We start from the raw sequence: 55,028 nt of genomic DNA, 5'->3' as shown, positions 1-55,028 counted from the left end.
ACCTACAAGTACGAAGGCGGCGGCGCGGCCGTGCTCGGCAGCATCCAGCCGCAACCGATCGAGAACGCGCCGGACGGCACGCTGCCGCTCGCGAAGATCGCCGCGGCGATCAAGCCGCTCGACAATCACTTTGCCCGCACGCGCTTGCTCGCGCTCGAAAACACGATCGGCGGCCAGGTCTTGCCGGAAGGCTATGTGCAGGAAGCCGTCGCGTTCGCGCGCAGCCGCGGGCTGTCGACGCACCTCGACGGCGCGCGCGCGTGCAACGCGGCGGTCGCGTCGGGCCGCCCGATCGCCGAGCTGTGCGCGCCGTTCGACACCGTGTCGATCTGCTTCTCGAAAGGGCTCGGTGCGCCGGTCGGGTCGGTGCTCGTCGGCAGCCGTGCGCTGATCGAGCGCGCGCAGCGCTGGCGCAAGGTGCTGGGCGGCGGGATGCGGCAGTCGGGCATTCTCGCGGCGGCGTGCCTGTATGCGCTCGATCACAACGTCGAGCGGCTCGCGGACGATCACGCGAATGCCGCGCATCTCGCCGCCGGCCTCGCACGCATCGATTCGGTGAAGGTGCTGTCGCATGCGACGAACATGGTGTTCGCGCAATTCCCCGAAGCCGATTGCGCGCCGCTCGAGGCGTGGCTGAAGGAGCGCGGGATCCTCACGCAGATGCTGTATGCGTCGCGCTTCGTCACGCATTGCGACGTGTCGCGTGCGGATATCGACACGTTTCTCGGCGCGGTCGGCGCGTATTTCGCGCAGCGTCGCGCGTAACGCTGAATGCGCCGGCCGGCGACGGGCCGGCGCGGCGTGGCATGACGCCACACACGAAAGGGTGACGCGGTGCGCGGTGGGTCGATTCTTGCCATGCCGGCGGATTACGCTTGCCGCGGCATGTCGGCGGGTGGCGTGCCGTCGTGGAACAGCGATTTCAGCTGCGTGCGCAGTTCGGCGCTGTCGGTGTGCTGGTGGACCGAGACCGCATGCTGAACGGCGGCCTCCAGCAGTTCGTTGTCGGAGTCGGCGGAAATCGCGACCGAGCAATGCGTCGCGCTGGGAAACTCGCGGCAATCGATATAGCGGCGGGACATGATGTTCTCCTCACATGAAAGGGAACGGCCGGACCTGGATGATCGGCCGCGCGGCGCGTTCGCGAGGCCGATGGGAAAAGTATAGGCGGCGCGGCCGACTTTCTCGTCGCCGTGCGGACCGCGCCGGCAGCCTCGAATCGCCCGCGCTTCCGCCAGCGCGTTACGGCAGCGGCGCGAGCAGCCGGCGCGCCGCTTCGACCACCCGCTCCGACAGCGACGCCATCGTCGGCGACTGCACGGTCCATGCGTGCCAGTACAGCGTAACGTCGGTCGGATGCGCGGGCGCGAGATCGACGAGCCCCTGCGCATCGAGCGGCGCGGCGCCGATCAGCGGCTCCGGCACCATCGCGTAGCCGAGCCCGTGCCGCACCGCCGCGAAGTGCGAATGGGTGCCCGGCACGTAGTGGCACGGGTACGCGCCTTCGGGCAACCCGAACTTCTCCTTCAGAAATGACGATTGCAGCGTGTCGCGCCGCGAATACGCGACGACGGGCGCATGGCGTGCGCTCGTGCGGTTCAGCCCGCGCGGAAACCAGCGCACCGCGAACGCGGCGGCCGCGAGCAGCCGGTAGCGCATCGTGCCGAGCGGCGTCGCGATGCAGCCGCGCATCGGCTTCGGCTCGGTCGTCACGCAGCCGACCGCCATCCCGCTTTCGAGCAGCGCGAACGTGTGATCCTGATCCTCGACGATCAGCTCGAACAGGATCCGCTCGCCCGCGAGCACGGACGTCAGCGCGGGGAGGAACCACGTGCCGAGGCTGTCGGCGTTCAGCGCGATCGTGACCGAGATCGGCGATTCGCGCTCGGCCGCGAGCGTGCTCTGCAGGTCGGCCTGCAGCAGCGCGACGCGGCGCAGGTGCTGCAGCACGCGCTGTCCGGCCACCGTCGGGCGGCACGGCCGCGTGCGCAGCACGAGCGGCGTGCCGAGGCTCGCCTCCAGCGCGCGGACCCGCTGCGTGACGGCGGACGCGGTCACGTGCAGGCGCACGGCCGCCTGCTCAAAGCTGCCGGTGTCGGCGACGGCCAGCAGCGCGGCGGCCTGCTTCGGATCGATCGTCATCGACATGTCGGGGGGATTCCTGTGATCGGGGACGAGAACAGGCGGTAGTGTAAGGCAGCGTGCGCTGGCGTCCCGGCGCGGCGAATCGTCCCGCGATGCGCGATTCGTCGACGGAATCGGTTGCCGCGTAGGGGACGCGCGGCGGCGTGGGCATTTTGATCTACGCTATATGAACGGGCGAGACGCGGTGGGCGCGATGCCGCTCGCGCGGCGGCGCTGTCGTCATGCCGGCGCCGGCGCCCCACGCCACCACGCAGTGTGCCGATCCGACTACACCTCACCGAAGAACACGCGACGGAGCAACCGAGCCATGATCTTCCGGCAACTTTTCGACCCGCAATCGTCGACGTACACGTACCTGCTCGCCGACAGCGCCTCGCGCGAGGCCCTGCTGATCGATCCCGTGTTCGAGCAGGTGTGCCGCGACGCGGCGCTGCTCGACGAACTCGGGCTGCGGCTCGTCGCGACCGTCGACACGCACGTGCATGCCGATCACGTGACGGGTGCGTGGCTGTTGAAGCAGCGCACGGGCATCACGATCGCGATCTCGGCCGCAAGTGGCGCGCAAGGCGCCGACCGCTACCTGAACGACGGCGACCGCTGCGCGTTCGGCGCGCGCTACCTGACGGTGCGCGCGACGCCCGGCCACACGAGCGGCTGCATCAGCCTCGTGCTCGACGACGAATCGATGGCGTTCACCGGCGATTGCCTGCTGATCCGCGGCACCGGCCGCACCGACTTCCAGCAGGGCGACCCGCGCGCGCTGTATCGCGCGGTGCACGGCCGGCTCTTCACGCTGCCGGCCACGTGCCTGTTGTATCCGGCGCACGACTATCGCGGGCTCACGGTGACGAGCGTCGGCGAGGAACGACGTTTCAACCCGCGCCTCGGCGGCGATCTCAGCGAAGACGATTTCGCCGGCTACATGCGCAACCTCGGGCTCGCGCATCCGCGCCAGATCGACGTCGCGGTGCCGGCGAACCTGCAGTGCGGCGTCGCCGCGAACGCGCCCGATGCGCAGGCGGCCGCCGACTGGGCGCCGCTCGTCTATACGTTCGCCGGCTTCTGGGAAATCGATCCGCAATGGCTCGAGGATCATCTGCCGGCCGTGCAGGTCGTCGACGTGCGCGAACCGGACGAATTCGCGGGCCCGCTCGGCCATCTGCCCGGCGCGACGCCGATCCCGCTCGGCGAACTGGCCGCACGCACCGGCGAAATCGCGCGCGACCGGCCGGTCGTGACCGTGTGCCGGGCCGGCGGCCGTTCCGCGCAGGCCACCGTGATCCTGAAGCAGGCCGGCTTCGACGCGGTCGCGAATCTCGGCGGCGGGATGCTGCGCTGGCGCGCCGAAGGGCGCGTCGTGATGGACGGCCGCTCGTAGCGGCCCAGGCCTGTCCTTCGAAAAAATATCGGGCCGATGTCGAAACGGCCGGGCGCCGTGCGTCGTCAAGGTATCCGATCATGTGGCGCCGCGTGACGCGGCGCGCAACCCCGGGAGCCTCCACGATGATGCCGACGCTTTACGCCCATCCTTTTTCGTCCTATTGCCAGAAGGTGTTGACCGCGCTGTACGAGAACGACACGCCGTTCGAGTATCGCGTGCTCGCGCACGACGATCCGAAGCCGATGCAGGAATTGGCCGCGCTGTGGCCGCTGAAGCGCTTCCCGGTGCTCGTCGATGCGGGCCGCACGGTGATCGAAGCGTCGATCATCGTCGAGTATCTCGGCCTTGCCTATCCGGGCCCCGTGCGCCTGCTGCCCGACGATCCGCGCGCCGCGCTGGAGGTGCGGACGATGGACCGCTTCTTCGACAACTACGTGGCGACGCCGCAGCAGAAGGTCGTGTACGACGCGCTGCGGCCGCAAGCCGAGCGCGATGCGCGCGGGGTGGCCGATGCGCGCGCGATGCTCGACACGTCGTATGCGTGGCTCGACAAGACGATGGCCGATCGCGAATGGGCGGCCGGCGACCGTTTCAGCCTCGCCGATTGCGGCGCGGCGCCGTTCCTGTTCTATGCGGACTGGACGCACCGGATCGATCCGGCGTTCGCGAACGTGATCGCGTACCGCAAGCGTCTGCTCGCGCGGCCGTCGTTCGCGCGCGCGGTCGACGAGGCGCGGCCGTATCGTGCGTTCTTTCCGCTCGGCGCACCCGATCGCGACTGACGGACGCGGTCGTCGCCGGCCGTGCCGCGGCCGCGCATGGCCGGCAGCGCGCGCCGGGGCGACGGAACGACAGCAGCAGCGGCAGCATCGCGCGTCTGCTCGTCACATCGTGCGCGTGGCCGAGTGCGCGAGCGTCAGCAGTTCGTCGAACTGCGTGATCAACTCGAAGCACAGCAGGAAAGCGAGCGTATAGGCGGGCGCGGGGAAGCGCCGGATCATCTCCAGCACCTGCGGTGCGAAGCGCGAGCGGATCGCATCGCGCGTCAGCAGCCACGCGATCGCGATGCCGATCGCCGCGCCCGCGATCAGGTCGGTCGGATAGTGAAAGCCGAGATACGCGCGCGGCAGGCAGATGAACACGACCGAATACAGCAGCGCGACGATGCCGACGCGGCGCGCGATGATGAAGATGCCGGTCGCGATCGCCATCCATAGCATCGCGTGATCGCTCGGAAACGAACTCCAGGTCTGCAACGTCGCCGCGCGCAGTCCGCTCGACGGAAAGTGCAGGTGCAAGTCGGGGTTGTAGATCGGCCGTACGCGGAACGGCAGCACCTGTGCGAGCACGCGGCCGACGGCGAGCGCGACGAGCCCGCTCGCGACGGTGGCGACGACGAACTCGCGTTGCCGCTCGCGGTTCGGGCCGGGCTGGAACCACAGCCAGCACAGCACCGGGACGAGCACGAAGCCCTTGAACGTGTAGAGGCCCGCGATCACGCGGATCGCGTGATTCGTCAACGGGCCCAACGTCAGGTGGGTGAGAAAGATCTGGATCGTCGTGTCGAAATTGTTCATGTCCTGTGCGACCCGGGCGGCCGCGCAGCGCATGACGGGCGGCCGGCTGGATCGAAAAGCGCGCTCGCACGGAGCGCAACGGGGGGCAAGTATGTCACCCGTTATTTCGAAGAAAATGCGAAAAAATACCGGGATTCCCCTGATAAAACGGGGCTGGGCGGTGGGGCCGGATGGGGAGGCGCCGAGCGGTGCGGCAGGGATGAATCGTCCGACGTTTGCGCGCGCGCGTGCACGAGCGCCGAAAAAACATTTGGGTGAACTGGACATTCTGCCGGCCCGTGCGGACCTTGCGCCGGATGAATGATTGTCGCGCCGGAACGGTATGAATCTGCCGGGCGGCGCTGCGTCATGCGCGTCGATCAAAAAATAAAAAAAGCGGGCAAGCCGATGAGGCTTGCCCGCCGGTGTGACGCGATGCCCGACGTCAGTTGCGCCACACCCGTACGGCGAGCGCGGCCAGCGACGTCGCGACGGCCAGCCCGGTCACCGCGTTCCAGCCCAGTTGCGCGAGCAACAGACTGCCGATCGCTGCGCCGGCCGCCATCCCGATGAACATGCCGACGAACAGCACCGCATTGAGGCGGCTGCGCGACGCGGGATCGATCCGGTAGACGATCGACTGGTGCGCGATCAGCGTGGCCTGCACGCCGAGATCGAAGCCGATCGTCGCGACCGCGAGCAGCACGAGTTGCGCATGCGGCGACATCAGCGGCGCGGCGGCCATCGACGCGAACGACACCGTTGCGATGCCGATTCCGATCCGCGTGACGCGCTCGGGGCCGTGATGGTCGGCGAGGCGCCCGGCGATCGGCGCGGCCAGCGCGCCGGCGGCGCCCGCGAGGCCAAAGGCGCCGGCGGCCGCGCTGCCGAGGTGGAACGGCGCGCCGTGCAGCATCACCGCGAGGGTCGACCAGAACGCGCTGAACCCCACGGCCAGCAGCCCCTGCGCGAGGGCGGCGCGGCGCAGTGCCGCATGCTCGCGCCACAGCGCGCCGAGCGAGCCGATCAGCGCGCGATACGGCAGCCGCGTGGTCGGCTCGAAGCGCGGCAACCCGCGCGCGGCCACGACGCCGATCACGGCGACGCTGGCGGCCGCGAGCGCGAACATCGCGCGCCAGCCGGCCGTCTCGGCGACGAACCCGGCGACGACGCGCGACAGCAGGATGCCGAGCAGCAACCCCGTCATCACCGTGCCGACGATGCGGCCGCGATGCATGTCGTGCGCGAGCGTCGCGGCGGCCGGCACGACGTCCTGCGCCATCGTCGCGGCGAGGCCGATCGCGAAGCTCGCCGCGAGCAGCAGCCCGAGCGACGGCGCGACGGCGGCCAGCAGCAGCGCGACGACCAGCGCGGCGGCCTTGGTCACGATCACGCGGCGCCGGTCGAAGCGGTCGCCGAGCGGCGCGAGCAGCAGGATGCCGAGCGCATAGCCGAGCTGCGTGAGCGTCGGCACGAAGCCGATTGCCTGCGCCGACGCGCCGAGATCGGGCGCGAGCGCGCCGAGCATCGGCTGCGCGTAGTAGAGCGGGGCGACGCCGAGGCCGGCGGCGGCCGCGAGCAGCAGCACGAGCCGGCGATCGGGCATCGAATGGGCGGCCGGACGGGCCGGAGCGTGCGCCGCGCGGGGCGCGGCATCGAGACGGGTCGGGGTGGACATCGCGTACATCCTGGGTTGAAGAAGGGGATGGACGCGAGTGTGGCCGTACGCGGCCGGCGACGGTAGTGCCGCCTCGCGCAGATTTGTTATACGCTCCACGAATGACCGAAAAATCCTCTTCTTCTCCCGCCGCTGGCGGGTCTCGACGCATTCAGGCGGTGCCGGTGGACGGTGCCGGCTATCGTTTCGAGCTGATGGAAACGTTCGTGCGCATAGTCGAGGCCGGCAGCCTGTCGGCGGCCGCCGTGCAGCTGCATACGACGCAGCCGACCATCAGCCGGCGGCTGCAGGCGCTGGAAAATTCGTTCGGCATGCGGCTGCTGCAACGCACGACCCATACGATGCGGCTGACCGTCGACGGCGAGCGGTGCTTCAAGCAGGCGAAGGAGCTGCTGGCGAGCTGGGCGGCGTTCGAGGCCGATTTGCGCGGCGCGCAGGAGGAGCCGGACGGGCTACTGCGCGTCGCGGTGCCGCACGCGTTCGGCCAGCAGCGTTTCGTTGCGCCGCTCGCGCAGTTCCTGCGCGACTATCCGCGCGTGTCGGTCGAGTGGCTGCTGCAGGACGAGGTGCGTGATTTCGTCGGCAGCGGCATCGATTGCGCGATCCAGGTCGGCGAGCCGACCGACCCGGGCGTGGTCGCGATCCGGATCGCGAAGGTGCCGCGTTTCGTGGTCGCCGCGCCGTCGGTGCTGAACGGTGCCGACGTCCCGGCCGACCCCGACGGGCTGGCCGCGCTGCCGTGGCTCGCGTTGCGCACCTACTACCGCAACGAGCTCACGCTGACGCATGCGGTCACGGGCGAGACGCGGCGCATCGCGATCCGGCCGCGCATCACGACCGCGAACCTGTATGCGCTGCGCAGCGCGGCGCTGCTGGGCGTCGGTGCGTGCGTCGGATCGTCATGGATGCTCGCCGGCCATCTCGCGCGCGGCGAGCTCGTCCATCTGGCACCCGAGTGGCAGGCCGCGCCGCTGCCCGTCTACCTGACCTATCCGCATGCGCAGTTCTATCCGTCGCGGCTCGTACGGTTCGTCGCGATGATGCGCGAGGCCGTGCCGATGCTTGTCGAAGGGCGCGAGGGCGAGCCGGCCGGCGCGTGACGGCCGCCGTGCCGTCAGCCCGTCAGCCGCGCCGGATTCCTTCCGGCAGCGCGCTGATCCGGCGTACCTCGGGCGAATCGAGCCACGCGCGCGACGTCGCGCAGTCGACGAACATGTCGGTCGCGTCCTCGCCCCAGAACAGGTCGTCGTCGAGTACGAACGTCGGCACACCGAATACGTTCTCGGCGATCGCGCGATCCGTGTTCGCGCGCAGCGCATCCTTGACCGGCTGGGCCTCGACCGCCGTGACGCCGTCCGGAAAGCCGACGGCGTCGCACAGCGCGGCGAAGCCTGCCGGCGTCGAGACGTCCTGGCCGTCGCGCCAGATATGCCGGAAGATCCGCCGGATCGCGTCGCGCGAGCCGCCCATCGCGATCGCGAGGCGCAGCGGCTTGATCGGATTGAACGGGTGCGCGGGCGGCATCCGGAATGCAATGCCGAGCTTGTCCGCGCGGTATTGCGCATGCCGATAGGTGAACACGCGTTTGGCCGCGATTTCCGCCGGCGCTTTCTGGCCCCAGTGTGCGAGCAGCGCGCCGAGCACGATCGGCCGCGGCTCGAACGCGGCGGCGGGCGGCAACCGGTCGAACTGTTCCTGTTGCAGATAGGCGAACGGCGAAACGAAATCGAAATACCAGCTGGCGGTGCGCGCGGCGTTCATCGCGGGTGTCTCCTCGGGCGGATCCGGTTGACGGTTGCACGTTCGGTGCGTCGCCGGCGAACGGCGCGCTGCGTGCATCGCCGCCCAGTGTCGCATGCGGCCGCCTTTCGCGCTGCCGTATCGCGTGCCGCGCGCAACCGGCGTCCTACGACCGGGCGGCGTCGTCCGCCGACGACGCGAGCCGCGCGAGACTGTCGCGCACGGCCGCCGCGTCGTAGCGGGCGCCCGCGCCGCCGAGTGCGACGGTCGCCTTCTGCGCGAGCGGCAGCAACATCGTGAGCGCCGCCGTCATCGCCGGCACGGCGGCGAGCCGCGATTTCGGGCCCGACACCGTCAGCGCACCGACGCATTCGCCGGCCGCGCCGAACACGGGCACGGACGCCGATGCCGTTTCCGGGTCGCGCTCGCCGTACGACGCGGCCCACAGCTGTTCGCGCACGTCGTTCCAGCGGGCGTCGTGCGTGTCGGTGAAGGCCAGCAGTACCTTGCCCGATGCGCCCTGGCCGACTGGAAACTCCTCGCCGACGCGGATCGACACGCGCACCGCCCGCGCGGGTTCGACGCGATACAGCACGGAGCGCACGTCGCCCTGGCGCACATAGAACGACGCCGTTTCCCCGAGCTCGCGGCTCAGCGTCTCGAGGAGCGGCTCGACCACCGGGCCGACGCGGAACGAACGCTGGTACAGCGCGGCAAGCCGCAACGGCTCGTGCCCGACCGCGTACTGGCCATCATCGAGCTTGCGCATGAATCCGCCATGCTCGAGCGCGGCGAGCAGGCGCAGGATCGTGCTCTTGTACAGCCCGGTGCGGCGCGACAACTCGGCGAGCGACAGCCGGTCGTCGGTCTGGCCGAACGCACGGAGGATCGCGAACGCGCGGTCGAGCACCGCGACGCCGCTGGACGCTTCTTCCATCGCCGGATCGGCTGCGCCGCCGGCGTGATCTGCTGGATTCCTGGGCACGGCCTGCTTCCTTCGAATGATGGTCGGCGGACTATATCGTTCTATCTGGCAGAACGCAAGTTCCAGAAAGACGCGATTTCACGGGTATACCCCGCTTATCGCCCATTCAACACCCGCTTAAAGTTCTGTCAAACAGAACTATGTTCTTTCGGATGGAACGATGAGGTGTCGAATGGAGGAAAATCCGAAGATGCTGGTCAGCGAAGTCGGCCCGCGCGACGGGCTGCAGAGCATCAAGACCGTGATGCCGACGGCCGCCAAGCTGAGCTGGATCACCGCGCTGGCCGCGGCCGGCCTGCGCGAGATCGAGGTCGGGTCGTTCGTGCCGGCCACGCTGTTGCCGCAGATGGCCGACGTGCGCGAAGTCGTCGCGCACGCGCTCGCGATTCCCGGTTTGCACGTCGCCGCGCTCGCGCCGAACCTGCGCGGCGCCGAGGGTGCGTTCGACGCGGGCGTGCACAAGCTGACGCTGCCGGTCTCGGTCACGGAAGCGCATTCGCTGGCCAACATCCGCAAGACGCCCGCGCAGATGATCGATGAGGTGCGCGCGATCGTCGCGCTGCGCGACGCGCGGTTTCCGTCGGTGCAGATCGAGGCCGGCGTGTCGGTTGCGTTCGGTTGCACGATTGCCGGCGCGGTCTCCGACGACGAGACGATTGCGATGGCCGTCGCAATGGCCGAATGCGGGGTCGATGAAATCGGCTTGTCCGACACCAGCGGTTATGCGAATCCCGCACAGGTGCGCCGGCTGTTCATGCGGCTGCAGCGCGAAGTCGGCGACAAGGCCGGCGGCGCGCATTTCCACAACACGCGCGGGCAGGGGCTCGCGAACGTCGTCGCGGCGCTCGACGCCGGCGTGACGACGATCGACGCGAGTCAGGGCGGCCTCGGCGGCTGCCCGTATGCGCCCGGCGCCACCGGCAACATCGTCACCGAGGATCTCGTGTTCCTGCTCGAAGCGATGGGATACGACACGGGCGTCGACGTCGACGCGCTGCTCGTCGCGCGCGCGATCCTGCAGGCGGCGCTGCCGTCCGAGGCGCTGTACGGCCACGTGCCGGACGCGGGCTTGCCGAAGGGATTCCGCTATGCGGATGGCCGCGCGCCGTCGGCCGCGCAACCGGAAGGATGCATGACGGGAGTCGCACGATGAACGATCGACAACCGGCTGCCGCGCTGCCGTATGCAGGCGTGCGCGTGATCGAGATGACGCACATGGTGATGGGCCCGACGTGCGGGATGCTGCTCGCGGATCTCGGCGCGGAAGTGATCAAGATCGAACCGATCGCGGGCGACAGCACGCGGGCACTGCGCGGTTCCGGCGCGGGCTTCTTCGGGATGTTCAACCGCAACAAGAAGAGCGTCGCGGTCGACGTGAAAGACCCGCGCGGGCTGGAGATCGTGCGGCGGCTCGTCGCGACGGCGGACGTGTTCAGCGAGAACTTCAAGAGCGGCACGATGGACCGGCTCGGGCTCGGTTACCCGCAGCTGGACGCGCTGAATCCGCGTCTCGTGTACGTGTCGCACAAGGGCTTCCTGCCGGGGCCGTATGAGCATCGCACCGCGCTCGACGAGGTCGTGCAGATGATGGGTGGCCTGGCCTACATGACGGGCCCCGAAGGGCGGCCGCTGCGCGCGGGCGCGAGCGTGAACGACATCATGGGCGGCATGTTCGGCGCGATCGGCGCGATGGCCGCGCTCGCGCAGCGTGAACGCACGGGCCGCGGCCAGCAGGTGCAGAGTTCGCTGTTCGAGAACAACGTGTTCCTCGTCGCGCAGCACATGATGCAGTTCGCGGTGACGGGGCAGGCCGCGTCGCCGATGCCGAGCCGGATTTCCGCGTGGGCTGTCTACGACGTGTTCTCCGTCAAGGATGACGAACAGATTTTTCTCGCGGTCGTGTCGGACACGCAGTGGGCGCTGTTCTGCGACGCGTTCGGCCTGGCCGCGCTGAAGGACGACCCGCGCCTCGCGACCAACAACCTGCGCGTACAGGCGCGCGAATGGCTGCTGCCCGAGCTGCGCTCGCGGCTGGCGCCGTACTCGGCAGCGGAGATCGGCGCGATCTTCGAATCGACCGGCCTGCCGTATGCGCCGATCACGAAGCCGCAGGACCTGTTCGACGATCCGCATCTGCTCGCCACGGGCGGCCTCGAAACCGTGACGCTGCCGGCCGACGCGAGCAGCGCCGGGCGGCCGGTCGACACGCGCACCGCGCTGCTGCCGCTGACGCTCGCGGGTGAACGCCTGCGGTTGCGCTCGGCGCCGCCCGCGCTCGGCCAGGACACGTGCGCGCTGCTCGGCGAACTCGGCTACACGCCGGACGACGCGCGTGCGCTGATCGAGTCGGGCGTCGTCGCGGGGCGGTACGGCGCGAACGTTTCCGCGCACGGCGACGCGCCGGGCGGCGCGCCGTCGGCGAACGAAGTGGCGAGCGCGTAGCGCAGCCGCGATTCATCGAACGAACAAAGGCGTCCGGGCCGCGCACCGCGCGGCAGAGGAGCGCCGCATCCACGGAGACAACCATGACATCCGCTTCCTCGGCGCTGCCCGTCGATCGCGACACCGACACGTCGGTCGAGCAACGGGCCGTGCGCAAGGCCGCGTGGCGCTTCATCCCGCTGCTCGCGCTCGCGTATTTCTTCAACTACCTGGATCGCACGAGCGTCGGCTTCGCGGCGCTCACGATGAACCGCGATCTCGGGCTGACCGCAACGCAGTTCGGCTGGGGCGCGGGGATCATGTTCGCCGGCTACTGCGTGTTCGAAGTGCCGAGCAATCTCGCGCTGTATCGCTTCGGTGCGCGCCGCTGGCTCGCCCGCATCATGATCACGTGGGGGCTGATGGCGGCCGCGACCGCGCTCGCGACCGGGCCGACCAGTTTCTACGCGATCCGCCTGCTGCTCGGCATCGGCGAAGCCGGGTTCTTTCCGGGCGTGATCTTCTTTCTCGCCGTGTGGTTTCCGGCGAGCTACCGCACGCGTGTGCTGGCGTGGTTCACCGTGTCGACGCCGCTGTCGTCGCTGGTCGGCGGCCCGCTGTCGACATGGCTGCTGCAGCTCGACGGCACGCTCGGGCTCGCCGGCTGGAAGTGGATGTTCATCGTCGAAGGGCTGCCCGCGTGCGCGCTCGGCTTCCTCGTGCTGAAGCTGCTGTCGGATTCGCCGGCGAATGCCGCGTGGCTGTCGGACGACGAGCGCGCCGCGCTGCAGCGCGCGTTCGAACGCGACGGCGCGGCGGCCGCCGGCCGCAAGAAGCGCTTCGGCGTCGCGCTGCGCGACGTGCGCGTGTACGTGCTTGCGCTGATCTCGTTCGGCTTCACGATGGGCTCGTACGGCATCGGCATCTGGTTGCCGCAAATGCTGAAGGCGCACGGGATGTCGACGATGCAGACTGGCTGGCTCTCCGCGGTGCCGTACTTCTTCGCCACGATCGCGCTGCTGTGGTGGGCGAAACGGGTGGACCGTCGCGGCGGCCCGGTCGCGAACCTGGCGATCGGCTTGTGCATCGGCGCGGTGGCGCTCGGCGTGTCGACCCATTTCCTGACGCTCGGGCCCGCGCTCGTCGGCATCACGCTCGCGCTGATCGGCACGATTGCCGGCCGCACGATCTTCTATACGCTGCCGTCGCGCTTCCTGTCCGGCCAGGCCGCGGCCGGCGGGTTGGCGCTGATCAATTCGATCGGCGCGCTCGGCGGCTTCGCGGGCCCCTATCTCGTCGGCTACCTGAAGGACAGCTTCGGCACCTTCACGGCCGGGATGCTTGGCCTCGCGATCGTGCTGGCGATCACGACGCTGCTCACGCTGTCGCTGTACGCGTTCGACCGGAGCGAATGACATGACCTTTTCGATCAAACGGCGCCGGTTGATCGGTGCGTCCGCCGCCTCGCTCGCGCTGCCCGCGTTCGCCGAGACGGCAGCCAACGATGGAGTTCCCCGCATGACGCAAAGCAACTACCTCACGGTTCGTCCCGACTGGCTCGCGTCGGCGCTCGAACCCGCGCTCGAGCCCGACCTGCCGATCGTCGACGCGCATCATCACTTCTACGAACGGCCGGGCTGGATCTACATGCTCGACGACTATCTGCGGGACGCGCGCTCGGGCCACAACATCCAGGCGTCCGTCTACATGCAGGCGCAGACGCGTTACCGCGATTCGGGCCCGGCCGAACTGAAGCCGGTGGGCGAGACGGCTTACGTCGCCGGCGTGACCGAGCCGCTGCAGCACGGCCCCGTGGCTGTCGCGAAAGGCATCGTCGGCCATGCGGACCTGCGGCTCGGCGAACGCGTGCGCGACGTGCTGGAAGCGCATGTCGAAGCCGGGCGTGGACGGTTTCGCGGCGTGCGCCACCTGAGTACGTGGGATGTCGACCCGACGCTCGCCAATCCGCTGTCGGCGGTACCGCGCGGGCTGCTGCTCGATCCCGCGTACCGGGCCGGTGTCGCGCAGCTCGCGCCGCTTGGGCTGTCGTACGACGCGTGGCTGTTCTTCCCGCAGTTGCCCGAATTGTTCGATCTCGCCAAAGCGAACCCGGAGACGCGGATCATCGTCAACCATTGCGGCGGCGTCGTGCGAATCGGCAGCTATGCGGACAAGCGGCCGGAGGTGTTCGAGCGCTGGTCGGCGTCGATGCGCACGCTCGCGCAATTGCCGAACGTGTACGTGAAGGTCGGCGGCCTCGGGATGCGCATCAACGGGTTCGATTTCGAGAAGGGCGCGAAGCCGCCGTCTTCGGCACAGCTCGCCGACACGTGGAAGCCGTGGATGATGACCTGCATCGACGCGTTCGGCCCCGGGCGCTGCATGTTCGAGAGCAATTTCCCGGTCGACAAGGGCTCGTATTCGTTCGTGAACGGCTGGAACGCGTTCAAGCGCCTGACCGCGCAGGCCAGCGCGGACGAGCGCGACGCGCTGTTCCGCGGCACGGTCACGCGCGCGTACCGGCTCGGCTGACGCGCGTGCGCGGCGTCAACCGGCTTCCACCAGCGCCGCGAGCCGCGCCAGCGCCATCCGCCAGCCGGTCTCGTTGTCGGCGGCCGGCACGCCGGGCGGTAGGCCGTCGTGCACCGCGTCCACGCGCGTGCCGCCCGCCTCGTCCGACAGCGTGATCGTGATCGTCATCGCGCCGCGCAGCATCGGATCGTCGGTTTCGAATACATCGATTTCGACGATCTGCTCGTCGGGCACGAGCGTGACGAAGCGGCCGTGATAGGTGTCGGTGCGCGCGGTGGTCTTGCCGGTGCCGGCCGACGGTGCGTCGTAGCTCAGCGACACGCGCAGCGCGCCGCCTTCGCGCGTGTCGTACGCGTGCACGCGGCAGGTCATGCCGTCGGGCACTTTCCATTGCTCGACCGCGTGCGGATCGAGCAGCGCGCGGTAGACGCGCCCGCGCGGCGCGTTCAGGTGCCGGCTGACCCGGGTCGAATGCGTGTGCGTATGCAACATGTCGCCTCCCGCGAAGCGTGCGAGACGGTGCACGCCGGCGCCCGGCGTGTCGTCATGCTTCCTTCGGGAATCCTAGGCGCGGGCGCGGCGGCATGCAATGACCGCACGCGCGGCGGCGTTCAGCGCAGCGTGGCGGCGAACGCGTCGAGCTGCGTGATGCAGGTGTTCCAGCCCTCGAAAAAGCCGAGCGCTTCGTGGCGCTCGCGCGTCGCGGCGTCGGGATGCATCACGCGCGCCTCGTAGCGGCTGCCCGCGTCGTCGTCGGCCATCGTGACGATCGCCGTGAAGCCCAGCCACGGCGTCTGCGGCCGCCAGCCGCCCGCGAGCATCGACGTGAACGCGATGCGCGATTCCGGCACGATGTCGAGAAAACAGCCGGGGTTGTCGCTCGTGCCGCCGTCGGGGCCGCTCATGAACGTATGGAAAGCGCCGCCCGGCCGCAGGTCGAACGCGCGTACCTCGGTGGTCCACGGCTTCGGGCACCACCATTCCTTCAACAGTTCCGGGTCGGTCCATGCGCGCCACAGCGCGTGGCGCGGCGCGCGCAACGTGCGCGTGATCACGAGATCGTGGGCTTCAGCGGGTTCGACGTGGCTGGCTGACATCTTGCTCCTCCTGGTGACGGCCTTCGACGAATTCGACGAGACTATCGGATCGCGCTTCCCACTGCGCGCGCTGCGCGGCGAGCCATGCCTCGGCCTCGGTCAGCCGGCTGCCGACCAGCGCGCAGGTGCGCGAGCGGCCGGTTTTCCGGGTCTTGACGAGGCCGCTGCGCTCGAGCACGGCGACATGCTTCATGAACGACGGCAGCGCCATGTCGAACGGCGCGGCCAGCGCGGAGACGGTCCGCTCGCCGTGGCCGAGCGCGCTGACGATCGCGCAGCGCGTCGGATCAGCGAGCGCCTGGAACACGTCGTTGATGCGGGGATGAAGGTTATCCATTCGGCTAAGTGTAGGTGATGTTGCCAGCGCTGCAACGACAATTTTCGTCGCGTACGATGATGGGGCGGTAACACGCGCCGACCGGCCACGGGGTTACCGGACGCCCGTCGCGGGACGTCGTGGCGCACGGCTCGACACCCAGCCGGCGTTGGTTACGATCCCGCCGGTGCCGAACCGACGCGTGCGGCCCATCGGACTCCTTGACTACCTGACTACCGGAGATGGCATGACCGAACCTGTTACCGTCCGTCGCGTCGGCGCGAGCGAAGCGATGGCCTGTGTCGATGCGCTGGCCGACGTGCTGATCGATTGCGTCGAAGGCGGCGCGTCCGTCAGCTTCATGTTGCCGATCGAGCGGCCGACCGCGGTCGCGTTCTGGACGCACGTGGCCGAGGGCGTCGAGAACGACGAGCGCATCCTGCTCGTCGCCGAGGATGCGTCCGGCCGGATCGTCGGCACCGTGCAGGTCGTGACCGCGCAGCCCGAGAACCAGCCGCACCGCGCGGACATCGCGAAGATGCTCGTGTCGCGGCACGCGCGCCGGCAGGGCGTCGCCGCGCGCCTGATGGCGGCGGCCGACGCGGCCGCACGCGACGCCGGCAAGACCGTGCTGGTGCTCGACACGGTGACGGGCGGCGACGCCGAGCGGCTGTACGAACGGGCTGGCTGGCAGCGCGTCGGCGTCGTGCCGAACTTTGCGCTGATGCCCGACGGCGCGCTGTGCGCGACGACGTTTTTCCACAAGCAGCTCGCGTAATGGCATTCGTCACACCGCCGCCTCGATGAAACGCTCCCACGTCGCTTTCGCCGTCACGGGCCTCCTCGTCGCGCTGCCGCTTGCCGCGTATGCGCTCGTCAAGCCGCTGCGCGTCGTCGCGCCCGCGCTGATTCCCGGCGTGTCGTGCCCGAGCGCCGACATCTGCACGGACGATGTCGCGAAGCTCGGCGATGCACGGTGGCTCTATCGCGACGGCTACGCGCGCGCGGCGGCGGCCGTCGGCGCGTTCCGGGCTTCACCGCGCGTCGTGTTCTGCTCGACGCGCGCGTGCGCCGATGCGTTCGGCCTCGGTTCGCGCGCGGCGCTGACGCTCGGGGATTTCGGCGTGATCGTGGCCCCGCGCGGCTGGCAGACCTACTTTCTCGCGCACGAGCTGATTCATCACCGGCAGGCGGAAGTGCTCGGCAACGTCGCGGTCGTGACCAAGCCGCGCTGGCTGATCGAAGGGATGGCGTATTCGCTCAGCGACGATCCGCGCCATCCGCTCGCGCAACCGTTCGAGTCGTGGCGCACGCAGTTTGCCGCGTGGAATGCGGCGCGCGGCGCGCAGCCGCTGTGGGATGCCGCGAGGGCAGTCCAATAGCGCGGCGACGGCGATGCGGTCGCGCGGGAATGGCGACGTGCCGCTACGCCGGCACGGCCGGATCGTCCGGCTGCCCCACGAGCGTGCGGCGCGCCGCATCGAGAATCTCGTCGGCGAATGCGGGATCGGTGCCGGCAACCGCCCGTGACAGCACCAGCGCGCCGACCATCTGGCTGAGGACGGCGATCGCGTCGCCGCGCGCGTCCGCCGCGGCCGAGCCTTCCATGGCGAGCATGCGTTCCAGCCGGTCGAGATACGCGGCGACGCCGCGCGTGTAGCAGGCACGCGCCGCGTCGGTCAGCCGCGGCGCATCGCCGGCGAAGCCCGACAGCGGGCAGCCGGCTTCGACGTTGTCGCGATGCGCGCCCGATAGGTACGCGGTCACCTGTTTCGCGACGCTGCCCGCGTTCGGCGAATCGGCGCGATCCTGCATGGCCTTGTCCACCACGGCGGCGACCAGCGCGTCCTTCGACTTGAAATGGTTGTAGAAGCCGCCCTGTGTGAAGCCGGCCTCCTTCATCAATTCCGTCAGCCCGACGGCGTCGACGCCGCGCACGCGGAACAGCCGCTCGGCGGCCGCGACGATCGCGTTGCGGTTGTCGGCGGCCTGTTGTCTCGAGACGCCCATCGATCCCTCCCTCTTTCCGGCAATTGCCACGATTGAAAAACACAATGGCGATCGACATTGACGTGCCGACCTCGCGCTGGCACCATGCGTCGCACGACGATGGTGATCGCCATTGAGATTCGAGTGTAGCCGACTTCGCGGACGAAGCGAAGCAATCGGCGCAGCGTGGATCGATGTCGGTCGGCGTCCCGGGTGCGGCGAGGCGAGGGCAGCGGGGCGGCCCGGCCGGCGCACTGGCGGTGCAACGGTTCGGTACGCGATGGCGGCGTGGTTTTTCACCGGATTCCGGGCGTGCGACGAACCGGCGCGCGCGGGATCGAATCTCCGAAAGGAAGGGTCATGAAGATCGAAGGGGCAGTCGTTTTCATCACGGGCGCGAACCGCGGGCTTGGCCTCGAGTTCGCGAAGCAGGCGCTCGAGCGGGGCGCGCGCAAGGTTTATGCGGGCGCACGCGATCCGGCCAGCGTGACGCTGCCGGGCGTGGTGCCCGTGAAGCTCGACGTGACCGATCCGGCGGCGGTCGCCGCGGCGGCCGAGGCGGCGCGCGACGTCACGCTGCTGATCAACAACGCCGGCATCGCGCGGCTCGGCAGCCTGACGGACGACGGCGCGGTCGATGCATTGCGCGCTCACCTGGAGACCAACGTGTTCGGAATGCTGGCGATGTCACGCGCGTTCGCGGGCACGCTCGCGGCTCACGGCGGCGGCGCGATCCTGAACATCCTGTCGGTCGCGAGCTGGGTGAACCGGCCGATCCTGTCGGGCTACGGCGTATCGAAATCGGCCGCATGGGCGCTGACCAACGGGCTGCGCCATTCGCTGCGCGAGCAGCGCACGCAGGTGGTCGGGCTGCATGCCGGCTTCATCGACACCGACCTGACGGCCGGCCTCGACGTGCCGAAAGCGACGCCGTCCGACGTCGTGCGCCAGGCGTACGACGCCATCGAGGCAGGGGCGGAGGAAGTGTCGACCGACGAGTTCACGCGGCAGGTGAAGGCCACGCTGTCGTCGGGCGTCTATCTGGAAGAACCGGCGCCGCGTTGATGCCGCCGGCACGGCGAACCCGCCGCCCGCGCCGTGCGCGGGGCGGCGGCGGATCGACTCGTCAGACCGTCGTGTCGATGATGCCCGGGATCTTCACGTCCGGGTTCACGTCCGCGTCGTAGTCGACGCCGGCGATCTCGAAGCCGAACAGGCGCAGGAACTCGGTCTTGTAGCCCGCGAAGTCGGTCATCTCGTACAGGTTCTCGTTCGTCACCTTGTCCCACATCGCGACGACCTTCGCCTGCACCTGCGGATCGAGCTCCTTGTAGTCCGCGCGCAAGCGGCCTTCTGCGTCGACGTGCGGCGTCGCGCCGTACAGGCTGTCCTTCAGGAGCCCGTACACCTGCTCGATGCAGCCTTCGTGCGTGCCGGTTTCCTTCATCACCTTGAACAGCAGCGACAGGTACAGCGGCATCATCGGGATCGCCGAGCTGGCCTGCGTGACGACGGCCTTCAGCACCGACACGCGGGCATCGCCGCCGTGCGCGGCCAGCTTGTCGCGGATCGACAGCACCTTCTTGTCGAGGTCCTTCTTCGCTTCGCCGATCGAGCCGTTCCAGTAGATGTCGTGCGTGATCTGCTCGCCGAGGTAGGTGAACGCGGTGGTCTTCGCGCCGTCGGCCAGCACGCCGGCTTCGGCCAGCGCGTCGATCCACATCTGCCAGTCCTCGCCGCCCATCACCGCGACGGTGCCGTCGATCTCTTCCTGCGTCGCCGGCTCGAGCGACACTTCGCGGATCACTTCCTTGTCGGTGTCGAGGCCGCGGAACGTGACGGCCTTGCCGACCGGCTTGAGCGTCGAGCTGATGGTTTCGCCCGTCTTCGGGTGCGTGCGGCGCGGTGCCGCGAGGCTGTAGACGACCAGGTCGACCTTGCCGAGATCCTGCTTGATGGTGTCGATCGTGACCTGCTTGACCTTGTCGGAGAATGCGTCGCCGTTGATGCTGCGCGCATACAGCCCCTTTTCGGCGGCGAATTTCTCGAACGCGGCGCTGTTGTACCAGCCGGCGGTGCCGGGCTTCGTTTCGCTGCCGGCGCGTTCGAAGAACACGCCGAGCGTGTCCGCGCCCGAGCCGAACGCGGCCGAGATCCGGGCGGCGAGGCCGTAGCCGGTCGACGCGCCGATCACGAGCACCTTTTTCGGGCCGTTGGCGATCGGGCCGTGCGAAGTCACGTAATCGATCTGTTCCTTGACGTTGGCTTCGCAGCCGACCGGATGAGTCGTCACGCAGATGAAGCCACGCACGCGCGGTTTGATGATCATGGGAGAACCTCTAGTCAGAAAGGCGGGGACGGCCTGAAATCGGAAAAATCCCGCGCATTGTAAAGGAAGCGGCCGATCGCGGGCGGCCGCGGCCGGCAGGCGCCGGATCGCCCGGCTATTTCTCTCTTGACAGAAATAACTGAAAAAACTAAATTCCCCACCATGGAACTCACACCGATTGCCGAACGATTCATTCTCCACTGGGGCGAAATGGGCTCGCGGTGGGGCGTCAACCGTACTGTCTCGCAGATTCACGCGCTGCTCTACCTGGCCGGACGGCCGGTTGCGGCCGACGAGATCGCCGAGACGCTCAACGTCGCACGCTCCAACGTCAGCACGAGCCTGAAGGAGCTGCAGGCGTGGCGGCTCGCGAAGGTCGTGCACGTGCTGGGCGATCGCCGCGACCACTTCGAGACGTCGACCGACATCTGGGAGCTGTTCAAGCTGATCGTCGAAGGGCGGCGGCAACGCGAGATCGAGCCGACGCTCACGGTGCTGCGCGATTGCCTGACGAATCCGGAGATCGCGAACGAGAGCCGCGAGACCGAACAGCGCATTCGCGACACGCTGCAGTTCGTCGAGACGCTCACGACCTGGTCCGACGAAATGCTGCGGCTCAAGCCCGATACGCTGATGAAGGCGCTCGGCATCGGCGCGAAGATCAGCCAGACGGTCAGGCGCAAGCCGTCGAAGTAAGCGGTAACGGCAGAGCGGGCACGCAGCCCGCTTTTTTCGGGACTTTTATTTCTGTCTGTACAGAAATAACTGTAAATAGAGGGCGAGCATGAACGCAGCCTTGCCATTGAATTGCCCGCCCGATCGCACCGGCGCGCGCGGCATGACCGTGCTCGTCTGCGGCGCGAACGGTTTCATCGGGCAGGCGCTATGCGCGCGGCTCGAAGCCGGCGGGCATCGCGTGCTGCGCGGCGTGCGCCGCGCGGCCGGCCCGCACGACGTCGCGATCGACTTCGCGCAGGACGTCGATTCTCGAGGGTGGCTCGCGCGGCTGAAGGGCGTCGACGTGGTGATCAACGCGGTCGGCATGCTGGCCGATCGACGCGGCGTGACGCTCGACGCCGTGCATCGCGCCGCGCCGTGCGCGCTTTTTACCGCGTGCTGCCTTGCCGGCGTGCGTCGTGTGATCCAGATTTCGGCGCTCGGAGTCGAGCGCGGCGATACGCGGTACTTCGCGAGCAAGCAGGCGGCCGACCGTTTCCTGCAGACGCTGCCGATCGACTTCCGCATCGTGCGGCCGGCGCTCGTCTACGGGGCGGCCGGCGCGTCCGCGCGGTTCTTCCGGATGCTCGCGAGCCTGCCCGTGCATGTACTGCCGGCGGGCGGCCGTCAGCGGTTGCGGCCGGTGCACGTCGACGATCTCGCCGAAGTCGTGGCGCGGCTCGTCGCGCAAACGGGCGATTCGCAGGCGGCGGGCAGCCGGGTGATCGACGTGGTCGGCAGCGACGAGGTCGAGTACCGCGAGATGCTGGCCGGCTACCGTGCCGCGCTGGGATTTCCGCCGGCGGCCCGCGTGACGCTGCCGGGCCCGCTGGTCGGCGCGGCGGCCGCACTGCTCGGCACGCTGCCGGGGGCGATGTTGACGCGCGACACATGGACGATGCTGCGCGGCGGCAACACCGGCGATCCGGCGGCCGTCACGGCCGTGCTGGGCCGCCCGCCGCGCGGCCTCGGCGGCTTCGTCGGCGCGGAAGCCGGCGCATTGCGCCGCGACGCGCTCGCGATGTGGCGGCGCCCGTTGCTGCTGGGGGCGCTCGCGATCGTGTGGATCTGGACGGCGATCGCGAGCGCCTTCATCCATCCGCTGCACGCGAGCCTCGCGCTGCTGGCGCCTGCGCACCTGACGGGCCTGCCCGCGCGGATCGCGCTTTACGCGGCCAGCGCGCTGGACTTCGCGTTCGGCATCGCGACCGTCGTCGCGCCGTCGCGGCGCCTGTGGGCCGCGCAGGCGGCGCTGATCATCGCGTACTCGGCGGTCATCGCGGTCACGATGCCGGGCCTGCTGGCCGAACCGTTCGGCCCCGTGCTCAAGAACGTGCCGATTCTCGCCATCCTGTCGATCCTCTATTCAGAAGAAGAACACGCATGAACACCTATCTCGTCATCAAGGCGCTTCACATCCTGTCTTCGGTGCTGCTGGTCGGCACGGGGTTCGGCACCGCGTTCTACCTGTTCTTTGCGAACCGCACGCGGTCGGTGCCCGCGATCGCGGCCGTGTCGCGGCTCGTGGTGCGCGCGGACTGGTGGTTCACGACGCCGGCCGTGATCTTCCAGCCGGCGTCCGGGCTGTGGCTCGCGCATACGGCCGGCTGGCCGTGGCATACGCCGTGGCTGCTCGCATCGATCGTGCTGTATGCGGTCGCCAGCGCGTGCTGGCTGCCGGTCGTGTGGCTGCAGCTCGAACTTGCATCGATGGCGAAGCTCGCGCACGCGAACGGCGACGCCGCGTTGCCGGAGCGCTACTGGCGCTATGCGAAGCGCTGGGAACTGCTCGGCTATCCGGCGTTCTTCGCGATGCTGACCGTGTATTTCCTGATGGTGGTCAAGCCGATGTGAGCCCGCCGCCGTCGCGCGGGAGCGGCGGCATACGCGGGAAAGCAGTCGATCGATCGGTTCACGATGCTTGCGATAACAAGAAGGAGTGCAAAGCATGCATGCCAATGAATTGGTGCTGTACTTCGACGGGCGATGTCCGTTATGCGTCGCCGAAGTCCGGCGTCTCGGCGAGCGCGACGTGCGACATCGGCTGGCGTTCGTCGATATCGCCGAGCCGGGTTTCGATCCGGCGCCGCTGGGCGTCGACCTGCCCGCGCTCAATCGCGAACTGCATGCACGCCTGCCCGACGGACGCATGCTGACCGGCATCGACGGCATCGCGGCCGCCCGTGCGCTGGTTGGGCGTCGCGGGTTCGCCTGGCTGCTTCGCGTGCCAGCGATGCGTGCCGTGTTCGCGCCGCTGTATCGCCGCCTCGCACGCAACCGATATGCCGTATCGCGCTGGCTCGGATATCGCGCGCAAGCCTGCTGCGAAGGCGACGTGTGCAGCATCGGCAGGAACGCCGAAAGCGCGGCGGCGAATCGCCAGCCGCGCGACAAGCTGCGCCGCGTCGCTGTGAACGTAATGTACGCCGCCGCGATCGCGCATCTGCTCGTCGGCGTGGCGATTCCGTGGCTTGCCGGCGCGCCATGGCTCGACGCCTATCACCGCGGCATCGAGCGGCATTTCTGGTCGACAGCGGCGCCCGAAGCCGCGCGCGCCCAGCAGGTCTGGTGGCTGTCGCTGCTCGGCGCGACGGTGCAGTGCGCCGCGGTCTGGATGCTCGCGCTCGTCCATCTCGGCAACCGGTTGCGGAAGCGGGAAGTATGGGGCTGGCTGCTGGCCGGCCTGTTGATCTGGGCGCCGCAGGACATGCTGTTGTCGTGGCAGGCGCAGGTGTGGGGGCACGTGGCGATCGATGTGGCCGCGCTCGTCGCGATGGTGCCGCCGCTTATCTGGTTGTGGAGGAGGGATACCGCATGAACACGTTGCCGGCTTTCGACTGGGCGCTCAACCTGCTGATCGTGCAGGGCGCGATGGGCGCATTCGATACGCTTTACCACCACGAACTCACGCAGGACCTGCCGCACAGCCCGCGCGCGCGGGTCGAACTGGCGATTCACGCGGTGCGGTCCGTGCTGTACGGCCTCGTGTTCGCGTCGATCGCGAACGTCGCGTTTCACGGCGCGTGGGTCGCGGCGCTCGCGACGGTCGTGCTCGTCGAAGTGGGGCTGACGTTGTGGGATTTCGTCGTCGAGGACCAGAGCCGCAAGCTGCCGGCGACCGAGCGCGTGCTGCATACGCTGCTGGCCGTCAACGGCGGCGCGCTGTTCGGGATGATCGCGATGCAGCTCGCCGTGTGGGCGCACGAACCCACCGCGCTGCACGCGATCGACGTCGGCTGGCGCGGCTGGCTGCTCAGCCTGTTCGCCGTCGGCGTGGCGGTGTCGGGCGTGCGCGACGGAATCGCCGCGTGCCGCATCGCGCGACGCGCGCCGGCCGCCAACCCGTTCGCGGGGCAGCGGCCGGGCAACGTGCTCGTCACCGGCGGGACCGGCTTCATCGGCGAAGCGCTCGTGAACCGGTTGCTCGATGCAGGGCATACGGTCACGTTGCTGGCGCGCGATCCGTTGCGCGCGGCCTACCTGTTTCAAGGCCGCGTGCGCAGCGTGACGTCCGTCGATCAGTTGCAGCCGCACGAGCGCTTCGACACGGTGATCAATCTCGCCGGCGCGCCGGTGCTGGGCGCGCGCTGGAGCCCGCGTCGGCAGGCGCTGCTGCTCGCCAGCCGCGTCGGCGTCACGCAGGCGCTGATGCGCTGGGTCGAAACCGCCGAGGTCAAGCCGCGCACGTGGATCCAGGCGTCGGCGATCGGCTACTACGGCGTGCGGCCGGGCGACGAACGGCTCGACGAAGGCAGCCGCGCCGGCACCGGCTTCATGTCCGAGCTGTGCCGGCAGTGGGAGGCGGCCGTGCAACCGCTCGGGCGCCACGGCGTGCGTGCGGTGGTGCTGCGGCTGGGCATCGTGTTCGGCCCGGGCGGCGCGTTGCGCCCGATGCTGCTGCCGCATTACTTCGGGCTGGGCGGACGATTCGGCGACGGCGCGCAGGTGATGAGCTGGATTCACCGCGACGACGTATTGCGGATCGTCGCGCGAGCGATGTCCCACGCGGGCATGCGCGGCGTCTACAACGCGGTCGCACCGGCGCCGCTGACCCAGCGCGCGTTCGTGCAGGTCGTGACGAAGGTGCTGCGCCGCCCGGCGTTCCTGCACGTGCCGGCCGCGCCGCTGCGCGCGGCGATGGGCGAGATGGCCGAGCTGCTGCTGGACGGGCAGCGCGTGGTGCCGGCACGGCTGCATCAGGACGGATTCATGTTCCGCTTCCCGACGGCCGAGCACGCGCTGCGCGATCTGACGAATCGGCCGCACACCGATTTCGCGCCCGCGCTCTGCCGTTTCCCGCGAGGTCGTGTATAAATTCGGCGTGAACGCGTCCGGCGCGTGCCGTGCGCGCCGAACGCTCCGCACCCGATCCCTCAAGGAGACAGCATGTTGCACGTCCTCGGCAAGATTCCGTCCATCAACGTCCGCAAGGTGCTGTGGCTGTGCACCGAGCTGAACCTGCCGTTCGAACAGGAAGACTGGGGCGCGGGTTTCCGCACGACCCACGATCCGGCCTATCTCGCGTTGAATCCGAACGCGCTCGTGCCCGTCATCAAGGATGACGATTTCGTGCTGTGGGAATCGAACACGATCATCCGCTATCTCGCGAACCGCTACGGCGGCGATGCGCTGTATCCGGCCGAGCCGCAGGCGCGTGCGCGTGTCGACCAGTGGATCGACTGGCAGGGCTCGGACCTGAACCGCTCGTGGGTCGGTGCATTCCTCGGCCTCGTGCGCAAGTCTCCCGAGCACCAGGATCCGGACGGCATCGCGCGGTCGATCGCGGGCTGGACGACGCACATGCGCGTGCTGAACGCGCAGCTCGACAAGACCGGCGCGTACGTGGCCGGCAACACGTTCACGCTGGCGGATATCCCGATCGGCCTGTCGGTGAACCGCTGGTTCGGCACGCCGTTCGAGCATCCGGAACTGCCGGCGGTGTCGCGCTACATCGAACGTCTCGCGACGCGCGAAGGGTTCAAGCAGTACGGGGGCAGCGCGAATCCGTAATGCGGCGCGGATAGCGCGTGAAGCGGCGGCGTCGCCACGGCCGCCGCCGTAGCGCGTGCGGCGGCCGGGCGCCCGTCGTCACGCACCGGGCGCCGGCACCGCGTCGAGCACGCGCGCGAGAAACGCCTCGTGATTCCACGCGGCTTCCGGCCGCGACAGCCCGAGCCGCACGACCACCAGCTCGCGGCTCGGCACCACGCTCACGAACTGGCCTTCATGGCCGACCGCATGAAACGCGTCGGCCGGCATCGCGCGCGCATGCGGACCGCGATCGTTGAACGGCTCCGGCACCTTCACCCACAACTGCGCGCCGAATTCCTGCCGCGACGACTGTGGCGTCGCACGCGTCAGGTAACGCACCCAGCCTTCCGGCAGCAGCCGCTGCCCATTCCACACGCCGTCCTGCAGCAGAAACTGACCGAAGCGCGCCCAGTCGTGTGCGCTCGCATACAGGTACGACGCGCTGACGAGCGTGCCGGACGCATCGGGCTCGAACACCGCGCTGCGCATCCCGAGCGGCGCGAACAGCGCGCGGCGCGGAAACGCGAGGTAGTCGGCGTCGCTGCCGCCCAGCGCTTCGCGCATCACGCGCGCGACGATCGCGCTCGTGCCGCTCGAGTACGACCACTGCGCGCCGGGCGCCGCGGCAAGCGGTTTCGCCGACGCGAACCGCGCGGTATCGGGCTGCGTGAACAGCATCACCGCGACGTCGGACAGCGGATCGTCGTAGTCCTCGTTGAATTGCAGGCCGCTCGTCATCCGCAGCAGCGCGTCGAGCGTGATGGCCGCGCGCGGATCGCCGCTGCCGCGCCATTCGGGCAGCAGCGCCGACGCGTCCGGCGACAGCTTGTGTTGCGCGACCAGCGTGCCGACCAGCGCGGCCGTCACGGTCTTCGTCATCGACCAGCCCGGCAGCGGCGTGTCGGCCGTGAAGCCGGGCGCATAGCGTTCGGCGATCACGTGTCCGCGCCACATCACGACGACCGCGCGCGTGCGCCGCGGCCGCGCCGGATCGGGTTCGTCGAACGCGCGGTCGAGCGCGGTCTGCAGCGTGTGGGCGTCGATGCCGGCGGGCGGCGTGGCCGGAGCGGGCGGATCGGGTTGAGCGGGCGGCGGATCGGGGAGGGGCGGCAACGCGGCCGGCAAGGTGGCCGCCGCCGCACCGGTCGCGGACCCGAGCGCGAGCGTGCAGCCGAGGCCGGGCCGGAAGTCGGCTTCACGTTTGGCAAAGCCGGCGAAGGTCGCCACCGCGCGATGATGGTCGGGATCGAGCGACGGCCGTACCAGTTTCAGCAGCGGATGGACGCCGGCCGTGATGTCGACGTCGATCACGGACGCGGCCGGGCGGCCCGACACGAACACGCCCGAACACAGCGCCTTGGCCGCATAGCCGGTCGCGATCGGCGCGAGCCGGGACAGCATGTAGCCCGTGTAGCCGATTGCGGCCACGAGCGCGAGCGCGACACCGCGCAGCATCAGCTTCTTGAGGGGAATCGTCATGCGCGAGCGTCCTCGGTGGCGTGCCGGCCGGCAACGATCCGGCAGTGTCGCAGGTTCGGGCGATGCGGTGCAATCGCGGCTGCGTGACGACGGCCGCATGCTGTCGCGCTGCCGCCCACACGACGGTTCGGCACGCGTCGCACGTCGCGCGAGTTGATATCGGGACGGCCATCGACCGATAATCGTCCGGCATCGCTTCCCCAGTCCTGCTGTCCAATCGAGATCGGAAAACGCCATGTCCTACGACAACAACAACCCGTTCGCCAAAATCCTGCGCGGCGAACTGCCGTGCGTGAAGGTCGCCGAAGACGACGCGACGCTCGCGATCATGGATCTGATGCCGCAGGCCGACGGCCATGTGCTCGTGATTCCAAAGGAGCCGGCCGCGCAGATTTTCGAGCTGTCCGGCGATGCGGCCGCGGCCGGCATCCGCATGACGCAGCGCGTCGCGGCCGCGGTGCGCGCGGCACTCGAGCCGGATGGCGTGTTCATCGGCCAGTTCAATGGCGCGGCCGCCGGCCAGACGGTCCCGCACGTGCATTTCCACGTGATTCCGCGCTGGGAAGGCGCGGCGCTGCGGATGCATGCGCGCGACATCGCCGACGCCGCGACGCTCGAAGCGCTGGCGCAGCGCATTCGCGCCCGCTTCGTGTAACAAACCCGTCCGCACCCGGCGCGGCGGCTGCCCACCGGCCGGCCGCCGCGCCGCCCAAGGTTGTTTCGGCGGTCACGCGAGGTAACACGTGTAACCGCCCGGGAAACTCGGCCGGCCGGGCCCGGCGCTAGACTCCGCGCATTGTTTCATCGAGCGACACGAGGGGCGGATCGCCTCTTCGTGCCGGCCGTCGCGCGGTGCGGCGACACGCGGCGGCGCGGTTTTCGCGAGATGCCATTCGTCTTTCGCGCCGGGAGCCGAGCCATGTTCAGACTTCTCATCACGCTTGCCCTGATCGGCGGCCTGTCCGGCTGCTACGTCGCGCCGCCGTACGGCTACGCGCCCGCACCGGCCTACTACGGCTATGCGCCCGCGTATTACGCGCCGCCCGTCACGGTCGGCATCGGCGGCCACTTCCACATCCGCTGATCCGTCGCAGCGCGCCGGCCGCGGCCATGCCGGCCCGGTCGGCTGCCGTCGGCCGGACGATACACGCGCGTTCGCTCGCCGCATGACGGTGCGGCACGGCACTCGCGGTGCGCAGTTCCTATACTTCACAGGAATGCGTATCCCTGCGAGGCCGTCATGACAGCCACCCCCAAGGTCATCGTTCTGTCGAGCCTGTCCACGCTCGTGTATCTCGGGCTCGCCGTGCTCGGCAGCGGCGGGTTCGCCGCGTTCTTCTCGCATCCACAGCTGATCGTCATCGTCGTCGCGACGCTCGCGATGGCCGTCGCCGCGCTGTTTACCGAAGGCAACCTGAGCAGCGGCGAGCGGGAGAGTCGCGACAACCGCTGGGTGCTCGCGGCCTTCGCGGTGAGCGGCTTCCTGCTCGCATACCTGCCCGCGCTGACCGACCGGCTCGACGTCTGGACCTTCGGCGGCGACACGGCGCGCTGGATTGGCGTCGCGCTGTACCTCGTGGGCGGTGTGCTACGCATGTGGCCCGTGTTCGTGCTCGGCAAGCGCTTCAGCGGGCTCGTCGCGATCCAGCCGGGCCATACGCTCGTGACCGGGGGCATCTACAGCCGCATCCGCAATCCGAGCTATCTCGGCCTGGTCGTCAATTCGCTCGGATGGGCGCTCGCGTTCCGTTCCGGCGTGGGCGTGCTGCTGGTCGTGCTGACGCTGGTGCCGCTCGTCGCCCGCATCCGCTCGGAGGAGGCATTGCTGCGTTCGGAATTCGGCGCCGAATACGACGCGTACTGCGCGCGGACGTGGCGGTTGCTGCCCGGCGTGTACTGACCCTCCTCGTCTTCCCCCCGACCGGCGTTCGGAGGCCTGCTCGCGGCTTGTGCAGATGTGTTGCCACGTGTGTCCCGAATGTGCGGCGGCCTGCATGTCCGGCCTGTCGCGATGCGGGGCCGGAATCGTGCCGAAGCCAATACCGGCAAGGGTTTCAGCCGGATTAGACGGCCGCGTTCATCGCCAGTTATTCGTAAACAACTTGTTACCACAATGTCCACGGCAGGAATGCGGGACCGGTGCTATTCTTCGCCGCAAGCTCGTTGAAATGAATTGGTCCGCGGTTCGGCACAATGCCTGGCCCGACATCGATCGATTCAGATCGTCGTACCGAGCGGACCTCGATAACCAGAATTGCGAACAAGGAAGAATACGGGAATGTGGAAGAAAATCGCCCCCGCTCTCGTCGTCGCCGCGTTGACCGGCGCGACTGCACTGCCGGCCGTAGCCGGTGACTTGAACAACGCGCTTGGCGGCGCGCTCGGCGGGGTTGCCGGCGCGGCGGTCGGCGGCGCGGTCGGCGGCAGCACGGGCTCCGTCATCGGCGGCGCGATCGGCGGCGGCGCCGGCGGCGCGGTGACGTCGAACCGTCGCGAGCGCACCGGCGCGATCATCGGCGGCGCCCTCGGCGGCGGCGCGGGTACCGCGGCAGGCAACGCGATGGGCGGCCGTACGGGCGGCCTGCTGGGCGCGGCCGTCGGCGGCGGCGCCGGCGCGGCGCTTGGCGGCAACATGTCGCGCAGCTCGTACGAGCGCGATCACGGCGACCGCGGCTACCATCGCCGCAAGCATCGCCACCACCGCGACTGGGACTGATCGCCGCTGGCGCGGCCCGGTGCGCGATCCGCGCACCGGCGCGCCGATGGCGTCGGCATCCCGACGCGAGCTTCAGCCCGGCGCGCTGCCGGGCCGCTTCGCCGGCCAGACCGGCGATTCTCCTCCGGCTTCATCAGCCGCTGCCATGTGCCCGATTGACGGGCCGGCCATTCTCCTTCCGCTGTTTTCCCCTTTGTCGACGACATCGCCTGCCGCGCCGGAATGTGCCCGGACAGGGGCAGCGGAATGCCATCCGCTTTGCCTTCGACACGTTGGCTCGTTCTGATCTGACCGTATTCCCGGACCATGCCGCAGCGGTCAGTTGACGCGCACATATCGACTGCCTTCGATCCGCTTGACGTGATGCATCGAGACCGACGCTTGTACGCTGCGTTGTCGTGCACGGACCCATCGCGCGAGCATTCGCATCCGTCAGGATTTCCCCGATAGCCGGCGCGCCCGCCACGCCTCCCCGCCGTGCATCGCGGGGCCGGGGGGTAGTGGGAAATCGAATGCATGTCATCGCAACATTTAATTGGTCGATCGAGATCGACTTCGCTATCGTCGGCGATGCTCGCGTACGGAGTCGAACCGCGCCGCCATTCGCGCCTCGCTGCATGATCGCGAGGGCCGCGGCCCGACCACCGGGCCGCCGCGTCCGCTCGACGGACGGACCCGACGCGAAGCCTGGCCGACCGACCGAAGGCGCATGCGCTTTCAAGCCACCCCGGCAACGATGTCCCGCCATCGCTTGCGCGTGTCACGCGCAGGCGAACCGCCCGATGCCGTTTGCGCCCGGGGCCGGACCAACCCATTGCAGGATGCAATATGTCTAAGACAACGTATTACGCGCCGCATGGCGGCCACCCGCCGCAGACGGATCTGCTGACCGATCGCGCGATGTTCACCGAGGCGTACGCGGTGATCCCGAAGGGGGTGATGCGCGACATCGTCACGAGCTGGCTGCCGTTCTGGAGCCACACGCGCCTGTGGGTGATCGCCCGCCCGCTGTCGGGTTTCGCGGAAACCTTCTCGCAGTACATCGTCGAAGTGAATCCGGGCGGCGGCAGCGACAAGCCCGAGCAGGACAAGCACGCCGAAGCCGTGCTGTTCGTCGTCGAAGGCGAAGCCGAGCTGACGCTGCAGGGCAAGCAGCACACGCTGAAACCGGGTGGTTACGCATTCATTCCGCCGGGCGCCGACTGGACGCTGCACAACGTCAGCGATGCCGCGGTACGTTTCCACTGGATCCGCAAGCATTACCAGGCCGTCGACGGCATTCCGCTGCCGGAAGCGTTCGTGACCAACGAGCAGGACGTCGAGCCGATCCCGATGCCGGGCACCAACGGCGCATGGGTGACGACGCGTTTCGTCGACATGAGCGACATGCGCCACGACATGCACGTGAACATCGTGACGTTCGAGCCGGGCGGTGTGATTCCGTTCGCCGAAACGCACGTGATGGAGCACGGCCTGTACGTGCTGGAAGGCAAGGCCGTTTATCGGCTGAACCAGGACTGGGTCGAGGTGGAAGCCGGCGACTTCATGTGGCTGCGCGCGTTCTGCCCGCAGGCGTGCTATTCGGGCGGGCCTGGGCGGTTCCGTTATCTGCTGTACAAGGACGTGAACCGTCACATGAATCTGACGCTGAACCCGGCGCGCTGAAGCGCGACGTAGCTCGGATATGAAAGCCCGCCGGTGTTTGCCGGCGGGCTTTTTTTCGGGTTCGGCGTCGGTTCGGAAAGTCAGCGGATAGGCTGCCCGACGACCCGAGCCCACACCGCCCGAAGGCGTCGCGCGCGGTTTTCGAAGAGGTATGAGGCCGCAAGGGCCAAGAGACCTGAAATCGCACCGGTCACGATGTGCTCGACATAGGGGATGCGGTAATGGCTCGTGTGCGAGTAGGCATCGCCCAACGTCGTCAGGATGCCAACGATCAGCGCATTGCCGTATCGATGCGCGTAGAGTTTCGAGACAGGCGTGAAAGTCAGCAGTAGCGCCAGGAGCCCGGTCAGCAGACCCGTATGGAAGGCGATAGTCCAGTGGGCAACGCTCATGACGTTTCCCCAGCTCCCGGGCATGCAGGTCATGCACGCGCTGGTCGGCTGCCAGAAGCGCTGGATAAACAGTCGGACGCGGTGCTTCCACTCGGTTGACATGAGGCGGCTCCATCAATGCCGTCGCCACGGCCGGCGCCACCACACGTAGATGGGGCGGCTGTGCGCCGTAGAGGCTGGGCAATCACCTGGATATCGGGGAATACTACTCCACGATCGGGGGGAAGCTGTTTCGATCGAGGCCGGGGTTAACGCTTGCGTTTATCGGTGCGCTTGCGCACGAAGTCGATGGCTGGCATCGACGGCTTGAATCCGCAGCCGATAGCCGACCTCGGAAGCTCGATATCGGCGCCTACTTCAAAATACTTCGAACGAACACCAGTCGGGCACAAACTGCTCGAAGACGAAAAAGTCGTCGATGTATGTCAGCCCAAGCCGTTCCAATGACTTCGTGCACGCATCGGCCGCATCGCCTCCGAAGAACGGGCCAAGCGACAAGAGGCTATCGGATTCGTCAAAATATTCGCGAAAATTGAATTCGACCATGACCGTGGATAGGTCGACATTCTTGGCTGCTAGCGCAGCCCGTCGGACAACGATTCCGAAATCTCTCGAAACTTTCATCGATATTGACCAAAGGCAAGCGGGCACCGAGGATTGTCGGTGATCTAGTCGTACGGTCGAGTGTCTGAAACTGGCCGAATACCGGTGGTCTTCGCAACTTCCCTAGAGCTCCGCGATGAACCTGTGTCTTCACGGCCGACGCATATCGCTACAGCCCGAACGCTCTCGCCGCAAGCATCGCGACCTCCAGCCGCGTATCCGCCGGCAACTCGTCCTCCATCAACCACACCGCCGATAGCCCCGACCACGCGAGTATCCATTGCAGCAACCGTCGCCGGTCGAGCCGCGCCGCATCCGCCACGAGCACGACGCGCCGCTCGAAACGCGCGGGATCGACCGCGATGTCATGCGCAGGATTGCAGAACAGATTCGCGTAATCGAACGTGCGCTCGCCGCGCAGTCCTTTCGGGTCGATCGCGCGCCAGCCGCGATCGCCGAAATGAAGGATATTGCCGTGGTGAATGTCGCCATGCAGTACGACTTCGTCGACCGAAGGCCCGGCCAGCAACTGACGAGCGACCGCCGCCGAACGGCGCAGCGCATCATTGTCCGCATCGTTCGACAGCAGCGCGTAAAACCAGTCATGCAGCGGCACGAGCGGCGGCACCTGCGGCGCGTGATGCGCGTGCAACCGCGCGACGACCTCGCAGGCGATGCGCATCGTGTCGTCGTCGTGGCCCGCTGCCGACAACGCGGCGAGCGATGGCGCCGGCTGCGCGCGTTCGAGCAGGATCGCGTCGCCGTCGTGCTGCCACACCTGCGCGGCGCCTTGCCCGTTCCACCAGCGCATCAACGCATTGCCGCGCCGCTCTTCGTCGCAAGTGGCGATTTTCAGCATCGCGGGGCGAGCGTGCCAGACGACCGGCAGCAGGCCGCCGCTCGCGGTCAGAATTGGGCCGCCGTCGGGGACGAGGCCCCACAGGCCGAGGTATCGATCGAACATCCGACGATGGTACAAGCGAACCGGTTCACGTGCCCGGCCCGCTCGTCCGTGACGACATGCCGCAAACCCGTATACGCGGTGCGAGCGGGCGCCAAAGCACTTTCCTAAATAAAATTTAGCCAACCAAACTTTGGCTAAAGAATGTTCCGGTTTAGCGCGATCCCTTCGACAATGCGCGCCTTTCGTGACCGATCGGCGCCTGTCTCGCGCCGATCGTCGCGGCACTGAAGAAGGAGCCCGACATGACCGACCCCACCGCCAATCCGCCTCCGCAGCCTGCGCCGCCATCCGCACCACCGCGCCGCCGCGTATGGCGCACGCTCGCGGGCGCGCTGCTCGGCCTGGCGCTCGCGTGTGCCGGCATCGGCGCCTGGACGATCGATCGCATCTGGACGCAACTGCCGTCCGTCGAGCACCTGGCCGTCTATCGTCCCGCGCTGCCGCTGCGGATCTTCTCGCGCGACGGCGACCTGCTGGCCGAATACGGTGTCGAGCGGCGCGAGTTCGTGCCGCTCGAACGCATCCCGCCGCTGATGCGGCACGCGCTGCTCGCGGCCGAGGATGCGAAGTTCTACGAACACGGCCCGGTCGATGTCGGCGGCCTCGCGCGCGCGACGTTCGCGAACGTCGTGACGGGGCAGCCGGGGCAGGGCGGCAGCACGATCACGATGCAGGTCGCGCGCAACTTCTACCTGACGCGCGACAAGGTGCTGAGCCGCAAGCTCGCCGAGATCCTGATGGCGGCCAAGCTCGAACGCGCATACAGCAAGAACAAGCTGCTCGAGCTGTACATGAACGAGATCTATCTGGGCGAGCGCGCATACGGCTTCGCGGCCGCCGCGCACGTGTATTTCGGCAAGCCGCTCGACGCGCTGAGCGCGGGCGAGGCGGCCGTGCTCGCCGGGCTGCCGAAGGCGCCGTCCGCGTTCAACCCGGTCGTCAATCCGGCGCGCGCGACCGCACGGCGCAACTACGTGCTCGGCCGGATGCACGCGCTCGGCCAACTCGACGACGCGACGTATCGCGCGGCCGTCGACGCGCCGATCGCACTGGCGACCACGCCGCCGCCCGGCATCATCGCGGCGCCGTACGTCGCCGAGCGGGCGCGCCGGATGATGGTCGAGCGGTTTCATGACGACGCGTACACGCTCGGCCTCGACGTGACGACGACGATCTCGATGCGCGACCAGCGCGCGGCCGAGGCCGCGCTCGATCGCACGCTGAGCCGCCGGTCGCGCGCGACGCGCGATGCGCGCAACGGCCTCGAAGGCGCGCTCGTGTCGCTCGATGCGGCCACGGGCGACATGCTCGCGCTGGTCGGCGGCGCGGATTTCAATCGGAACGTGTTCGACCACGCGCTGCAGGCGTATCGGCAGCCGGGGTCGAGCTTCAAGCCGTTCGTCTATTCGGCGGCGCTGGAGAAGGGCTACTTTCCCGGCGTGCTCGTCGACGATACGCAACGCACGCTCACGCACGCGGAAACCGGCGCGCGGCCGTGGCGTCCGCGCAATTTCGGCAATCGCTACGAAGGCTTCATCCCGGTGCGGCGCGGCCTCGTGCGTTCGAAGAACCTGGTCGCGGTCAGCCTGATGCAGGCCGCCGACGCGCGCTACGTGCAGCAGCACGCGGTGCGTTTTGGCTTCGACGCGCAGCGCAATCCGGCGTCGCTGCCGCTCGCGCTCGGCGCGGGCGCCGTGACGCCGCTCGAACTCGCGAGCGCGTACAGCGTGTTCGCGAATGGCGGCACGCGCATGGAGCCGCGCCTGATCCTGTCGGTGAAGCAGCGTCACGGCGGCGCGATGTACGAGGCGACCGTGCCGGCGGGCGAGCGGGTCGTGTCGGCGCGCAATGCGTTCGTGATGGACAGCATGCTGCGCGACGTCGTGCGGGCCGGCACCGCGCGCGGCGCGCTCGCGCTCAAGCGTGACGATGCGGCCGGCAAGACGGGCACGTCGAACGGGTCGAAGGACGTCTGGTTCGCCGGCTATTCGTCGGGCATCGTCGCGGTCGCGTGGCTCGGCTACGACACGCCGCGCCCGATGGGGCGCGCGACCGGCGCGACACTCGCGCTGCCGGTCTGGCTCGACTACATGAAGACGGCCGTCGACGGGCGCACGCCGGTCGATGCGACGCCGCCGCAGGACGTCGCGCTCGTCGACGGCGATTTCGTCTACGCCGAATACACGCGCGGCACGTGCACGGCCGACGTGCCGGCCTATATCCGCAGCCGCTTCGCATGCGGCGGCGCGGCGGTCGGCGATACGCGGGATGCGCCTGACGCACCGGCAGGCGACGGCAAGCGCGACGAACCGATGCCTGCCGCAGTCGACGCGGCCGAGCGCGAACGCGTGCTCGACCTGTTCCGGACCGACGACTGACACGCGCCATGCATACGCTCTATCTGATTGCGATCGTCGCGGAAGCGATGTCGGGCGCGCTGATGGGCATGCGCCGCGGGATGGACCGTTTCGGGCTTGCGCTCGTCGGCGCGGTGACGGCGCTCGGCGGCGGTACCGTGCGCGACGTGTTGCTCGGCCACTATCCGCTCGGCTGGATCGCGCATCCCGAATACCTGGTGATCACGCTCGTCGCGGCGACCGTCGCGTCGTGGGCGGCGCGGCACGTCGCGCGGATGAAGACGCTGTTCGTCACCGTCGACGCGATCGGCCTCGCGGCGTTCACGATCATCGGCTGCGACATCGGCGCGTCGACCGGCACGGCGCCGATCATCGTCGTGCTGGCCGGCGCGATCACGGGCGTGTGCGGCGGGATGCTGCGTGACCTGCTGTGCAACGAGATGCCGCTGATCCTGCGCGAGGAACTGTATGCGAGCGTCGCGTTCGTCACGGGGGTGCTGTATGTCGGGATGCAGCATGTCGGCGTCGATGCGGGGTTCGCGACGCTCGTCGCGCTCGCGGCCGGCTTCTCGATGCGGATGCTCGCGGTGCGGCTCGGCTGGAAGATGCGGGCCTTCGGCGCGGCGGACGTCGAGCATTGAGCGTTCGTGCCGGAGGTTGCCGTGCCGGCATTCAATCCGGCTGTATCACCTGAAAGACGTTCCCTTCCGGATCGACGCCGTCGACCATCAATGCGACGTCGCGGACGTACAGGAGGATGCGAGTCATCGGAAGCGACACGGAGGTTTCCTCGAAGGGAATAGACGAAAGATCTCGAGCGCAGGTCGCCATTGATGACAGCGCATGGCATCGATGCAATATACACACGCGCTACGCAGGCACCATCACCGGCGGCGTCCCGTCACCGGTTTCCACCATCCTTACCGCGAAGCCATAGCACCGCGCGATATGGGCAGGCGTCATCACGTCGTGCGGTGCCCCCTGCGCGACGATCGTGCCGTCGGCGAGCATCGCGATCGTATCCGCGTGCCGCGCGGCGAGGTTCGGATCGTGGACGATCGCGAGCACGCCGATCTGCCATTCGCGCGCGACGGCGCGCACGGTATCGAGCAACCGGTGCTGGTGCGCGAGATCGAGCGCGGCGGTCGGTTCGTCGAGCAACAGGTAACGCGGGCCGCTTTCCGTCGCGTCGCGGTCCGGCCACAGCTGCGCGAGGACGCGGGCGAACTGCACGCGCGCGAGTTCGCCGCCCGACAGCGTCGTGACGTCGCGGCCGACGAGCGCGTCGGCGCCCGCGCGTTCGAGCGCGCGCCACGCGATGTCGCGATCGCGATGTGACGTGGCGCCGCTGTGCCGCGCATGCGGATAGCGGCCGAGCAGCACGATTTCGTCGACGCTGAACGGGAACGCCGGCTGCGCGGCCTGCGGCAGCACCGCGCGCAGGCACGCGAGCCGCGGCGCGTCGATGCGCGCGAGCGGTGCGCCGTTCAGCGTGACGTCGCCCGTCACGCGCACGCCGTTCGGCGCGATGCTGCCGGTCAGCTCGCCGGCGAAGGTTTTCAGCAGCGTGCTCTTGCCCGCGCCGTTGCGGCCGAGCAGCGCGGTCACGCGGCCGGGTTCGATCGACAGCGACAGGTCGCGCAGGATCGTGTCGTGCCGGCGGGCGACGTCGAGGTGGTGGGCAATCAGCATGATCGTCGTGAAGAAGGGATTAGCCGCCGAGCGCGCCGCGGTTCTTCCACAGCAGCGCGAGGAAGAACGGCGCGCCGAGCAGCGCGGTCAGCACGCCGAGCGGAATGTCGGCGGGCGCGGCGAGCGTGCGCGCGGCGAGATCGGCGGCGAGCGCCAGCAACGCGCCGAGCAACGCGGCGCCGGGCAGCACGATGCGCTGGTCGGGGCCGCACGCGAGCCGCACGCAATGCGGCGCGACGAGCCCGATGAAGCCGATGATGCCCGCGCACGACACGAGCGCGCCGACCGCGAGCGCGACCGCGACGAGCACGCGCCGCTTCAGTTGCTGCACGGGCACGCCGAGATGCAGCGCTTCGGTTTCGCCGAGCTGCAGCGCGTTCAGCGCATCGCGTTCGCGCACGAGCAGCACGCAGCCGAGCGCGACGCACGGCGCGACGGCCGCGAGCGTCGACCATTGCGCGCCGCCGAGGCTGCCGAGGCTCCAGAAGGTCAGCGAGCGCAGTTGCGCGTCGTCGGCGACGAACGTGAGCAGCCCGATCGCCGCGCCGACCAGTGCATTGATCGCGATACCGGCGAGCAGCAGCAGCGGCAGCGCGAGCCGGCCGCGCGACGCGGCCAGCCGGTAGACGAGCGCCGCGACCGCGAGGCCGCCCGCGAACGCGGCAACCGGCAGCGCGGCCGCGCTCGCGTGCGCGCCAAAGAGCGCGGGGCCGAGCACGATCAGCGTGGTCGCGCCGAGCGCGGCGCCGCTCGACACGCCGACGAGCCCCGGATCGGCGAGCGGATTGCGGAACAGCGCCTGCATCGCGGCGCCGGTCGCGCCGAAGCCGCCGCCGACCAGCAGCGCGAGCACGACGCGCGGCGCGCGGATGTCGAGCAGCACCGCGCGCGCCTGTTGAGCGGCCGCGTCGCCGCTCAGCGCGGCCCAGGCTTCCGCCAGCGGAATGCGGTACGCGCCGACGCACAGCGCGACGACGGACATCGCGCCCACCAGAACGGCGAGCGCGGCCAGGACGAACGGCGCGAAGCGGCGCGACGTACCGACGCGTGCGGCGCCGTCGCGCGAGGCGGACGACGGCGCGTTGAAGGGCGAAGCGTGAGCGGGCATCGGGTCGATCCGGAATCAGGCGAGCGCATCCGACAGGCGTCGATGCAGGGTCGTGACGGCGAGCGGCAGGCGCGGGCCGAAGCCGAGCAGGAACAGCGAGTCGAGCGACACGACGCGCCGCGCGCGGCCGGCCGGCGTCGCGCCGAAGCCCGGCGTCGCGAGCAGCGCGGCGTGGCCGCCGACGGCGGCCAGCCCCTCGTCGGAGATCAGCACGACGTCGGGCGCGGCCGCCGCGAGCGCCTCGGTCGTCAGCGGCTTGTAGTGCTCGAAGCCCTGCATCGCGTTGCGCGCGCCCGCGTAGCGGATCATCGCGTCGGCGGCCGTGCGCTGGCCCGCGACGAGCGCCTGGGCGCCGGTGTGGTTCAGCACGAACAGCACGCGCGGCGGCTGCGCGCCGCCGGGCACGCGCGCGGCGACCGCGTCGCGCGCGGCCTGCCAGTCGCGATCGAAGCGTTGCAGCAGCGCGGTGCAGGCATCGCGTACGTCGAGCGCCTGCGCGACGCCGGTGATCTTCGCGCGCACCGATTCGACGTCGTGGCGCTCGTCGAACGTCGTCACCGTGACGCCGGCGCCTTTCACTTGCGCGATCGCCGTCGGCGGGCCGGCTTCCGCCGAGGCCAGCACGAGATCGGGCCGCAGCGACAGCAGCCCTTCCGCCGACAGCGCGCGCTGGTAGCCGACCTTCGGCAGGCGCTTCGCGGCGTCGGGATACGTGCAGGTCGTGTCGGCGCCGACGAGCCGGTAACGCGGCGTCTCGGCGCCGCCGAGCGCGAACGCGGTTTCCGCCAGCGCGCCGCCGATCACGATCACGCGTGTCGGCGCGGCGGCCGCAGCCTGGGCGAGCACGCTGCCGGGCAGTGCGCCCGCGAGCGCGCCAGCCGCCGCGCCGGCCAGCAGCGACCGGCGGCGCGGATCGAATGGCCGCGCGCTCACCGCGCGGCCCCGCGTGCGGCGGCCGGCAGCGTCGCGACGAGCGCGCGCCAGTCGTCGCGTTCGACCTTGCCGGGCTTGCGCTCGCCGAACAGCAGCGCGACGTGATCACCCTTCCGGTCGAACAGTTCCAGCGACGTGACGATGCCGTCGCTCGTAGGCTTCTTCACGACCCATGCGGTGGCGATCAGGTCCTCGCGCACATGCAGGTTGAAGCCCGGATCGAGGACGTTGATCCACGCGCCGACCTCGCGTACGTTCGCGACGGGGCCCGTATGGATCTGGATCATCCCCGCGTTGCCGACGAACACCATGATCGGCTGGCCGCTTTTCGCGGCGTGTTCGAGCACGTGGCGCAACGCATGCGCGGTTTCGACCGGATACGCGTAGTGCGGATCGGCGAGGCGCAGCGCCTGCATGCGGCTCACGCCGAAGCGCTGCGTGATGCCGAAGAACTGGTGGGTGTCGGTCATCGCGTCCCACGCGGCGCGAAAGCCCGCGACGTCGATGTCGGTATCGGCGCGCTCGGGCGTTTTCGGCGCAGAGGGCGCGACCTCGAGGCCCGGCTCCTGCGACGGCGCCCGCCAGCGTTCGACGAACGCGTCGTATGCGGCGTGATCGCTGTGCGCGCGCAGATAGACCTTGTGGATCGCATGGCCCTGCGCATCGAAGAACTGCAGGCTCTTCAGCGGGCCGTGCGCGGTCTCGTCGCGCACCGCGAACGCCGACACCCAGTGACGATAGAAGATGCGCAGGTCGATGTCGCCGAGCGCGAGGCCGACCGGGCCGTCGTGGCTCATCTGCGCGTATTCGCCGTCCTTTTCGTGGACGGCCGTGTCGTTGCGCGTCAGCGCCATCACGCGGCCGAGGCGCGGCATTTCCTCGAACATCGCCGGAAAGCGCGCGTCGAGCCGAACGACGTGCTCGCCGACGAACGCGGCGAGCGCCTCGCCTTCGCTGACGCCGAGCGCCTGCGCGACGTCGCGGTTGCGTAGCTGGCGCTCGGTCTTGAGCTTGACGAACGCATCGCGCAGCGCGGCGGCCGCGCGGGCCGGCGTGGCCGATTGACCGGGAAGGGCGGATTGCATCATGTCGGACTCCTTCGAGTAACGGTTGGGGTGGGCGCGCGGGCGACGCGCATCAGAAATCCACTTTCATGCTGACGGCGACCGTGCGGCCGGGCGACGAATACGCGTCGAGCACCTGCGAATCGGCCGCGATGCCGCGCACGTCCGACCAGTTCCAGTACTTGCGGTCGAACAGGTTGCGGATGCCGATGGTCGCGCTCACGTGCTTGTTGAAGCGGTAGCCGCCGCGCAGGTCGACGACGAACGACGGCGGCGGCGTGAAGCACGCCTTGTTCGAACAGTCGGACTTGTCGACGTCCTTGTCGCGTTTGGCGGCCTGGAACAGCAGGTCGCCCTGTACGAACCAGCGTTCGCTCGGTTCGTAGCGCACGCCGAACACGGCCGAGAACGGGTTCACGGTGTTGAGCGGCTGGCTGGCCGCGCCGTCGTTCTGCGTCGAGCCCTTCGTGAACGCCATCGCCGTCTTCAGCGTGATGCCGTTCGGCATCACCCACTCGGCGCGGCCTTCGAGGCCGTGGATGCGTGCGTCGGCGAAGTTCACGTACTGGAACACGAACGGGTCGACCGGCCGGCCGCTGCCGGCGATCGTCGTGCGCGAGATGAAGTTGCGGTAGCGGCCGGTGAACGCGGCCGCGCTGTAGCGCACGACGCCGTAGCCGGTGCCGGCCTTGCCGCGCAGGCCGGCTTCGAACGTGTCGCTGGTTTCGGGCTTCAGGTTCGGATTGCCGATCGACGTGTAGCCGTACACCGGGTTCGAGAAGCTGCTGTTCACCTGGTCGGGCGTCGGTGCACGGAAGCCGTGCGCGTACTGCACGTACGGAATGACCGCGGGCGTGATCTCGTAGAGCACGGCGACGCGCGGCGACAGTTCGTTCGCGCTCGTCGATACGGCCTTGCCGGTGAACAGCGGATCGTTTTCGGTGGGGCTCAGCCGGTACGTGTCGAAGCGCAGGCCCGGCGTGACGAGCAGGCGGCCGTAGCCGATCTGGTCCTGCACGAACGCGCCGAACAGCGTGTAGTCGGTGTCGGGAAACGCCTTGTTCGGGAACGCTTCGCCGACGCCCGGCACCGTGCCGTCGCGCAGGTTCGTCACGCGCGACAGGCTGCCGTCCACGCCGTAGAGCAGCTTGTGCGCGAGCGGGCCCGTCGCGAAGCCGCTTTCGGCGAACGCGGAGCCGCCGAACGTGCGTTCCTTGTACTGGTTGTCGCGCGAGCGCGAAGCCGCCCGGCCACGCGTCTCGAATGCGTACTGATCCTGCTTCGCGTCCTGGTAGTAGAACTGCACGTGCGCGGTCTGGAACCAGCGGAACGCGTCGTCGCGGAAGTCGTAGTCGACGCTGAAGCGGTCGCGCTCGAGCCGGTCGTTCGTCGTGAGGCCGAGCGTGGCCGGCGCGTTGATCGCCGACAGCACGTCGGTGTTCACGCGCCGCTGCACCGTTTCGGCGGTGAACTTGATCGTGTCGCGCGTGGTGGGCGTCAGCACGAGTTTGCCGAGCAGCGATTCCGAATACACGTCCTGCGGGTTCGACGTCGTGCGCAGCGTGCTCGCCGAGTTGTTGCTGCCGCGCGTGTCGACCTCGTGACCGCGCCGGCCGTCGGCGATGATCATCCCCTGGATGCGGTCGTTGCCGCCGGCGGCCGACACGGTCGCGCCGATGCTGCGATCGGTCGAGTCGTAGCTCGGCCGGAACGAGAAGTAGTAGGGCTTTCCGTAGATCGACAGCAGGTCGCGCGGATCCTTCGTGATGAAGTTAACCGCGCCGGTCAGGCCGTCGCTGCCGTACAGCGCCGACGCCGGCCCGCGCAGGATCTCGATGCGCTTGAGCGTGTCGAGATCGGCGTAGTCGCCGCGGCCCGCTTCGAGCGGCCCGAACGAAAACGCGTTCGGCAGGCGGATGCCGTCTTCCATCAGCAGCACGCGATTGCCTTCGAGGCCGCGGATGTTGATGCTCGAATCGCCGTCGCGGCCGCCGCCGAGCGCGGCGCTGCCGGGCCGGTACGCGGTGCGGCGCACCGTGATGCCCGGCTCGTAGCGCAGCGCGTCCTTGATGTTGGTGGCCTGCTGCTCTTCGAGATCCTCGTCGGTGATCACCGACACGGATGCCGCCGTGCGGCTCGCCGCGGTGGCGGTGCGGGTGGCCGTGACGGTGACGGGGTCGAGCAGCGCCGCCTCGCCGCGCACGGACGCGGCGGCGGTGGTCAGGACGGCGGAAGGCGGGGTGGCGCCTTGCGGCGACGAATCGGCGTGAGCCGGGGCAGCGGACAGGCCGAACGCGCCGAACAGCGCGGCACAGATCGGCCGCCGCGCCAGCGTATAGCAATGCACAGGTGGTCTCCCATTGACGATAACAAGCCCGAAGGCTGGCTGGGCGACGCGTTCACCTGGCTGGCCCGGTTGCGCGCGACGTGCGGCAACCGGCGATTTGAAAGGCAACTGACAACCTTGCCAGTGTAAATGAGAATTATTATCAATACAAGGACACCAAGCCGCGCATGCGAGTGAGCGCTCGCCTGCGCGGCTCGCGCGAGCCGTGGCGCGAATTTGAGAGAAACGGGCGCTAAGCCAGCGCTTCGATGCGAATCAGCAGATTGCGCGCATGCGCGATGAACGCGTCGTGCGTGGCGCGATCGCCGTGGCTTTCGATGCCGGCCTGTTCGGCAAATGCGATCTGTTCGGTGTAGAGCTCGACGAGCGCGCGGCGTGTGTCAGGGGGAAGCGCGCGGATCATCGACACGATCAGCAGTTCCTGCGCGCGAAGCATGCCGGACAGCGATTGAGCGTTCATGCTGGCCTCCTCGGACGATGCGGCGGCGAGCCGCTCTTTCCATACTAGGCGGTCGGCGTCCGCCGTGGAGGCGAGGTGCGTGCCGACGGTGCATGGCATGCGATTCGTCGGGAAGGGTGCGCGCGCCGACGCTCGCCGCGGGCATGCGGCAAGCGCGAATCGGAGCGTGCATGAACGCGAATGGAATCAGCCGGCGGCGGTGGCGGACTGCGCGTCGCGCACGACCTGCGCGACGCGTTCGACGAACGCGGCGTCGACGCTCGACAGCGCTTCGCGCGTGCCGTCGGGCATCTCGACCATCAGCCGATACGTGACGTCCTGCGTGGTCCACGCGAGATAGCCGACGACGACGAGCATCACGCCGACCACCAGCGCGGCGCTCGATGCGCCGATGCCGCCCGCGACGGCGACGGCCGCGCCGATCAGCGAGATCAGCGACGGCACGAGACGGTTTTTCGGAATCTTGACGACATCGACCTGGCGGATGTCACGCAGCGCGAATACCTGCCCGGCGGCCGACAGGCCGTTGCGCGTGACCATGACGCCACGTTCGTTGAATGCGTTTTCCATCGTGTGTGACGTGGACGAAAACGCGCAGCGTAGCAGGTTTCGTTGCCGCGTCAAACGAGACCGACTGCCGCACGATGCGTGCGGCGCGGCCGGCAGACGGAAAGCAGATGGCGCGTCAACGCGTTCAGAACTGCAGCCGGCCATCGCCGTAAAGCCGGCCCGGCACGTGCGACGCGACCACCTCGGCGATCTCTTCGTCGGTCGATTCGGCCGGCACGATCTGGCGCCGCGCGGGCGCGTCGAGATGCATCGTCCATTCGACGAGACGATACGGACGGCCCCAGGGCCGCTGCATTTCCACCGAGACGCGGCAACTCTGGACCGGCAGCGAGTGTTGGCACGTCAGAATCGCGTGCAGATGGCTGAAAACGGTATCTTCGATCATCGTGGCCTCCGATCCTGTCTTGTGAGCAGTTGATGGCGGTGCCGTAGGGGTCTCAAAAAAAAAGCCGCCGATGCTCAGGCGGCCAACAGGGGGGGTGTAAGCATCGTCTCAGCCCAGAATTAAGCGAAACTTAAAAGCTCATAAAAAAGCGCCCCGCGTGAAGCGGGGCGCTGCTTGCCGTCCTGATCCGCGCATGACGCGGCCAGTTAAGCGGATGCTTTAGAACTTGTGACGGATACCGACGCGAGCAGCCAGCTGGTTCGACGAACCGTTGCCCGACGTGTTGAAGTAGCTCGTGCTCGAACCGATCTGCGCCTGCACGTTGTTGCCCGAAGCCTTCTGGTAGACGACCAGGCCGTACACGTCCGTACGCTTGCTGAGCGCGTAGTCGAGGCCCACGTTGCCCTGGTTCCAGTGCGCCGAGCTGCCGCTTTGCGTCGCGTTCGTGTACGTGTAGCCCGCTGCCGCCGACAGCGCAGGCGTGAACGCATACTTCACGCCTGCTTCGTAGGCGTTGTAGAACGTGCCCGATGCGCCGGCCGCGATCGGGGTGAACTGCGTGCGCGTCCAGAGCAGCCATGCCGTTGCCGGGCCGAAGACATAACGGCCGCCGACGCCATACGTGCGCAGGTCGCGGATGTTCGTCAGCGCGAGGTTCGCGATCGACGTCGAGAAGGCCGGCGTCGACTGGCTCGGGAAGCGGATGTCCGTGTAAGCGGCGCCGAGGGCGAACGGGCCGTTCGCGTAGTTCAGGCCGAAGCTGTATGCACGCGACGAGCCCGGCGTCGTCGTGGTGCCCGTCGTCGTCGACGGTGCGCCGGCGAAGTCGGTCGAGTTCGAGAAGCCGTACAACGCGCCGAACGTGAAGCCCGAGTAGTTCGCGCTCTGGAACTTCACCGCGTTGTTGATGCGGCTCGACGTCAGCTGGTCGATGTCGTTCACGTGGTAAGCGTAGTTACCCGCGACCGTGTTGCCGCCCGTCGAGTAGTTCGAACCGAGGATGTCGGTCGAGAACGAGTACTGACGGCCGAACGTGACCGTGCCGTATTGCGCCTGGCTCAGGCCGACGTAAGCCTGACGGCCGAAGATCGCGCCGCCTTGGCCGAGCGTGCCGTTGCCGCTGTTGAAGCCGTTTTCGAGCACGAAGATCGCCTTCAGGCCGCCACCGAGGTCTTCGGTGCCGCGCAGGCCCCAACGGCTGCCCTGGGCCACGCCGTCGTCGTACTTGAACAGCTTGCCGCTGCCGCCGTTGGCGGTCTTGCTGTGGTTCACGTAGCTGATACCGGCATCGATGACGCCGTACAGGGTCACGCTGCTTTGTGCGTGCGCGGTGCCGGCCGTTGCTGCCAGGGCGGCGATGGTCAACAGTTTCTTGTTCAAAGGATTCTCCGAGCGAATGAATGGCGTGTCCAGTTGCGGTTCCGGCGCTCTCTACGGGCGCTTTCACGGACCGGCGCAACTTTATCGGCGGGCCACGTAATGAATATGACAGCGCCTGTCATATGAAGAATGTGTGGTGCCGATGCGACATCGAATTCTGCCCGGGTTGTACATCCGGGGTTATACCGAATTCGCCAGTCGTTCGATCCCGAACCGGAATATGCACATGAAATAAGCTTGGTTTGCCGTGTCCGCGCCCCGTGCCACGATCCGTCCTCCAACAAACGACATGGGACAAGAGGACACCACATGCGACGTTCGATTCTGACCGGCCTCGGCGCGCTCGCCGCCGCGCTGGCATTCGCCGCGCCCGGCGCGCACGCCGACTCGCAAACGCTGAAGATCGGCACGATGAGCGGCCCCGACGCGCAGATCTGGACCGAGGTGACGAAGGTCGCCGCGCGCGAAGGCCTTGCGATCAAGGTCATCGAATTCAACGACTACGTGCAGCCGAACGCGGCGCTCGACGCCGGCGATCTCGATGCGAACGGCTTCCAGCACCAGCCGTTCCTCGACAGCCAGATCAAGCAGCGCGGCTACAAGATCGTCAACGTCGGGCTCACCTATACCGCGCCGATGGGCTTCTATTCGAAGAAGCTCAAGTCGCTGAAGGATTTGCCGGTCGGCGCGAAGGTCGGGATCCAGAACGATCCGTCGAACGGCAACCGCGCGCTGTTGTTGCTGCAGAAGTACGGGGTGATCAAGCTGAAGGCCGGCGTCGGTGCGAACGGTGTGAACGCGACGCCGCTCGACATCGCCGAGAACCCGAAGAAGATCAAGATCGTCGAGCTCGATTCCGCGCAGTTGCCGCGCGCACTGCCCGATGTCGACGCCGCGTCGATCAACACCGACTACGCGGTCAAGGCCGGGCTCACGCCGGTGAAGGATGCGATCGCGATCGAGGACCTGCGCGGGCCGTACGCGAACCTGATCGCGGTGCGCGCGCAGGACAAGGACAAGCCGTGGGTGAAGAAGCTCGTCGCGGCCTATGAATCGGACGACGTGCGCAAGTTCATCGACCGGAAGTTCGGCGGCGCGATCGTGCCGGCGTTCTGAACGTCCTTCGCGCGCAGCGCGCCGGCGGCGAAGCAACGGCTGCCGACGCGCGCTCCGGAAAGCAAATCGCCCGCGCAAGCGGGCGATTTCGTTTGATGCAGCCGATGGCGCGCGAGGGGCGCGGCGGCCCGGCGCGCAGCCTCAGGCCGACAGCAGCGAACCGGTGCGGATCGCGGTCGCGCCGGCGATGCGCGCGACTTCCATGCCGGCCGTCGCGAAGCGCACGATCTGGCGCGCGTACAGCACGCCCGACACGCTGCTCTTCAGCGTGACGACGCGATCGGTCAGCGGATCGACGATGTCGGCCACGGCCTGGCCGGCCTCGATCATCGCGCCGACCGGCGTGCGGAACACGATCACGCCCGACACCGGCGCGACGAGCGGATCGGTGCCCGCGAGCGGCGTGGCCGGATGCGCGAGCGGTGGCAGCGGCGCCGGCGTGCCTTCGACGATGCCGCGCTCGGTCAGGTATTCGACGATCGCCTGCGCGTCCTTTTCCGCGAACTCGTACGACACGTCGCGTTCGCTGCGCAGTTCCACCGTGACGGAAATCGCGCCGTTCGGGATCGGGAAGCGGTCGCCGAAGCGGTTGCGCAGATCCGACCAGCAGAAGCTGTGGATTTCGTCGAACGGGTTGCCGACCGAATTCAGCGCGAGCAGCGACGCCTTGGCATCGAGATAGCGCGCCAGCGGCTCGACGTCCGCCCACAGATCGGGGTTCGTGTAGAGGTGCATCACTGCGTCGCTGTCGCAGTGGAGGTCGAGCACGATATCGGCGTCGAACGACAGCTTCTGCAGCGCGAGGCGCTGCGAGTCGAGTTCGGTGCGCGGCTTCTGTTCGTCGAGCGCTTCGCGCATCGCGGCGCGTACGACGGCGAGATTGCGTTGCGCGTCGTTCGCGAGGCGGCTTTCGACACGCGGCAGCACGAGCGCCGCGAGATCGTAGAAATTGCGGTTGAAGTTCTGCATCGAGCCGAGCTCGAAGCGGCCGAGATGATCGCCGAACACGTGTTGCGACAGGCCGATCGGATTGGGCACGGGCACGATGACGACTTCGCCTTGCAGCTTGCCGGCCGTCTCGAGCGCGGCGATCTTGCGACGCAGCAGCGTGGCGACCAGCATGCCGGGCAGCTCGTCCGCATGCAGCGACGACTGGATGTAGACCTTCTTTCCGCCGCGCGGGCCGTAGTGGAAGCTGGTGATCTGGCGTTCGGTGCCGACGGCGGGGGAAATCAGCGGATGGGTCTGCGTTTGCATGGTGAGGAGAGTGCGGCGCAGCCGCGAATGATCCGTTGCGTGGAAGATCGATTGTACGTTGCCTTCCTCGCCACCATCAAACCGGTGCCGGAGCGCGCGGATTTCCGTTGAGAATCATCGGGTTGGCGCGAAAAAAATAACGTCGCCCGCGCCGCGCGCAAAAAAAACGGGCTCCTCGCGGAGCCCGTTCCCGTCGCGCCGAATCGCGCGTCGTTCAGCCGGATTACTTGCCGTAGACGTCGAAATCGAAGTACTTCTTCGCGATCTTGTCGTACGTGCCGTCCTTGCGCATGCCGGCGATCGCGCTGTCGATCTTCGTCTTCAGGTCGGTGTCTTCCTTGCGCAGGCCGATACCGGCACCTTCGCCGAGCGTCTTCGGATCGTCGAGGTCCTTGCCGGCGAAGTCGAAGTTCGCGCCGCGCGGCGTCTTCAGGAAGCCGATCTCGGCTTGCACGGCGTCCTGCAGCGTGCCGTCCAGACGGCCGGAGATCAGGTCGGCGTAGACCTGGTCCTGGTTCTGGTAAGGCACGACGTTCACGCCCTTCGGCGCCCAGTACGTCTTCGCGTAGGTTTCCTGGATCGTGCCCTGCTCGACGCCGATCGACTTGCCCTTCAGCGATTCGGCCGTCGGCTGCAGGTTCGCGCCCTTCTTCGTGACCAGACGCGTCGGCGTGTTGAACAGCTTCGCCGAGAACGCGATCTGCTCGGCGCGCGCCGGCGTCATCGACATCGACGACAGCACGCCGTCGAACTTGCGGGCCTTCAGCGCCGGGATCATCCCGTCGAAGTCGTTTTCGATCCACACGCATTTCGCGTGGATGCGGCGGCAGATCTCGTTGCCGAGATCGACGTCGAAGCCGACCACCTTGCCGTCGGCGCCTTTCGATTCGAAAGGCGGGTAGCTTGCGTCGACGCCGAACCGCACGGTCGTCCAGTCCTTCGCGTATGCCGTGCCGGCCGATACGGCGAGCAGGGCCACGGTCACAGCCGCAAGAATTTTTTTCACTCGGTGACTCCTCGTTTTGTTCGATGGGTGCGCGGTTGTGCCGCGCCGTAAGCTTTCGGCCCGCCGCGGCTTCGCGTCGGACAGTCCGTTTCGCCCGCCCGATGGGGGCGCGCGACGTGCGGAAGATTATCAAGACAAAATACCGGCGGGGCGCCTAGGACAAGCCCCGATACCGGGCCCGGCGGCGGCGCGTCGGACGCACCGCCGTTTCACACACAGGAACGATTCAGCCGAGCGTTTCGTTGACCGCGCGTTGCAGGCACGCGGCGAAATGCGACACGGCGGGCGTGGGCAGCAGGTCGCGCCGCGCGATGATCGACAGGTCGAAGCGCGGCATGCTTTCGTCGAGTTCGGCCGTGCGGATGCCGAGCGGCGCGACCATCGCGGCGAGCGGGCGCGTGAAGCAGCCGATCACGTCCGAGCGCGCGACGAGCCCCAGCGTCACCGCGAACGACATCGGCGAGCGCAGCAAACGCTTCGGCAGCGGCAGCCCGTGCGCCTCGAACATCCCCACCATCACGCTGTGCGGAAACTGCTCGGCGCCGACGGTGACGATCCACTCGGCGTCGAGCAGTTCCTCTAACCGGCGCGCGTGCGCGAGCGGATGACCGTCGCGCATCACGATCGTGAATTCGGTCGACAGCAGCGGCAATTGCGTGAAATCGCGGTCGAGCGCGGGCACGTGGTGCATCGCAGCGATGTCGAGCGTGCCGTTGCGCAACTGCGCGAGCGCGTCCGGCACCGTCACTTCCTCCAGATGCAGGCTGACGTTCGGCATCGAGCGGCGAAACGCCGTCACCGCATGCGGCAACGCGGTCAGCGCGATCGACGGCATCGTGCCGACCGCGACGCGGCCCGACATCTCGCCTTTCACCTGCTCGACGGCCTCGACGGTGCGGCGGACGTCGCCGAGCAACTGCTCGGCGCGCGGCAGCAGCGCTTCGCCGCAGGCGGTCAGCTCGACGCCGCGCACGCTGCGAACGAGCAGTTCCGCGTTGAGTGCGGTTTCGAGTTCGCGGATCGTGTGCGTGATCGCCGGCTGCGTGACGCCGAGCTCGCGCGCGGCGGCGCGCAGGCTCTTCAGGTGCGCCGCGGAGACGAAAGCCTGGAGCTGCGCGATGTTCAGGGGATTGCGGATGCGGGTCATCGGTCGGGTCCGGTTGGCGCGAAAGGGGGCGGCGGGTTCAGGTGGCAAGCCCGATGAGGGTCATGCGTCGGCGCGCGCGCGGAACGCCTGACGGTAGCGCTGCGGCGACGTGCCCACGATGCGCGCGAAGCGCTCGCGAAACGCGGTGACCGAGCCGAACCCGGCTTCCGTCGCCACGTGTTCGATCGACAGCCCGGTCACCTCCAGCAACTGCTGCGCATGCCGGACGCGCGCGGTCTGCAGCCATTGAACCGGCGACGTGCCCGTCTGCTCCTGGAAGCGCCGCGTCAGCGTGCGCACGCTCGTCGACGCCTTGCGCGCGATCGCGTCGAGTGTCAGCGGCTCGCGCAGGTTCGCGTGCAGCCAGTCCATCAGGTCATGCAGCCCGTCGCCGCCGGCCGGCCATTCGGGCGCGATGAACTGCGCCTGCCCGCCTTCGCGCACGCGCGGCGCCACCGCGTTGCGGGCGGCGTCGACGGCGACCGCCGCGCCGTAGTCGGCCTGGATCATGTGCAGGCACAGGTCGAGGCCGGCCGCCGCGCCGGCCGAGGTCAGGATCCGGCCGTTGTCGACGAACAGCGCGTTCGGGTCGACGTCGACGGTCGGATAGCGGCGCGCGAGTTCGGCGGCCGCGAGCCAGTGCGTCGTCGCACGCAGGCCGTCGAGCAGCCCGGCTTCCGCGAGCACGAACGCGCCGCTGCAGATCGACGCGATCCGGCGCCCGCGCGCGGCCGCCGCGCGCAGCGCGTCGAGCACGCGGCGCGACGTCGGCGCGAGCGGCGCCGACGTGCCGGGGACCATGATCGTGTCGGCGTCGGCCAGCGCGTCGAGGCGAAACGGCGGGCGCAGCTCGAACAGTTCGCCGCCGACGCGCGGCAGCTCGCTGCACACGCGTACGCGGTACGCCGGTTCGACATGGGACGCCCGCACGCGCACGAACGTGTCGCAAGCGACGCCCAGATCGAACGGGACGACATCGGGCAACGCAAGAACGGCGACCGTGTGCATGATGGGTGCGGCCGTGGCCAGAATCCGTTGAAAGATGTCATTCTAGCCAATGGCCCGGACCGGCACCCCACGCGACAATCGCGGCGGACCCCCTGGAGGCCTGCCGATGAAACAAGACGATCGCAACGCGTTGCGGAACCTGCAATACCTGTCGCTGCTGGAGGCGACCACGCTCGTCGCGCTGGTGTGCGTGGCCGTGCCGCTCAAGCATCTGGCCGGCTATCCGGTGGCGGTATCGATCATGGGCCCGGTTCACGGCATCGCATTCGCGATGTACGTGTGGGCGGTGGTCGGCACCGCGTCGAGCGGGCTGTGGAGCAAGGGCGAGGTCGCGCGGCTCGTGCTGTCGGCCGTCGTGCCGTTCGCGGGGCTGGCGAGCGCCGGCTGGATCGCGCGCCGGCGGCACGCGCAATGATCTACCTGGTGCTGAAGGCCGTGCATCTGGCGGCCGTCGTCACGTTCGTCGGCGGATTGCTGCTGTCGTCCGTCGCGGTGCGTATTGCGAACCTCGCCGTGCATCGCGCGGTGCGACGCTGGGATCGCACGGTGACGGCGCCCGCGCTCGCGATCGTCTGGATCGCCGGCATCGCGCTCGCGCTGAGCGGTCACTGGTTCGGCGCCGCGTGGCTGTCGGTGAAGCTTGTGATCGTCGTCGCGCTGTCGGTGCTGCACGGGATTCTGGCCGGCACGCTGCGGCGCATGGAGCGCGACGATCTCGTGATCGCGCCGGCGCCGTGGCTCGGACACGCGGCGGGCGCGGTGATCGTCGCGATGGCGCTCGTCGTCGGGCTGGCCGTGATCAAGCCGTTCTGACGCGGCGCGTTCAGGCGAGCGCCATCTCGATCGCCGCCAGCGTGCGACGCCGGATCCAGCCGCTGCCCAGCCGGATCGCGAGCCAGTACGGCGTGAACAGCCAGCGCGTGCGCGCGCTCGGGCAATGGACGAAGGTTTCGGTGCGCAGGATGTGCGCGCCCGACGCGAGCCCGACGACCTCGAACCGGAGCACCAGCTTCGCGTCGCGCGGATCGTCGTGGCGGACGAAGGCGTCGGCATCGGCGACGGGGCGCACGTCGGGCGTCGGACGCCAGAAGCGGCCGACGAGGCCGAGCGACAGCGACGTGTCGTCGCGATGCAGCGGGGTGAAGGTGTCGAAACCGAAGCGCGCGCGTTCGGGCCGGCGCAGCGCGCCGGCGACGGCTGCCGGGAATTCGCGCACCGTCAGCAGCGTGTCGATGACGGGATCGGCGCGCATGTCGAGCGATGCGACGACATCGATGATGGATGCGGGCGGCGCGTCGATCGGCTGCGATTCATGCACTTCGTGGAAGCCGAACGACGGAATGAACGGCGGCTTGCGCGCCGAGGCCCGGGTGCTCGATTCGGAGACGATGCCAAGTGGGTTCATCGCGACTCCTGAAGGGGCAAAACGCGATCGTAGCACCGCGCGCGAATCGGCGTCGCGCCGTTTTCGCGCAACGCGTCGCGCGGCGGCGCACCGATAAAAAAAGCCTGGAAACTCGCGTTCCCAGGCGGCAGACCATCGACGACGATGGTGGAGGAGACGGTGTCGTCCCGATGCGCGCCGCCCTTCTGCAGGCGACGTCGCGCATGTCGCGTGCTCAGATCGCCCAGCCGCCGAGATAGAACGTGACGAGCACGGCCGCGATCAGCACGGTGCCGACGTTGAGCTTGCGGAATTCGCCGCTGGCGACGCGGCCGATCACGAGCGTCGAGAAGCCGAGCATGATGCCCGTCACGATGTTCGCGGTCAGCACGATGAACACCGCGCACACGAGGCCCGACATCGCGTCGACCATGTCGTCCATGTGCAGCTTGCTCACGCTGCCGAGCATCAGCAGGCCGACGTACATCAGCGCGGGCGCGGTCGCATACGACGGCACGAGGCCCGCGAGCGGCGAGAAGAACATCACGACGAGGAACAGCAAGCCGACCACGGCCGCCGCGAGCCCCGTCTTCGCGCCGGCGGCCACGCCGACGCTCGACTCGATGTAGGCCGCCGCCGGTGCGCCGCCGAGGAAGCCGGAGAAGATCGAGCTGATCGAATCGGCGGTCAGCGCGCGGCCGCCGTTGACGATGCGGCCGTTCGCGTCGAGCTGGCCGGCCTGCCCCGCGACCGCGCGGATCGTGCCGGTCGCGTCGAACACGGCGGTCATCACCAGCGCGAGCACGCTCGGCAGCACGGCCATCGACAGCGCGCCCTTGATGTCCATCGCGCCGATCAGCGATGCGTGGCCCGGTGCGCTCAGCGACGGCAGCGCGAAGATGCCGCGGTATTTCACGGCCGGATCGAAGATCAGGCCGAACACCGAGATCGCGATCACGACGAGCAGGATGCCGCCCGGCACGCGACGCTTTTCGAGGCCGAAGATCGCGGCGAGCCCGACGACCGACATGATGACCGGGAACGCGGTGATCTGGCCGAGCGACACCGGCAGGCCGGCGCCCGGGTTCTTGATCACGAGGCCGACGTCGTTCGACGCGATCAGCAGCAGGAACAGGCCGATGCCGATCCCCGTGCCGTGCGCGACGCCCGCGGGCAGGTTGCGCAGGATCCACGAACGCACGCCGGTGACCGAGATGCCCGTGAACACGAGACCCATCAGGAATACGGCGCCGAGCGCGACCGTCGGATGCAGCCCCTTGCCGAGCACGAGCCCGAACGCGGTGAACGCGGTCAGCGAGATCGCGCAGCCGATCGCGATCGGCAGCTTCGCCCACAGGCCCATCAGCAGCGAGCCGAACGCGGTGGTGAGGCACACCGCGACGAACACGGCGCTCGTGTCGAAGCCGGCCTTGCCGAACATGCCGGGCACGACGAACACGGAATAGACCATCGCGAGGAAGGTGGTCACGCCGGCAATGATCTCGCGACGCTGCGTGCTGCCGCGCGACGAAATGCCGAAGTAGCGGTCGATGACTCCCTTGGTGCCAAAGTCAGTTTCTTCCGCGCCGACGCCGACCGTCGGCTGCACCGGGGTATCACTCATGAGCTTGCTCCTTTATCAGCATGCTGAAACGGCTCGTGGCGAACCGTCGTCAGGGTGTCTCGTATCTAGTTGGGATTGTTCGGCAACGTCGCGGGGACGCCTGACGCGCGATGCGTGTCGTTACGTGCGAATCGAAACGATCGCGAGGGTGTCGCGTCGGACGACGCGTGGTGTGGTCGACCCCGTCACGTGTGCTTTGCCGTAGCGAAGGTTAGGCGAGCCGCCCATCACGTCCCATCGGGGGAAGAGCATGCAGCGCATGTCGCAGCGCTTATATCGGCGTGCAACGGGGCTCCGTCGCGCCGACACGCGTGTATACGCCTAGTTGGAATCCGTTAAGGCGACTATTTGAATGCAGGGTCGGCGGGTGGGGGCGCAAGCGGGCGGGCATCCGATATTACGAATGACTTTCAATGTAGCCCGGAAGGCCGGCGCGCGTGCGGTGTCCGTTCCG

Annotated in this window: 57 protein-coding genes (1 of these 57 only partly in view); 27 read left to right on the top strand and 30 right to left on the bottom strand. The window is 68.6% G+C overall.

The annotated features are described in order from the left end of the window. A protein-coding gene (gene ltaE / locus CFB89_RS28005; RefSeq protein ID WP_089470778.1) for a low-specificity L-threonine aldolase crosses the window boundary here: on the top strand, positions 1-765 show its 3' portion. Its footprint begins 249 nt before the window's first position; the window shows 765 of its 1,014 coding nt (coding positions 250-1,014); its start codon lies beyond the left edge, outside the window; its stop codon occupies positions 763-765. A 104-nt stretch (positions 766-869) separates the two neighbouring features. On the opposite strand, the gene CFB89_RS28000 is transcribed toward ltaE, so the two are convergent. Further along, positions 870-1,082 (bottom strand): DUF1059 domain-containing protein, encoded by a 213-nt coding sequence (locus tag CFB89_RS28000; RefSeq protein ID WP_034205979.1) that lies wholly within the window; start codon positions 1,080-1,082, stop codon positions 870-872. A gap of 160 nt (positions 1,083-1,242) precedes the next feature. Next, positions 1,243-2,148 (bottom strand): HTH-type transcriptional regulator ArgP, encoded by a 906-nt coding sequence (locus tag CFB89_RS27995; RefSeq protein WP_089470777.1) that lies wholly within the window; start codon positions 2,146-2,148, stop codon positions 1,243-1,245. 304 nt (positions 2,149-2,452) lie between these two features. Here CFB89_RS27995 and CFB89_RS27990 point away from each other — a divergent pair, with 304 nt between their 5' ends. Further along, positions 2,453-3,523 (top strand): rhodanese-like domain-containing protein, encoded by a 1,071-nt coding sequence (locus tag CFB89_RS27990; protein WP_089470776.1) that lies wholly within the window; start codon positions 2,453-2,455, stop codon positions 3,521-3,523. Between the two features lie 125 nt (positions 3,524-3,648). Next, positions 3,649-4,308, top strand: coding sequence for a glutathione S-transferase family protein (locus CFB89_RS27985; protein WP_089470775.1), 660 nt, complete (start codon positions 3,649-3,651; stop codon positions 4,306-4,308). 102 nt (positions 4,309-4,410) lie between these two features. On the opposite strand, the gene CFB89_RS27980 is transcribed toward CFB89_RS27985, so the two are convergent. Both CFB89_RS27980 and CFB89_RS27975 read right to left on the bottom strand, forming a co-directional pair. Continuing rightward, the gene (locus CFB89_RS27980; RefSeq protein ID WP_089470930.1) at positions 4,411-5,103 is read right to left on the bottom strand and encodes a phosphatase PAP2 family protein; all 693 of its coding nucleotides are present in this window, start codon (positions 5,101-5,103) and stop codon (positions 4,411-4,413) included. 424 nt (positions 5,104-5,527) lie between these two features. Continuing rightward, positions 5,528-6,760: an MFS transporter gene (locus CFB89_RS27975; protein WP_089470929.1), complete on the bottom strand. Its 1,233-nt coding sequence runs from the start codon at positions 6,758-6,760 to the stop codon at positions 5,528-5,530. Positions 6,761-6,861: 101 nt separating this feature from the next. Between CFB89_RS27975 and CFB89_RS27970 the strand changes: the two genes are divergently transcribed. Then, positions 6,862-7,860, top strand: a complete 999-nt coding sequence (locus CFB89_RS27970; RefSeq protein ID WP_089470774.1) for a LysR family transcriptional regulator — start codon at positions 6,862-6,864, stop codon at positions 7,858-7,860. A gap of 22 nt (positions 7,861-7,882) precedes the next feature. Here the strand turns inward: CFB89_RS27970 and CFB89_RS27965 are convergent, their stop codons facing one another. Together CFB89_RS27965 and CFB89_RS27960 are read right to left on the bottom strand one after the other, a co-directional pair. Beyond that, positions 7,883-8,521, bottom strand: a complete 639-nt coding sequence (locus tag CFB89_RS27965) for a 2-hydroxychromene-2-carboxylate isomerase (RefSeq protein ID WP_089470773.1) — start codon at positions 8,519-8,521, stop codon at positions 7,883-7,885. Positions 8,522-8,666: 145 nt separating this feature from the next. Then, on the bottom strand, positions 8,667-9,485 hold the full coding sequence (locus CFB89_RS27960) for an IclR family transcriptional regulator (RefSeq protein WP_089470772.1): 819 nt from the start codon (positions 9,483-9,485) through the stop codon (positions 8,667-8,669). Positions 9,486-9,645: 160 nt separating this feature from the next. Here CFB89_RS27960 and CFB89_RS27955 point away from each other — a divergent pair, with 160 nt between their 5' ends. The 4 genes from CFB89_RS27955 to CFB89_RS27940 all read left to right on the top strand — a co-directional run bounded on the left by CFB89_RS27955 (position 9,646) and on the right by CFB89_RS27940 (position 14,438). Next, on the top strand, positions 9,646-10,638 hold the full coding sequence (locus CFB89_RS27955; protein ID WP_089470771.1) for a hydroxymethylglutaryl-CoA lyase: 993 nt from the start codon (positions 9,646-9,648) through the stop codon (positions 10,636-10,638). Continuing rightward, positions 10,635-11,927, top strand: a complete 1,293-nt coding sequence (locus CFB89_RS27950) for a CaiB/BaiF CoA-transferase family protein (RefSeq protein ID WP_089470770.1) — start codon at positions 10,635-10,637, stop codon at positions 11,925-11,927. Before CFB89_RS27955 ends, CFB89_RS27950 begins: the two co-directional genes overlap by 4 nt. Positions 11,928-12,010: 83 nt before the next feature. Further along, a complete protein-coding gene (locus CFB89_RS27945) occupies positions 12,011-13,321 on the top strand; it encodes an MFS transporter (protein ID WP_089470769.1) in 1,311 nt (436 codons plus the stop codon). Between the two features lies 1 nt (position 13,322). Then, positions 13,323-14,438 carry an amidohydrolase gene (locus tag CFB89_RS27940; protein ID WP_089470768.1) on the top strand — a complete coding sequence of 372 codons (1,116 nt, stop codon included), beginning with the start codon at positions 13,323-13,325 and terminating at the stop codon, positions 14,436-14,438. Between the two features lie 15 nt (positions 14,439-14,453). Here the strand turns inward: CFB89_RS27940 and CFB89_RS27935 are convergent, their stop codons facing one another. The 3 genes from CFB89_RS27935 to CFB89_RS27925 all read right to left on the bottom strand — a co-directional run bounded on the left by CFB89_RS27935 (position 14,454) and on the right by CFB89_RS27925 (position 15,872). After that, positions 14,454-14,930, bottom strand: coding sequence for an SRPBCC family protein (locus tag CFB89_RS27935; protein WP_089470767.1), 477 nt, complete (start codon positions 14,928-14,930; stop codon positions 14,454-14,456). Between the two features lie 119 nt (positions 14,931-15,049). Further along, positions 15,050-15,535, bottom strand: coding sequence for an SRPBCC family protein (locus tag CFB89_RS27930; protein ID WP_089470766.1), 486 nt, complete (start codon positions 15,533-15,535; stop codon positions 15,050-15,052). After that, the gene (locus tag CFB89_RS27925) at positions 15,507-15,872 is read right to left on the bottom strand and encodes a helix-turn-helix transcriptional regulator (protein ID WP_089470765.1); all 366 of its coding nucleotides are present in this window, start codon (positions 15,870-15,872) and stop codon (positions 15,507-15,509) included. The genes CFB89_RS27930 and CFB89_RS27925 overlap by 29 nt, the downstream gene beginning before the upstream one ends. Positions 15,873-16,098: 226 nt before the next feature. Between CFB89_RS27925 and CFB89_RS27920 the strand changes: the two genes are divergently transcribed. Continuing rightward, a complete protein-coding gene (locus tag CFB89_RS27920; protein WP_089470764.1) occupies positions 16,099-16,629 on the top strand; it encodes a GNAT family N-acetyltransferase in 531 nt (176 codons plus the stop codon). Between the two features lie 25 nt (positions 16,630-16,654). After that, positions 16,655-17,233 (top strand): hypothetical protein, encoded by a 579-nt coding sequence (locus tag CFB89_RS27915; protein WP_089470763.1) that lies wholly within the window; start codon positions 16,655-16,657, stop codon positions 17,231-17,233. Between the two features lie 43 nt (positions 17,234-17,276). Here CFB89_RS27915 and CFB89_RS27910 read toward each other — a convergent pair whose 3' ends face one another. Then, positions 17,277-17,861 carry a TetR/AcrR family transcriptional regulator gene (locus tag CFB89_RS27910; RefSeq protein ID WP_089470762.1) on the bottom strand — a complete coding sequence of 195 codons (585 nt, stop codon included), beginning with the start codon at positions 17,859-17,861 and terminating at the stop codon, positions 17,277-17,279. Between the two features lie 339 nt (positions 17,862-18,200). Here CFB89_RS27910 and CFB89_RS27905 point away from each other — a divergent pair, with 339 nt between their 5' ends. After that, positions 18,201-18,905 carry an SDR family oxidoreductase gene (locus tag CFB89_RS27905; protein ID WP_089470761.1) on the top strand — a complete coding sequence of 235 codons (705 nt, stop codon included), beginning with the start codon at positions 18,201-18,203 and terminating at the stop codon, positions 18,903-18,905. Between the two features lie 61 nt (positions 18,906-18,966). Here the strand turns inward: CFB89_RS27905 and fabV are convergent, their stop codons facing one another. Then, the gene (gene fabV, locus CFB89_RS27900; RefSeq protein ID WP_089470760.1) at positions 18,967-20,169 is read right to left on the bottom strand and encodes an enoyl-ACP reductase FabV; all 1,203 of its coding nucleotides are present in this window, start codon (positions 20,167-20,169) and stop codon (positions 18,967-18,969) included. A 162-nt stretch (positions 20,170-20,331) separates the two neighbouring features. Between fabV and CFB89_RS27895 the strand changes: the two genes are divergently transcribed. From CFB89_RS27895 to CFB89_RS27870, 6 genes are all read left to right on the top strand, one after another. Then, the gene (locus CFB89_RS27895) at positions 20,332-20,865 is read left to right on the top strand and encodes a GbsR/MarR family transcriptional regulator (RefSeq protein ID WP_006480371.1); all 534 of its coding nucleotides are present in this window, start codon (positions 20,332-20,334) and stop codon (positions 20,863-20,865) included. An 88-nt stretch (positions 20,866-20,953) separates the two neighbouring features. After that, complete coding sequence (locus CFB89_RS27890) at positions 20,954-22,273, top strand: SDR family oxidoreductase (RefSeq protein ID WP_089470759.1); 1,320 nt, start codon at positions 20,954-20,956, stop codon at positions 22,271-22,273. Continuing rightward, positions 22,270-22,740 (top strand): DUF2269 domain-containing protein, encoded by a 471-nt coding sequence (locus tag CFB89_RS27885; RefSeq protein ID WP_089470758.1) that lies wholly within the window; start codon positions 22,270-22,272, stop codon positions 22,738-22,740. Before CFB89_RS27890 ends, CFB89_RS27885 begins: the two co-directional genes overlap by 4 nt. A 94-nt stretch (positions 22,741-22,834) precedes the next feature. Next, complete coding sequence (locus CFB89_RS27880; protein ID WP_089470757.1) at positions 22,835-23,704, top strand: thiol-disulfide oxidoreductase DCC family protein; 870 nt, start codon at positions 22,835-22,837, stop codon at positions 23,702-23,704. Further along, the gene (locus CFB89_RS27875) at positions 23,701-25,200 is read left to right on the top strand and encodes a TIGR01777 family oxidoreductase (RefSeq protein WP_089470756.1); all 1,500 of its coding nucleotides are present in this window, start codon (positions 23,701-23,703) and stop codon (positions 25,198-25,200) included. Before CFB89_RS27880 ends, CFB89_RS27875 begins: the two co-directional genes overlap by 4 nt. A 72-nt stretch (positions 25,201-25,272) precedes the next feature. Continuing rightward, entirely contained in the window at positions 25,273-25,896 is a 624-nt protein-coding gene (locus tag CFB89_RS27870; protein ID WP_089470755.1) for a glutathione S-transferase family protein, read from the top strand. Positions 25,897-25,974: 78 nt separating this feature from the next. Here CFB89_RS27870 and CFB89_RS27865 read toward each other — a convergent pair whose 3' ends face one another. Beyond that, positions 25,975-27,396: a serine hydrolase gene (locus CFB89_RS27865; protein ID WP_089470754.1), complete on the bottom strand. Its 1,422-nt coding sequence runs from the start codon at positions 27,394-27,396 to the stop codon at positions 25,975-25,977. 235 nt (positions 27,397-27,631) lie between these two features. Between CFB89_RS27865 and CFB89_RS27860 the strand changes: the two genes are divergently transcribed. The 5 genes from CFB89_RS27860 to CFB89_RS27840 all read left to right on the top strand — a co-directional run bounded on the left by CFB89_RS27860 (position 27,632) and on the right by CFB89_RS27840 (position 31,777). Next, positions 27,632-28,051 carry an HIT family protein gene (locus CFB89_RS27860; protein WP_089470753.1) on the top strand — a complete coding sequence of 140 codons (420 nt, stop codon included), beginning with the start codon at positions 27,632-27,634 and terminating at the stop codon, positions 28,049-28,051. A gap of 264 nt (positions 28,052-28,315) precedes the next feature. Next, positions 28,316-28,480 carry a hypothetical protein gene (locus CFB89_RS35105; protein WP_179233547.1) on the top strand — a complete coding sequence of 55 codons (165 nt, stop codon included), beginning with the start codon at positions 28,316-28,318 and terminating at the stop codon, positions 28,478-28,480. A 156-nt stretch (positions 28,481-28,636) separates the two neighbouring features. Further along, positions 28,637-29,296: an isoprenylcysteine carboxylmethyltransferase family protein gene (locus tag CFB89_RS27855; protein ID WP_089470752.1), complete on the top strand. Its 660-nt coding sequence runs from the start codon at positions 28,637-28,639 to the stop codon at positions 29,294-29,296. A gap of 378 nt (positions 29,297-29,674) precedes the next feature. After that, positions 29,675-30,112 (top strand): hypothetical protein, encoded by a 438-nt coding sequence (locus CFB89_RS27850; protein WP_089470751.1) that lies wholly within the window; start codon positions 29,675-29,677, stop codon positions 30,110-30,112. 828 nt (positions 30,113-30,940) lie between these two features. Next, on the top strand, positions 30,941-31,777 hold the full coding sequence (locus CFB89_RS27840; protein WP_089470749.1) for a bifunctional allantoicase/(S)-ureidoglycine aminohydrolase: 837 nt from the start codon (positions 30,941-30,943) through the stop codon (positions 31,775-31,777). An 80-nt stretch (positions 31,778-31,857) separates the two neighbouring features. Here CFB89_RS27840 and CFB89_RS27835 read toward each other — a convergent pair whose 3' ends face one another. The 3 genes from CFB89_RS27835 to CFB89_RS27825 form a co-directional block, all read right to left on the bottom strand. Next, positions 31,858-32,271, bottom strand: coding sequence for a hypothetical protein (locus tag CFB89_RS27835; protein WP_089470748.1), 414 nt, complete (start codon positions 32,269-32,271; stop codon positions 31,858-31,860). A 255-nt stretch (positions 32,272-32,526) separates the two neighbouring features. Then, on the bottom strand, positions 32,527-32,793 hold the full coding sequence (locus CFB89_RS27830) for a hypothetical protein (RefSeq protein ID WP_144030169.1): 267 nt from the start codon (positions 32,791-32,793) through the stop codon (positions 32,527-32,529). A 148-nt stretch (positions 32,794-32,941) separates the two neighbouring features. Next, positions 32,942-33,736, bottom strand: a complete 795-nt coding sequence (locus CFB89_RS27825; protein WP_089470747.1) for an aminoglycoside phosphotransferase family protein — start codon at positions 33,734-33,736, stop codon at positions 32,942-32,944. Between the two features lie 242 nt (positions 33,737-33,978). On the opposite strand from CFB89_RS27825, the gene CFB89_RS27820 reads away from it, so the two are divergent. Further along, positions 33,979-36,114: a penicillin-binding protein 1A gene (locus tag CFB89_RS27820; protein ID WP_089470746.1), complete on the top strand. Its 2,136-nt coding sequence runs from the start codon at positions 33,979-33,981 to the stop codon at positions 36,112-36,114. Between the two features lie 8 nt (positions 36,115-36,122). Further along, positions 36,123-36,734: a trimeric intracellular cation channel family protein gene (locus CFB89_RS27815; RefSeq protein WP_089470745.1), complete on the top strand. Its 612-nt coding sequence runs from the start codon at positions 36,123-36,125 to the stop codon at positions 36,732-36,734. A 229-nt stretch (positions 36,735-36,963) separates the two neighbouring features. On the opposite strand, the gene CFB89_RS27810 is transcribed toward CFB89_RS27815, so the two are convergent. From CFB89_RS27810 to CFB89_RS27770, 9 genes are all read right to left on the bottom strand, one after another. Then, a complete protein-coding gene (locus tag CFB89_RS27810; RefSeq protein WP_089470744.1) occupies positions 36,964-37,785 on the bottom strand; it encodes a heme ABC transporter ATP-binding protein in 822 nt (273 codons plus the stop codon). 19 nt (positions 37,786-37,804) lie between these two features. Continuing rightward, positions 37,805-38,893 carry an iron ABC transporter permease gene (locus CFB89_RS27805; RefSeq protein ID WP_089470743.1) on the bottom strand — a complete coding sequence of 363 codons (1,089 nt, stop codon included), beginning with the start codon at positions 38,891-38,893 and terminating at the stop codon, positions 37,805-37,807. A 15-nt stretch (positions 38,894-38,908) separates the two neighbouring features. Next, positions 38,909-39,826, bottom strand: a complete 918-nt coding sequence (locus tag CFB89_RS27800; protein ID WP_089470742.1) for a hemin ABC transporter substrate-binding protein — start codon at positions 39,824-39,826, stop codon at positions 38,909-38,911. Further along, on the bottom strand, positions 39,823-40,914 hold the full coding sequence (locus tag CFB89_RS27795; protein WP_089470741.1) for a hemin-degrading factor: 1,092 nt from the start codon (positions 40,912-40,914) through the stop codon (positions 39,823-39,825). The genes CFB89_RS27800 and CFB89_RS27795 overlap by 4 nt, the downstream gene beginning before the upstream one ends. A gap of 49 nt (positions 40,915-40,963) precedes the next feature. Continuing rightward, on the bottom strand, positions 40,964-43,237 hold the full coding sequence (locus CFB89_RS27790; protein ID WP_089470740.1) for a TonB-dependent hemoglobin/transferrin/lactoferrin family receptor: 2,274 nt from the start codon (positions 43,235-43,237) through the stop codon (positions 40,964-40,966). A 232-nt stretch (positions 43,238-43,469) separates the two neighbouring features. Beyond that, positions 43,470-43,697: a hypothetical protein gene (locus CFB89_RS27785; RefSeq protein ID WP_006480384.1), complete on the bottom strand. Its 228-nt coding sequence runs from the start codon at positions 43,695-43,697 to the stop codon at positions 43,470-43,472. A 186-nt stretch (positions 43,698-43,883) separates the two neighbouring features. Then, on the bottom strand, positions 43,884-44,267 hold the full coding sequence (locus CFB89_RS27780; protein ID WP_089470739.1) for a DUF6232 family protein: 384 nt from the start codon (positions 44,265-44,267) through the stop codon (positions 43,884-43,886). Between the two features lie 124 nt (positions 44,268-44,391). Continuing rightward, positions 44,392-44,652: a DUF2866 domain-containing protein gene (locus CFB89_RS27775; protein WP_011548992.1), complete on the bottom strand. Its 261-nt coding sequence runs from the start codon at positions 44,650-44,652 to the stop codon at positions 44,392-44,394. 219 nt (positions 44,653-44,871) lie between these two features. Then, on the bottom strand, positions 44,872-46,032 hold the full coding sequence (locus tag CFB89_RS27770) for a porin (RefSeq protein ID WP_089470738.1): 1,161 nt from the start codon (positions 46,030-46,032) through the stop codon (positions 44,872-44,874). A gap of 309 nt (positions 46,033-46,341) precedes the next feature. On the opposite strand from CFB89_RS27770, the gene CFB89_RS27765 reads away from it, so the two are divergent. Then, positions 46,342-47,148 (top strand): MetQ/NlpA family ABC transporter substrate-binding protein, encoded by an 807-nt coding sequence (locus tag CFB89_RS27765; protein WP_089470737.1) that lies wholly within the window; start codon positions 46,342-46,344, stop codon positions 47,146-47,148. A 141-nt stretch (positions 47,149-47,289) separates the two neighbouring features. Here the strand turns inward: CFB89_RS27765 and CFB89_RS27760 are convergent, their stop codons facing one another. From CFB89_RS27760 to CFB89_RS27745, 4 genes are all read right to left on the bottom strand, one after another. Beyond that, positions 47,290-48,405 carry a succinylglutamate desuccinylase/aspartoacylase family protein gene (locus CFB89_RS27760; protein ID WP_089470736.1) on the bottom strand — a complete coding sequence of 372 codons (1,116 nt, stop codon included), beginning with the start codon at positions 48,403-48,405 and terminating at the stop codon, positions 47,290-47,292. Positions 48,406-48,628: 223 nt separating this feature from the next. Next, the gene (locus CFB89_RS27755) at positions 48,629-49,411 is read right to left on the bottom strand and encodes an ABC transporter substrate-binding protein (protein ID WP_089470735.1); all 783 of its coding nucleotides are present in this window, start codon (positions 49,409-49,411) and stop codon (positions 48,629-48,631) included. Between the two features lie 226 nt (positions 49,412-49,637). Further along, positions 49,638-50,558: a LysR substrate-binding domain-containing protein gene (locus CFB89_RS27750; protein ID WP_179233546.1), complete on the bottom strand. Its 921-nt coding sequence runs from the start codon at positions 50,556-50,558 to the stop codon at positions 49,638-49,640. Between the two features lie 60 nt (positions 50,559-50,618). Further along, a complete protein-coding gene (locus CFB89_RS27745; protein WP_089470734.1) occupies positions 50,619-51,566 on the bottom strand; it encodes a GlxA family transcriptional regulator in 948 nt (315 codons plus the stop codon). 106 nt (positions 51,567-51,672) lie between these two features. On the opposite strand from CFB89_RS27745, the gene CFB89_RS27740 reads away from it, so the two are divergent. Together CFB89_RS27740 and CFB89_RS27735 are read left to right on the top strand one after the other, a co-directional pair. Beyond that, positions 51,673-51,981, top strand: coding sequence for a DUF3817 domain-containing protein (locus tag CFB89_RS27740; RefSeq protein ID WP_089470733.1), 309 nt, complete (start codon positions 51,673-51,675; stop codon positions 51,979-51,981). Beyond that, positions 51,978-52,379, top strand: a complete 402-nt coding sequence (locus CFB89_RS27735; protein WP_089470732.1) for a CopD family protein — start codon at positions 51,978-51,980, stop codon at positions 52,377-52,379. Before CFB89_RS27740 ends, CFB89_RS27735 begins: the two co-directional genes overlap by 4 nt. Before the next feature lie 10 nt (positions 52,380-52,389). Here CFB89_RS27735 and CFB89_RS27730 read toward each other — a convergent pair whose 3' ends face one another. Together CFB89_RS27730 and CFB89_RS27725 are read right to left on the bottom strand one after the other, a co-directional pair. After that, positions 52,390-52,971 carry a hypothetical protein gene (locus CFB89_RS27730; RefSeq protein WP_089470731.1) on the bottom strand — a complete coding sequence of 194 codons (582 nt, stop codon included), beginning with the start codon at positions 52,969-52,971 and terminating at the stop codon, positions 52,390-52,392. Between the two features lie 214 nt (positions 52,972-53,185). After that, positions 53,186-54,574: an NCS2 family permease gene (locus CFB89_RS27725; protein ID WP_089470730.1), complete on the bottom strand. Its 1,389-nt coding sequence runs from the start codon at positions 54,572-54,574 to the stop codon at positions 53,186-53,188. Between the last annotated feature and the right edge of the window lie 454 nt (positions 54,575-55,028).

This window comes from Burkholderia sp. AU16741, from assembly GCF_002223345.1.
Taxonomy (GTDB): domain Bacteria; phylum Pseudomonadota; class Gammaproteobacteria; order Burkholderiales; family Burkholderiaceae; genus Burkholderia; species Burkholderia sola.
This window is presented reverse-complemented; position numbering and strand designations above follow the sequence as displayed.

Coding starts and splice junctions, on each gene's coding strand:
- fabV (WP_089470760.1), bottom strand. CDS start 20,169: ATGATCATCAAACCGCGCGTGCGTGGCTTCATCTGCGTGACGACTCAT.
- CFB89_RS27835 (WP_089470748.1), bottom strand. CDS start 32,271: ATGTCAACCGAGTGGAAGCACCGCGTCCGACTGTTTATCCAGCGCTTC.
- CFB89_RS27945 (WP_089470769.1), top strand. CDS start 12,011: ATGACATCCGCTTCCTCGGCGCTGCCCGTCGATCGCGACACCGACACG.
- CFB89_RS27895 (WP_006480371.1), top strand. CDS start 20,332: ATGGAACTCACACCGATTGCCGAACGATTCATTCTCCACTGGGGCGAA.
- CFB89_RS27740 (WP_089470733.1), top strand. CDS start 51,673: ATGAAACAAGACGATCGCAACGCGTTGCGGAACCTGCAATACCTGTCG.
- CFB89_RS27840 (WP_089470749.1), top strand. CDS start 30,941: ATGTCTAAGACAACGTATTACGCGCCGCATGGCGGCCACCCGCCGCAG.
- CFB89_RS27870 (WP_089470755.1), top strand. CDS start 25,273: ATGTTGCACGTCCTCGGCAAGATTCCGTCCATCAACGTCCGCAAGGTG.
- CFB89_RS27730 (WP_089470731.1), bottom strand. CDS start 52,971: ATGAACCCACTTGGCATCGTCTCCGAATCGAGCACCCGGGCCTCGGCG.
- CFB89_RS27785 (WP_006480384.1), bottom strand. CDS start 43,697: ATGAACGCTCAATCGCTGTCCGGCATGCTTCGCGCGCAGGAACTGCTG.
- CFB89_RS27995 (WP_089470777.1), bottom strand. CDS start 2,148: ATGTCGATGACGATCGATCCGAAGCAGGCCGCCGCGCTGCTGGCCGTC.
- CFB89_RS27940 (WP_089470768.1), top strand. CDS start 13,323: ATGACCTTTTCGATCAAACGGCGCCGGTTGATCGGTGCGTCCGCCGCC.
- CFB89_RS27935 (WP_089470767.1), bottom strand. CDS start 14,930: ATGTTGCATACGCACACGCATTCGACCCGGGTCAGCCGGCACCTGAAC.
- CFB89_RS27805 (WP_089470743.1), bottom strand. CDS start 38,893: ATGCCCGCTCACGCTTCGCCCTTCAACGCGCCGTCGTCCGCCTCGCGC.
- CFB89_RS27975 (WP_089470929.1), bottom strand. CDS start 6,760: ATGTCCACCCCGACCCGTCTCGATGCCGCGCCCCGCGCGGCGCACGCT.
- CFB89_RS27955 (WP_089470771.1), top strand. CDS start 9,646: ATGAGGTGTCGAATGGAGGAAAATCCGAAGATGCTGGTCAGCGAAGTC.
- CFB89_RS27850 (WP_089470751.1), top strand. CDS start 29,675: ATGTGGAAGAAAATCGCCCCCGCTCTCGTCGTCGCCGCGTTGACCGGC.
- CFB89_RS27885 (WP_089470758.1), top strand. CDS start 22,270: ATGAACACCTATCTCGTCATCAAGGCGCTTCACATCCTGTCTTCGGTG.
- CFB89_RS27970 (WP_089470774.1), top strand. CDS start 6,862: ATGACCGAAAAATCCTCTTCTTCTCCCGCCGCTGGCGGGTCTCGACGC.
- CFB89_RS27855 (WP_089470752.1), top strand. CDS start 28,637: ATGACAGCCACCCCCAAGGTCATCGTTCTGTCGAGCCTGTCCACGCTC.
- CFB89_RS27910 (WP_089470762.1), bottom strand. CDS start 17,861: ATGGGCGTCTCGAGACAACAGGCCGCCGACAACCGCAACGCGATCGTC.
- CFB89_RS27925 (WP_089470765.1), bottom strand. CDS start 15,872: ATGGATAACCTTCATCCCCGCATCAACGACGTGTTCCAGGCGCTCGCT.
- CFB89_RS27915 (WP_089470763.1), top strand. CDS start 16,655: ATGAAACGCTCCCACGTCGCTTTCGCCGTCACGGGCCTCCTCGTCGCG.
- CFB89_RS27760 (WP_089470736.1), bottom strand. CDS start 48,405: ATGCAAACGCAGACCCATCCGCTGATTTCCCCCGCCGTCGGCACCGAA.
- CFB89_RS27735 (WP_089470732.1), top strand. CDS start 51,978: ATGATCTACCTGGTGCTGAAGGCCGTGCATCTGGCGGCCGTCGTCACG.
- CFB89_RS27750 (WP_179233546.1), bottom strand. CDS start 50,558: ATGACCCGCATCCGCAATCCCCTGAACATCGCGCAGCTCCAGGCTTTC.
- CFB89_RS27810 (WP_089470744.1), bottom strand. CDS start 37,785: ATGCTGATTGCCCACCACCTCGACGTCGCCCGCCGGCACGACACGATC.
- CFB89_RS27890 (WP_089470759.1), top strand. CDS start 20,954: ATGAACGCAGCCTTGCCATTGAATTGCCCGCCCGATCGCACCGGCGCG.
- CFB89_RS27905 (WP_089470761.1), top strand. CDS start 18,201: ATGAAGATCGAAGGGGCAGTCGTTTTCATCACGGGCGCGAACCGCGGG.
- CFB89_RS27880 (WP_089470757.1), top strand. CDS start 22,835: ATGCATGCCAATGAATTGGTGCTGTACTTCGACGGGCGATGTCCGTTA.
- CFB89_RS27815 (WP_089470745.1), top strand. CDS start 36,123: ATGCATACGCTCTATCTGATTGCGATCGTCGCGGAAGCGATGTCGGGC.
- CFB89_RS28000 (WP_034205979.1), bottom strand. CDS start 1,082: ATGTCCCGCCGCTATATCGATTGCCGCGAGTTTCCCAGCGCGACGCAT.
- CFB89_RS27965 (WP_089470773.1), bottom strand. CDS start 8,521: ATGAACGCCGCGCGCACCGCCAGCTGGTATTTCGATTTCGTTTCGCCG.
- CFB89_RS35105 (WP_179233547.1), top strand. CDS start 28,316: ATGTTCAGACTTCTCATCACGCTTGCCCTGATCGGCGGCCTGTCCGGC.
- CFB89_RS27795 (WP_089470741.1), bottom strand. CDS start 40,914: ATGATGCAATCCGCCCTTCCCGGTCAATCGGCCACGCCGGCCCGCGCG.
- CFB89_RS27990 (WP_089470776.1), top strand. CDS start 2,453: ATGATCTTCCGGCAACTTTTCGACCCGCAATCGTCGACGTACACGTAC.
- CFB89_RS27825 (WP_089470747.1), bottom strand. CDS start 33,736: ATGTTCGATCGATACCTCGGCCTGTGGGGCCTCGTCCCCGACGGCGGC.
- CFB89_RS27780 (WP_089470739.1), bottom strand. CDS start 44,267: ATGGAAAACGCATTCAACGAACGTGGCGTCATGGTCACGCGCAACGGC.
- CFB89_RS27980 (WP_089470930.1), bottom strand. CDS start 5,103: ATGAACAATTTCGACACGACGATCCAGATCTTTCTCACCCACCTGACG.
- CFB89_RS27775 (WP_011548992.1), bottom strand. CDS start 44,652: ATGATCGAAGATACCGTTTTCAGCCATCTGCACGCGATTCTGACGTGC.
- CFB89_RS27865 (WP_089470754.1), bottom strand. CDS start 27,396: ATGACGATTCCCCTCAAGAAGCTGATGCTGCGCGGTGTCGCGCTCGCG.
- CFB89_RS27765 (WP_089470737.1), top strand. CDS start 46,342: ATGCGACGTTCGATTCTGACCGGCCTCGGCGCGCTCGCCGCCGCGCTG.
- CFB89_RS27985 (WP_089470775.1), top strand. CDS start 3,649: ATGATGCCGACGCTTTACGCCCATCCTTTTTCGTCCTATTGCCAGAAG.
- CFB89_RS27820 (WP_089470746.1), top strand. CDS start 33,979: ATGACCGACCCCACCGCCAATCCGCCTCCGCAGCCTGCGCCGCCATCC.
- CFB89_RS27930 (WP_089470766.1), bottom strand. CDS start 15,535: ATGTCAGCCAGCCACGTCGAACCCGCTGAAGCCCACGATCTCGTGATC.
- CFB89_RS27860 (WP_089470753.1), top strand. CDS start 27,632: ATGTCCTACGACAACAACAACCCGTTCGCCAAAATCCTGCGCGGCGAA.
- CFB89_RS27725 (WP_089470730.1), bottom strand. CDS start 54,574: ATGAGTGATACCCCGGTGCAGCCGACGGTCGGCGTCGGCGCGGAAGAA.
- CFB89_RS27875 (WP_089470756.1), top strand. CDS start 23,701: ATGAACACGTTGCCGGCTTTCGACTGGGCGCTCAACCTGCTGATCGTG.
- CFB89_RS27950 (WP_089470770.1), top strand. CDS start 10,635: ATGAACGATCGACAACCGGCTGCCGCGCTGCCGTATGCAGGCGTGCGC.
- CFB89_RS27745 (WP_089470734.1), bottom strand. CDS start 51,566: ATGCACACGGTCGCCGTTCTTGCGTTGCCCGATGTCGTCCCGTTCGAT.
- CFB89_RS27830 (WP_144030169.1), bottom strand. CDS start 32,793: ATGAAAGTTTCGAGAGATTTCGGAATCGTTGTCCGACGGGCTGCGCTA.
- CFB89_RS27920 (WP_089470764.1), top strand. CDS start 16,099: ATGACCGAACCTGTTACCGTCCGTCGCGTCGGCGCGAGCGAAGCGATG.